Raw genomic sequence first — 49,294 nt, 5'->3', positions numbered from 1 at the left:
TTACCAAAACCTGACAAGTTCGTAAAAAGTCTTTTTTTGTCACCCTGAATTTATTTCAGGGTCTCTAACTTATTGAAATGTTTAGATGCTGAAACAAGCGAGATCCTGAAACGAGTTCAGGACGACAAATGACACAGTTTGAGACTTTTTACGAGTGCATCAAACCTTATACAGTTGAAGAAGGATGAATTAAAAACACTGGTGGCTTGTATAGAGGAGAAGGTAGATCAGGTGGGGGAATAGTCCACTTATAATAGATTTTATAGGGAGCGGTTACATGAGTGAATTACCCCGCCTTGTCAGCGATTTTTGCCCATGAATCCCGCAGTGTTATCGTTCGGTTGAAGACAGGGGCGTCAGGGGATGAGTCAACGGTATCCACACAAAAATAGCCAAGCCTTTCAAACTGGAACCGGCTTTCAGGTACAGCATCCGCTATGCTTGGCTCCAGTTGGCATGTACTGAGGATTTCTAACGATTTTGGGTTGAAATATTCCGTATAATCAGCACCGTCCTCCAGAGGATTGGCCACGTGAAAAAGGCGGTCGTAAAGACGGACTTCCGCCTGAATGGAGTGAGCTGCCGATACCCAGTGGATGGTCGCTTTGACCTTCCGGCCGTCGGGGGCAAACCCGCTTCGCGTTTCCGGGTCATAGGTGCAGTGGACTTCGACCACTTCGCCCGTATCAGGATCTTTGACGACGCTCACGCACTTTATAAAATACCCATAGCGGAGACGCACTTCCCTGCCGGGAGCCAGCCGATAAAACTTTTTTGGAGGATCTTCCATGAAATCGTCTTGTTCTACATAGAGTACACGGGAGAAGGGCACTTTACGGGAGCCCATTTCGGGATTCTTGGGATGATAGGGGCAATCGAATTCCTCAACCTGGTCTTCCGGATAGTTATCGATGACCACACGCAGTGGTCGGAGTACAGCCATAACGCGCGGGGCACTTTCATTCAGGTCTTCCCTGACGCAGTTTTCAAGTAAAGCCATATCGACAAGACTGTCATTTTTGGCCACTCCGATTCGGTCACAAAAGTCGCGGATCGCTTCGGGGGTGAACCCCCGTCTTCGCATACCTGCAAGGGTAGGCATCAGCGGATCATTCCATCCGCTGACAAACCCTCTTTCCACTAATTCCATAAGCAGACGTTTGCTCATAATAGTAAAGCTGAGATTGAGACGGGCAAACTCGATCTGCTGCGGATGATATTCCACGTTCAGTTCATCCAGAAACCAGTCATAAAGAGGCCGGTTGTTTTCAAACTCCAGGGTACAGATGGAATGGGTGATCTTCTCGATGGAGTCCGAGAGACAGTGAGCAAAATCGTACATGGGATAGATGCACCACTGATCGCCGGTTCTATAGTGGGTCTCTTTTTTGATCCGGTACATGACGGGATCCCGCAAAGTGATATTGGGATAAGTCATGTCAATTTTTGCCCGAAGGACATGGGAACCTTCTTCAAACTCTCCGGCCCTCATGCGTTCGAACAAATCCAGGTTTTCTTCAACTGACCGTTCGCGATAAGGACTTTCTCTGCCCGGTTCAGTGAAGGAGCCCCGGTACTCCCGAATATCATCGGGACTTAAGCTGCAAATAAAAGCTTTGCCCTTCTTGATCAACTGCACGGCATACTTGTACAGTTTTTCATAGTAATCAGAGGCGTGATATAAACGATCCTCCCAGTCGAACCCCAGCCATTTTACGTCTCGAATGATAGAATCCACATACTCCATGCTTTCCCCGCTCGGATCTGTGTCATCCATACGCAGATTACAGGTAGCCCCGTATTGGGCGGCGATACCAAAATTGAGGCAGATGGACTTTGCATGTCCGATATGGAGGTACCCATTCGGCTCCGGCGGAAATCGGGTAGCCACGCGTCCTTGATGCTTGTTGGTTCTAAAGTCGTCCTCGATAATATCCCTGATAAAATCAGATGGGGCAGAGGCATTGCTTTGGATCATATGTTTACTTTCCTTTCGTGAGCTCGCGCCACTTTTCAAGCCTTTTCTTGACGACTTTTTCGTAGCCCCTCTCTGTAGGCCGGTAGTAAATCTGTCCCTTCAGTTTTTCAGGTAGATAGTCCTGAGGGGCATGGGCATCGGGAAAATCATGATCATACTTATACCCCCTGCCATAGCCGAGATCTTTCATCAAGCCTGTTGGCGCATTTCGAATATGAAGCGGTACCGGGAGTGTGCCGGTAGTGCCTACGGTCTGTTTAACATTTCCGTAGCCTGTGTAGATAGCGTTACTCTTCGGGGCCGTCGCAAGGTAGACGGCGGCCTGTGCCAGGGCAAGTTCACCTTCGGGAAGACCGATGAATTGAAAGGCCTGCATAGCAGAGACTGTTATCGATAGTGCATCAGGATCGGCATTTCCTATATCTTCAGAAGCAAATCTGACCATACGGCGGGCAATATAGAGCGGATCCTCGCCCCCTTCGAGCATACGGCAGAGCCAGTAAAGTGCGGCATCCGGGTCACTTCCCCGCAAGCTCTTATGAAAGGCTGAGATGAGATTGTAGTGCTCTTCGCCAAGCTTGTCATATTGGAGGGCTTTCTTCTGGATAGCCGTTTCCACCACTTTTCGTGTGATTTTTCTTTGCCCCGCCTCCTTTTCCTGTACGAGAAATGCTGCCGCCTCCAGATTATTCATGGCTGTACGGGCATCTCCATCGGCCGTCCAGATGATGTGTTCCAGGGCATCCGGGTCAATCTCCAGGGAGAGCGGTCCAAAACCGTTTTCTCTGTCGCTTAAAGCCCGCTTCAGGATGATTGATAATTCGTCATCGGAAAATGGCTTTAAGACCATCACCCGTGTCCTTGAGAGCAGTGGGGCGATGACTTCAAATGAGGGGTTCTGAGTTGTGGCACCGATAAGTGTAATTAGACCGTTTTCCACGTGTGGTAGAAAGGCATCCTGCTGGGCCTTGTTGAACCGGTGGATTTCGTCAACGAAGAGAACGGTTTTTTTTTGATGATAGCGGAGCTGTGACTTTGCCTCTTCGATAACGGCTCTGATTTCTTTGACTCCGGAAAGAACAGCAGAGAATGCTTCAAAATGAGATTTTGTATCGCGGGCGATGATGCGGGCTAAGGTTGTCTTTCCCGAACCTGGCGGTCCCCAGAAAATCACAGAAAACAACTTGTCCTCTTCTACGGCACGGCGAAGCAGTCCGTCTTTTCCAAGGAGGTGGTGCTGTCCCACAAAAGCCTCGAGGGTTTTGGGTCGCATCCTGTCCGCCAGCGGGCTCATTTCCCCTTTTTTCTCTTTTTCGGTTTGATCAAACAGATCCATTGATTTATCAGCCATCGGAGATTGATGCATTCGTAAAAAGTCATAAACTGCACCATTTGTCATCCTGAACTCGTTTCAGGATCTCACTTGTTTCAGCATCTAATTATTTCAGTAAGTTAGAGACCCTGAATGATCCTGAAACAAGTTCAGGACATGATTTTGGGTGACAAAAAAGACTTTTTACGAGACCATCAAGATTAGATTATCTGAAATATAATAGGGAGGCAAGAACATTTCCCAAATCCACCGCCTAATTTTACGAATTCCTTTAGTAATAAGGTCTTGCAGTAATTTTGCTTGCACCTGAGTACTGCAAATAAAACATTATAAACCTATGTTTCTCAAGGGTTCTCCGATTTTGATGGTGAATCAGGGATTTGTGGAAGGGTGGTAAGGAATTTTTAGTCCGGGACCTGTTTTTGATTTTTTGCCGCCTCTATGAGTTCAATCAGAGTCATTACCTTGTTCTTGGGTGCTTGATTGAAACAGCGATCCCACTCTTCCCGGGAGAGTTTTGAACTGAGATACTTTTCAACTGGAAAATACATTTCCCAGCAGTCGATTATGTGTGGGCAGGGAAGATTATTTCTTTCTCTCCGGCAGTAGAAAAAAGTAACCTCCCCTCCCAGTCTCGGACACCTTATCTCTAAATGATCATATTTTTCCATTTTGTTATCCCATAACTTTTATGGGGACAGATTTCAAATCTGTCCCCATAAACTTCGATTAGTGTAAGCTGCTTATACTTTGGGAAGTTGAGCCAAAGCCTCTTCTACCATTTCCCTGGGATACTCATAATCATGGAGTTTACCGGAAAGGTAGGCATCGTAGGCAGCCATATCAACATGCCCGTGTCCGCTGTGTGCCAAGAGGATGGTTTTTGACTCACCGGATTCTTTGCACTTAAGGGCTTCGTCAATAACCGCTTTAATAGCATGATTTGCCTCGGGGGCGCTGATAATACCTTCAGTACGAGCAAATGTTATCCCGGCCTGGAAGGTTGCAAGTTGATGCTCAGCTCTTGCTTCAACAAACCCTAATCTATACAGGTGGCATATGAGGGGCGCCATCCCATGGTAGCGAAGACCTCCGGCATGGACCGGAGGCGGAATAAAGCCGTGCCCGAGGGTATACATCTTGATCAATGGAGTAAGCCCGGCCGCATCGCCAAAATCATAGGCATATGGTCCCTTGGTTAGAGTAGGACAACTTGCAGGCTCAACATTGATGATACGCAGGTCTGGTTTTGTACCGTCAATTTTATCTTTAACAAATGGGAAGAACAGGCCGGCGAAGTTTGAGCCGCCACCGATACAACCTATGATAATATCGGGGTATACATCTAACTTTTCCATCAGCTTTTTTGCCTCCAGCCCATTTACGGTTTGATGCAGCATGACATGATTGAGCACACTGCCCAGGGCATAGTGGGTATCATCACGAGACACGGCATCCTCTACGGCCTCACTGATAGCAAGACCAAGGCTGCCGGGACAATCAGGGTCTTTTGCCAGCATATCTCGCCCTGCCTTTGTCTCGTTGCTGGGGCTTGGTACGCACTTGGCTCCCCAGGTCTCCATCATAACGCGGCGATAAGGCTTTTGATCGTAGCTGATCCTGACCATATAGACCTTAATCTCAAGGTCAAAGCAAGCGCCGCCAAAAGAGAGGGCGCTTCCCCACTGTCCGGCTCCGGTCTCGGTGGCGATGCGCTTAATTCCTTCCATCTTGTTATAGTACGCCTGGGCCACGGCAGTATTGGGCTTATGACTTCCAGGAGGGCTTGACCCCTCATATTTATAGAAGATCTTAGCCGGTGTATCTAAAAACTTCTCCAATCTATGTGCCCGGTACAGCGTTGTAGGTCTCCATAATTTATAAATATCTCGCACTTCCTCAGGGATTTCAATCCAGCGTTCGGTACTTACCTCTTGTTTAATCAACTCCATAGGAAATAGAGGAGCCAGATCATCGGGGGTTATAGGGTTTCCTGTGCCCGGGTGCAAAACCGGTGGAAGTGGCTCAGGCAAATCTGCCTGAATATTATACCAGTACCGCGGTATTTCCTCTTCACTGAGAGTAAACTTTGTTCTCTTATCCATTTTTATCTCCTTGTCTTATTATTTGGTTATTTAAAAATATTTATATTTTGATGCCGAGCTTCTATTGAGATGTTTGCATAATACACATATTGTCATTGCGAACGTAGTGAAGCAATCTCAAACTATCTGTAATTACAAATAGATTGCCACGTCGCTTCGCTCCTCGCAATGACCAGAAAACCAATTATGCAAACCTTTCCTATCCTCTTTAGCAAAATTTATCGGAAAATTCATATCATTTTTATTCAAAATACCTTCACCTGTTTCATAATATATCCTCCTTTTCGTTTTTACTTCAGATAGCCTGCCAAGATCCCAAAAAAGCCATGGGAAAACCCATGGCTTTTTTTAGTTACTATATCAGGAGCCATGGGAGTTTCCTATTTGCCCACGACCCTTATTTGCTTTTTACCATAGAGACTCGACGGGCAGACCAGTTTTTGCCTGCCACCACCAATAAAAAGTAAAAATTCCTGCTCTAAAAACCATAACTGCCTCGTATCTTCAGCCAATTTCCTGCTAACATATAAAAATGGCTGATGTCAAGGGGAAAATCCTGTCTTTCAAGACATCTGATTTTTGGTCGTCCGTCCAGAGGCGTCGCCCGGAAAAATTTTCGAAGTGAGTAATGATAATATAATTCCTAATGCAGGCTTAGCCCGTCTTGTTTCCGCAGTGGGGGCAGAAAGTGAAATCTCCGCTCAAATTTCGTCCGCAGTGGCGGCACCGGACATCACCTTCTTTCACTGCTCTACCTTCCTTATCAAGAACCACGCCGCATTTTTCACACATTAGAACCGTGTCACCACGCTTGACCTGGAAAATAGGGATAAAAAACAGACTCAGATAGTTGTCAACCCTTTTTAGATATGCTGCATGGTAACCGCAGGAAGGGCATGGTCTCGGATTATTGCTGATTCGTCTGGTTCTCGGTTGAATGCCGCCGATGAAAAAAAACATTTTTTGCTCCTGTGTTTAGGGCTTGCACGCGCAAGCCCTGAACACATCAATCATTTTATCATGTATCTTTCCATTTGAGGCGAGCATATGAGGAGATTTCAGATAATAATCTTCCCCGAAAATATCGGTAACCGTACCACCTGCTTCTTTTACCATGAGCCACCCGGCAGCAGTATCCCAGGGCTTCAGCCTCAGTTCCCAGAATCCGTCAAAGCGACCCGCTGCCACATATGCGAGGTCAAGGACCGCTGATCCCGCCCGGCGAATAGCCTGTACCTTCGTGGCCATCTCATTAAAATAGTTGAGATTATTGTCCGGGTTTACGCGGATATCATAAGGAAAGCCGGTAGCCAGAAGACTCCTTGAGAGGTCTAAGTTGTTTGAAACAAAAATCCTTTTATGGTTTAAAAAGGCACCACCACCCTTTTCAGCAACAAACATTTCTCCCGTCACTGGATTATAAATGACCCCGAGGATAATCTCATTTTCCTGTTCCAGGGCAATGGACACACAGAAAACCGGATACCCATGAGCATAATTGGTGGTGCCGTCAAGTGGATCTATAATCCATCTAAATTCAGATCCCCTGTCTGTTTCTGAAGATTCCTCCGCCAGTATGTCATGGTGTGGGAATTTCTTGTTGATTCTGGATATAAGCATATCTTCGGACATCTGGTCGATTTCTGTAACAATGTCGATTACACCTTTGTAATTTATCGTATGTTCGTCATTCAGTCTCTCTTTAAGAAAGTTCCCTGCTTCCCTTGCAATATCTATTGTAAATTCCCTGTAGTCATTCATAAGTGGAGTCTCCGGAAAAGTAATCTGATTGAAGCTATCACTTTGAATCAAGCTTATCAATATTAAAAATCAGGCACAAAGTGACAGAGGCACAGAGTGACAAAGGCACAAAGGCACAGAGGCACTGAGAGAAAGTAGAGCATGTTTTTCCCCGAGCAGACCTGTTTAATGGCGGTGGGGGCATGTCTGCGTGCGCCTGCCTGTCGTGTCCACGATGAAGACAGGGAGACGCACAGGCAGGCATCGGCTCCTACGATGCCATGTGCTGAAGTTACCACCCCAAAATAGACATTGAAAATAAAGTCTGTTCTCCCCATCCCGTAGGACAGCCGTCTCGGCTGTCTAAGCGTTTCACCATTATGGACAGGCGGGACGCCTATCCTACTGTGTTGGAAGGGTCAATGTCTATTTTGGGGTATCAACTTTTTGTTGCGTGACCATATATTTAATGATAGATGTCTCATCTGGTAAATTTATAACAAGCTTAAAAGTGTTTCAGGTTTGCTTTAGCGTACGGTAGATTCTATGAAAAACGAAAATAACTCCATCACTGAAGAATTGAAACAAGATGTTGAAGAAACCGGCCTTGATTTAAAAAAAGTCAGGGAATCAAGTGGCATAACCTTAAATGATTTATTTGAATCAACCAGGATTAGAATTTTAATTCTTGAGGCCATTGAAAATGAAGAATTCCACTTACTTCCTGAATCCGTCTACACAAGGACTTTTATAAAAACCTATGCTAAAGCGGTAGGTATTGATAGCGAAAAGATACTTTCCCGTTATGAGAAATATCTGGAACAGGATAAGTCATCTCGTGAGGAAGCAGTTAAAAGCAAGAGTTGTCTGTCTAAGTTTTATAACTCTCACCGCAGTCTCCCAGGATGGATATTAACAGGCCTTTTTATTATAGTCTTTATCATTTTCTTGTTGTATCCTAAGCACAAGGCAGAAAATGTTAAAAAGGAAGTTGCTGATAAAAGTAAAACCGCAGTAACAGTAAAAGAGGCTGAACCTCAACCCGCAGTAGTGGAAAAGCAAGCGGAAGAGCTCAAAACGGAAATTGAAGAAGAATCCAGCGTCAGTCAGGACATTGCTAATAAGCAAAACGAAGTTGTTGAGGCTGCCTATAAAATGACCATAGAAGCAACTGAACTGGTATGGCTAAGCATAACAGTAGATAATAACCCTCCTAAAGAAGTTTTATTGAGACCTGGTGAAAAGATCTATAAAGAGGCTTCAAAAGGGTTTACAATTGATATTGGTAATGCCGGAGGCGTTAATCTTACTTTTCAAGGGGAATCTCTTGGAGTCTTGGGAAAACATGGTCAGGTCATCCATTTAACACTGCCGTAAGATATCGAAAGCGGAAGATAACCCCACTTTGAGTTTAAGTAAATGTTTGACAAGGACACCTTGATGTTTTAAGGTGACAACACGAATAAAGTAATACTAATTGTCTGTTAAGAGGTAATGTTAATATGTTTGGAATAGGAATGCCCGAGTTGCTTATAATACTGGTGATAATACTTATCATATTCGGTGCAGGAAAACTTCCCGAGATAGGTAGTGCAATCGGCAGGGGCATAAAGAACTTTAAAAAAGCTACAGCCGAACCGGAAGAAATAGACGTAACTCCTGATTCTAAAAAGATTAACGAAGATGAGAACAAATAGGATCACTTAGAGCGGTCCGCAGGGGTTACAAGCTAAGATTCAAACTGAACCGGTAAGCTTTAAGAATTATAGACGACTCTTGTAACCTGTTAAAAGGGAACGTCGTCTTCGGGTGCCGATTCTGAACCTGGAAATGTCTGCTCTGATTCATTCTGATCCGAAACTTGCGATTGCGATTCCGATACCTGGCCTTTTGACTCAAGCATTTGCATATTTAAGGCAACTATCTCTGTGGTGTATCGTTTGTCGCCATCTTTATCTTCCCAGGATCTTGTTTGAATCCTGCCTTCAATATAAACCAAGCTTCCTTTCGAAAGATAATTTCCGCATATCTCCGCCAATCTTCCAAAAGTAACAATTCTGTGCCATTCGGTCCTCTCTGCCCTTTCACCGCTTTTGTCTTTCCAGCGCTCGCTGGTGGCTAATCTTAAATTCGTAACCATCGTGCCATCTTGAGTATATCTTACTTCGGGATCGGCTCCTAGTCTTCCCACAAGGATAGCTTTGTTAATCATTTTAACCCCCCTTAATAATAATGTATCTTGACCCTATACACCACTTAACTAAACTTGACAATCTAATTATATTCCTTGTTGACATCACCTGTGTTATTAAGTAATCATCTTATAACATTCCATCAGATAACGAATTACAACAAGGGAAATCCGATGATTCGTGATGAACTCATAACAGAAGTTCGAGATGCCCTCGTCAGAAATTATTACAACGGTATGACTGTGACAGAGGGGAAGGACAGACTTTGAGTCCCTGGGAAGGAATAATACTTGGAGTTATTCAGGGACTAACGGAATTTTTACCGGTGAGCAGTTCCGGCCATCTGGTTATAGCTCAGAGTTTTATGAAGGGGTTCAGGCAGCCTGGTGTTCTTTTTGACGTGATGCTCCATTTCGGGACTCTTTTAGCGGTCATTTTTTTCTTAAGGAGAGATTTATACGAAATTGTAAAAGCCATAGTACCGAAACAACCCGATAATGTAGATTATGCCCTTATATCTATTAGAAGGAAGACTGCAGTTCTTATTGGAGTGGGAACCATATTTACATGTATTATTGGGTTTGCATTAAAAGACAAGGTTCATATACTCTTCGAATCAGTTAATGTTGTTGCTTTCATGCTTCTGGTAACGGGATTTTTACTGTTTCTTTCTGACAAGATCAAAAACACAGAGAAGTTCGAAAAGGATATGACCATCACTGACAGTATAATTATCGGTATTGTCCAGGGGATCGCTATCGTACCGGGCATATCGAGATCCGGCTCAACGATAGCCTTTGGAATATTCAGAAAGTTGGACAGGGAAACGGCGGCAAGGTTTTCCTTCCTGCTTTCAATCCCGGCAGTAATTGGGGCAGTGATCCTCGAATCACGGCACATTGTTTCCGTTCCGTCGAGCGACTTAATTATCTATATAGCCGGTACCATTGCCGCTCTATTAACCGGTTTTATGTCATTGAAGCTTCTCTTTTTAATAATCAAAAAGAGAGGGCTTAGTATCTTCGCTTACTACTGCTGGTTTGTGGGTATTGCCACGTTGCTTTTTAATATATGATCGTTTAACGTTGAGCAGGAAGTAAATGAAAGATACGGATGTCGTTTGATTTTTAGATTTTAAAAGTAAGGTCGTTTATGAAAGAAAAGCAGCAGCAATCAAAAAGAGGAAAAGAAATTTTAGGGATTATATTCCTTGCCATCGCCATTTTTACCTCGTTATGCATTGTTTCCTATAATCCAGCCGATCCTTCCTTTACACACTATGTGACAGGCAAGGTAAAGATTCACAATCTTTGCGGTTCTGTCGGATCCTATACCGCTGATATTTTTATAAGGTTCATGGGAATAGGAGCCTTCTGGCTTCCGATTATCCTTATCATAACTTCCTTCAGTTTTTTCCTGAACAGGATCTTCAAGGTCGGTTTCCTGGTCATTGCCGGTTTTATCGGTCTCATATTTTCCACATCTGTACTTTCAGCAATGAGATACCCCACAATCCATATGTTCGGGACAAAAATTGCCTCGGGGGGTCTTCTTGGGACTTTTTTTTCAACATTCTTGAGTTCGTATATGAACCACGTAGGCACATATATACTTCTATGCCTTATCCTTATCGTATCCCTTATGATCACTGTCAACCTGTCTCTGATATCTCTGATCAGGGGTATAATAAAGTCAGTAAGTGGCATGTTTGTCTGGCTGAAAACCTTCATTGTAATAAGAATAGAACGGTTCAGAAGGCAAAAGAAGGTCTCCAGTGCAAAGAAAAAAAGGCAGACGGAAGAAGCTCCACTTATAACTGCTGCGGAAAGGGAGCGTAGAAAGAGATTAGAACAGACATCCTTTGAATTTCTCGAATCTAATGGCACTTTCAATCTGCCTCCGCTTTCCCTTCTTGACGATGTAAAGCGTAAGGACATGAGGATTAAAAAAGAAAGCCTCATTATGAATTCCAGGATTCTGGAAAAGAAATTATCTGATTTTGGAGTCGACGGAAAAGTAGTGGAAGTTAAACCGGGTCCTGTAATTACCATGTACGAGCTTGAGCTGGCACCCGGTGTAAAGATAAATAAAATAGTCAACCTTTCTGACGATCTCGCATTAGCCCTTAAGTCACCCCGTGTAAGAATTATTGCCCCCGTACCGGGGAAAGCAGTAGTCGGCATTGAAATACCGAATAACGAAAGGGAACCGGTACACTTAAAAGATGTTCTGGATAATGAGGAGTTCCTTGAATCGAAATACAAACTTCCAATTGCCCTGGGAGAGGATATTGTTGGAGTTCCTGTGATATCAGATCTTGTCAGAATGCCGCATCTTCTTATTGCGGGAACCACCGGTTCGGGAAAGAGCGTCTTCCTCAATGCAGTAATTTGCAGCATACTCTTCAAGGCAAGACCGGATGACGTAAAATTCATCATGATAGACCCCAAGAGACTGGAACTGTCAGGTTATGAGGGAATACCCCACCTACTACACCCGGTGGTTGTCAATCCCAAAAAGGCCTCTACTGTCCTCAGGTGGGCCGTCGAAGAGATGGGGCGAAGATATGAACTAATAGGGGAGACCGGCGTTAAAAATATCGAAAAATACAACAGGTTGGTGGAAAAAGCCCTGCTCCTCGATCTGGAAAAACGGAAAATCACTAAAGAAGAGAACGGAATTTCCTACGCTTCCGTTTCCAACCCGGTTATCCCATCTTCCGGGGTTGATGACCAGGGAGAAAGTGAAATAAAAATCCGTTTCAAGCTTCCCTATATTGTCATCGTCATCGACGAACTTGCGGACTTGATGATGGTGGCGCAAAGGGATGTGGAGGAGTCTCTTACCCGTCTGGCACAGATGTCCAGAGCCGCGGGCATTCACCTTATTCTGGCAACCCAGAGACCGTCAGTCGATGTCATTACAGGGGTCATCAAGGCAAATTTCCCCACGCGTATTTCATTCCAGGTTTCCTCAAAAGTAGATTCGAGAACGATACTCGACCAGCTCGGTGCGGAACATCTTCTTGGAGAAGGAGACATGCTCTTTATGCCGCCCGGAACAGCAAAACTCGACCGAATCCATGGCGCCTATGTGGCCGATCAGGAAATCGGGAAAATAGTCAGCTTCACAAAGAAACAGGGAAGGCCATCTTATGATGAATCGATACTGAATTATAAACCCGAATCATCAAAGAGCGAGAAATTAGATGAGGAATTTGATGAAAAGTATGATGAAGCAGTTGCCCTGGTTACAGATCTGGGGCAGGCGTCTATCTCCCTCGTACAGCGATATATGAAAATAGGATACAACAGGGCTGCCCGGATTATTGAAAGAATGGAAGCAGAGGGTATAGTAGGTCCTTCGGATGGCGCCAAACCGAGAAAGATCCTGGTTGGAAAGCTTCCACGCTAAGATGCAAAACAAGAACATACATTTCGTAAGCCTCGGATGTCCCAAGAACCTTATTGATTCCGAGGTAATGGCATCTCTCCTGATAAAAAGCGGCTTCGGCATTACCCCCTCTGCAGAAGAGGCCGATATCATTATCATTAACACCTGCGCTTTTATTCTCCCCGCAAAAGAGGAATCTATTGAAGAGATCCTCCAGATGGCTGAGTGGAAAAAAGATGGAAAATGCAGGCATCTGGTCGTGACAGGCTGTCTTCCGCAGAGGTACGGGACGATCCTGAAAAAAGAGATTCCTGAAATCGATCTTTTTCTGGGAACCGGTGAAATTCCAAGGATTGCCGACTTTATCAGCAATCTGGAAAACGGTACGTTTGCTGAGCGTCAATCCTTCATAGGGAAACCTTCCTTTCTTATGGATTCCACCTATTCACGTCTCCTTTCCACATCCGGCTGCAGCGCTTACCTGAAGATTGCCGAGGGGTGCTCAAATTGCTGTTCCTACTGTGTGATACCCTCCATACGCGGGAAATACAGGAGCAGGGAAGTAGATGACATACTCAAAGAAGCGGAAATGCTCGTCAAGGCAGGGATAAAAGAGATAAATATCACCGCTCAGGACACAACCTTATACGGTAGCGATCTGAAAGGAAAGCCCGGCCTGAGTCTCTTGTTGAAAGAGATGGCCTCTATGGATGGGATCAGGTGGATAAGGCTCCTCTATGCGTATCCTGCATATCTTACCGGGGAGATTTTTCAGACCATAGCCGGGGAAGAGAAGATATGTAACTATATCGATATTCCCCTCCAGCATATCGATGATGATATCCTGACGGCAATGAACAGAAAAGGCGGGAGTAGACTCATTCGAAACACTTTAAATCTGGCAAGGGAGGTTATTCCGGGGGTGGCTCTCAGGACCTCTCTTATCGTGGGATTCCCGGGAGAGACTCCGGAAAAATTTGATAAACTGCTCGATTTTGTAAAGTGGGCAAGGTTTGAAAATCTTGGAGTATTCGAATATTCGAAGGAGGAGGGAACAGCGGCAGCCGATTTCCCTGCTCATGTTCCTGAGAAGGAAAAGGAACTGAGGAAAAATATCCTGATGGAAGAGCAGTCGAGAATTTCCTATGATATAAATCAATCCCGTATCGGTGATCTTGAGGAAGTTCTGATAGAAGATGAAAGTAATCGCCCGGATTTCCCGTATATTGGCAGGACAAGAGGCCAGGCATGGGAAATAGACGGGATAACGTATGTCAGTGCGGACGATGCAGCAGTTGGGGATATTATAACCTGCAAAATAACTTCAGCCGATGTTTATGACCTTTTTGCCAGACAAAGAGATAATGAAGCGGAGATGTGACAAACATTCCATGCCCGCGGTACCGAAGGGATGCGAAGGGGTGTTGTATAGGAACGATAAATTTGACTTTTTACATAATCTTAATATATATACAGTTAGCTTTTCCGCCTCAAAGGCGGACATCATCAGTAATTTCCTCCCACTTGATGGGGGAGAACTACGTTGGAGGTGAAGACTTTGTCGGATATTATGCAGCTACAGGATGTTCTGAATCGCTACGCAGGTAATCTCAAGAGCGTAGAGGAACATATGGAGAAGTATCTCTACTCCGAAATACGTCTTATCCCCCAGGTCTCCAATTATCTGATCAGCAGCGGAGGGAAAAGATTCAGACCCCTATTACTCTTGATTGCTTCGGATATCTGCGGTTATAAAGGGGAAAATCACTATCCCATGTCTGCTGTTATTGAATTTATTCATACGGCATCGCTCCTTCACGATGACGTGGTAGATCACGCAGAAACAAGACGGGGAAAGTCCTCGGCCAATAAAGTCTGGGGAAACTCTGCCAGTGTCCTTGTGGGGGATTTCCTCTATTCCAAATCCTTCAAGCTGATGGCCGATTATGGGAATTTTTCTATAGTGAAGCTCCTTTCAACCACCACGAACACAATGGCCGAAGGTGAAGTCCTGCAGCTGATGAAGTGTGGTGATATAAATATCACCGAAAAGGACTATCTGTCTGTGGTGGAGAAAAAAACTGCCATTTTGATCTCTGCGGCCTGCGCATTGGGTGGTATTCTGGCAGATGCATCGGAGGAAAAAGTTGGTGCATTGACCAAATTCGGCATGAGGCTTGGTATGGCTTTTCAGATAACCGATGACACACTCGATTATGTCGCCGTGGAGGAAGAGTTCGGGAAAGCCATAGGCAAGGATATCGAAGAGGGGAAGATTACACTCCCTCTCATATATACGCTCAAAAAATGTTCGCCTGAAGAGAAGAAGGCGATTAAAAAAACTGTAAAGAGCGACGATCCAGACATCGAGGATATCGGGAAAATCGTCTCCCTGATCGACAAATACAAGGGGATAGATTATGCCCTCGGTAAAGCAAAAGCATATATTGACGAGGGGAAAACCCTTCTTGAACCGCTTGAAGGCTCGAAGGCAAAAACAGCTCTCCTGACGATTGCCGATTACATCATTGAGAGAAAGCTATAGACCCGCCCCCCGCAGAAATTTCAAAAGAAAGCCTCGAGATAGCCACTCATTTCTTACAAAAACCACGAAGAGGAGTCAGCAATGACGGTAGAAGAAGTAATTAAAGGGAGACGGAGCATAAGAAAATTCAAAAAAGATGAGATTTCCCGCGATCTTCTCGAAGATATTTTGGAGACCGCATCCTGGGCGCCTTCCTGGGGAAATACCCAGCCCTGGGAATTTTACATACTGACAGGGAAACCCCTCGACGAATTCAGAGAAAAGAACCACGAGAAAATGGTCAACGGTGAACCATTTTCAACCGATGTGCCCATGCAGGAAGACTGGCCGGAACATATGAAGAGACGGTACGGTGAAATGGGGAAAATCGTGATGACGAGCATGGGTATCAAACGAAGAGATAAAGATGCCCGCAATAAAATCTATCAGAATATGGCGACTCTCTTCGATGCGCCGTGTCTTATCGTCGCCTGCATGTCCAGAGATATCCGTATAGAATACGGAATGTTTGATATCGGCCTTATTATGCAGACCATCTGCCTTTCGGCCTATGAGAAAGGGATCGGGAGCTGCATTATGGCCGTCGCCATCGGTTATCCGGAACTTCTGCGAGAGATCCTTTCCATACCAGAGGATAGATCAATCATCATCGGTGCGGCCTTGGGATATCCCGATAAAGACTCTCCTATCAACAATTTCGAAAGGGAAAGAGCCCCCTTAACTGAATTTGTCAAATGGGTCGGTTGAAGGAATGAAGATGAGTCAAGAGCAGATTTGATCTGTTTCCCTCTTGCTTCGTATTTCTCTTTTTTCAATTTGACACAGGACATCTGAAAATATACAATAACATTATAAAATCCTTGATAATCCAAAATCCGAGGTGCATGGGGCATGATACGATACGTCATAGAGTACGGTTATAAAAGAAGATATAATCTATTATCTGCTATTGCATTGTTACTGTTCGCTTTCTGTGCCGCAGTATCTCTGAGTTCCTGCGCGGTAGTGAGTCCGTACACTATCGATATAAACTATGAACCTGCGGATACAACTCCAGCATTGAACAAAAATGTCTGGAAACTCGTCTTAACTGTCGCAAAATTTAACGATTTGCGTCAGGTAAAAGACAAAATGGAGATTGGTAAGGTTATAAAATCCGATGGCACTCAAATCCCCATTTTTCCCAAATTCCGAATTCCTTCCGATGCGGTAACGCATGCCTTTAAGGACTATCTCACTAAAGCCGGAAACAGGCTATCAACAGATACACCGGACTGGGATCTCAAAAATGACACGATTAATAAAGAGTGGGGGAATATAGTAATAGGCGGAAATATCCATGAGTTTGAAATCGTCTGCACCAAGGAATTCCCTATCAGGAAATATACTGCCAAAGTCAAATTTGTCGCCGGTTTCGCGAATGTCCGGAAACCGGAAACAATAGTTAAAATCACCGTTGAAAGTACTCCCACTGTCGAACATGTCAGCTTCTCGGAACAAAAGATTGAAGAAGTAATGAATGAAGCCATGTCGGTTGCCATTAGAAGGGTATTTGAAAGTGAGGAAATAAACCGGATTTTTATAGACGCCGCGAAACAGATCGACTGACACACTCCACATTAACGACTCGAAACAACAATAGATTCAAAAAAAGAGGCCCCGCTGGTCGAATTTGTGAAATGGGTCGGTTGAACAAAAAAGTATCTTGATACCGGTTTTTGAAATTTATTCAGAATTGACCACGGAGTTATGAGATACCATCCATATCTGGAAAGAGGTTCTCTGATTTAAGATTAAATCGACTGGCAAGATATATTGAATTGCCGATTTGATAATTTTATTACATACAGCAAGTGAATATCTTGAAACTTTGGGCACTCAACAAACATAGAAAAATCTTGACAAAGAATATCATCTTAGTATTGTAAATATCCGATTCACCGAAATTATAGTAAACAAGATTAACCCTTTTATCACAAAGGAAGAGGGTATCATGGGCAGATTATAACAAAACCCCGTTTCTCAAATGGAGAGATGGGGGGGTTGTTTTAGGTCGATCTTAATGATTTTAAAAGTTTGGCATTGGTGACCTCACTCTTTCCATTCTTCTGCAATTGACAAATATGACAAGACAATGCTAAGGAGCGTTTAAATAGTCCTAAATTTGCACAACCGCAGGTTGAAAAAAAAGATTGGCCTTTGGAGCGATCCCCATATGGTACCACCGTGGGAATAGAGGAGACGTAAAAGATAAAAGACAAAAAAAGGAGATAGTAATCATGACTGACAAAAAACAAAAAACAATTACTTTTGAGTATAAAATTTCCCCCAATTACGTCATCTACAACACCAGCGGGTGTTATGGTGGCTTAAATGCTTTTGGTGAAATTATAATGAATGTTTATAGTGAAAGAAACGCGATTCCTCAATCCGAAACATATAAAATAGATAATACTGGACAGCTTAGTAAAAAACCAATTTCTGAAATTAAAAAAGAATCTGTTATTAGAGATGTTATGTTTTCACTTTCTATTAATCCAAGAGTTGCAAGGTCTATGGGACAATGGTTAATTGAAAAAGCAGATATTTATGAAGAAACAATCGAGAAGCAAAAACAATAAGACGGAGACAGAAATGGAAGATAGACAATATAATAGTGACATTGATTCTCTTGATCCAACATTAAGACGTAAGGTAAAATACATAACCGATTATGGTTTGCTATTAGTAGCGTCGGGGAGTTACAATATTGGGTATATGGTAGGATATGCTACCGGAATTCAACAAATGATGCCTGCATTAAACCATATTAAGATACATAAATTAGAAAGCAAATTTCTTAGTATGTCAATAGATGTTATTATTGATCCAGATGACAATGGTTTCCTTGCTCAGGCACCTGATCTCCCTTCAGTATATGGGTATGGTGAAAATAGACTTCAATCTATTGAAATGTTAAAGCGTGAGATCGAATCACTCTATGAAGATTTGCTGGAGGATGATAATTTTACGGAAGAATGGCTCAAAATTAGAAATTTCTTAGCGGAAAGAATTATTGAGTAAGGAATATATGAAAAACCAAAAATTTAATACTCTCGACGTTAAGAAATGTTGTGAAAATGAAAATAAACTTGGTATTCGTTTTAGAAGTAAGAGCAAGGAATATAATGGATGGTTTGAGAAAGATGGAGTGAAAGTAAAGAGGATTACTATTCCAAAAGGTAGAAAACCGATCGGGAAGGGACTTTATAATGAAATGGGTAAACAGCTTGCATTGACAACAAGTGAATTTGATGACCTTCTTGAATGCCCTTTGAATAGAGAAAAATATGAAAAGATACTAAAACACAAAAGAATTATTTAAAATTAGAATTCCTCCACCCCAACCGCCATCCGGCAGTTTTTTATGGCGGTTCAGAGTCAAACACAATTTCCAAGTTAAGTAGCATAAGAAAGGGGGGCACCCATTCAAGGTGCGGTCAAGTAAAAGCACACATCTCCATTGCAAAGATAACGTTTCTTTATTGATGCTCCCGTAAAAAGTCAGAAAATACCATTTCTCGTCATTCCGGCGAAAGCCGAAAGCCAGTCTTTTCAATAAGTTCTGGATGCCGGATCAAGTCCGGCATGACGTTTTTGGGACTTTTTACGAATCCATGTTTATTGATTCCCATCAAAATTGCATGTAGGAAATCAATATCACAACTCCCCAGTCAATTCTTACAGTGTGGACAACTGCTATATGCCTTGATCAAGGCTTTCAAATCAAAAACTGTGTACAGCTTTATTATTATTGTGGGCTTATATTACACGAATGCCTTCGTAGGCGTATCTCAGGGTCTCGTCGAGGCCTTCCCGGTCAATCTTCACGGCGAGCGGCAGATAATCGAGTATGTCCTGTGCCGTTATGCCGTCCTCACCGATATCTTCGGCTGCAAGATCGCCGGCGAACCCATGGATGAAAACGCCTTTTCTTGCCGCATCTTCAATGGATAAACCGAGGCCGAACATCGCGGCGATGGTTCCCGTAAGAACATCACCCGATCCTGCCGACGCCATACCGGGATTCCCGCTCATATTGATGTAAACTTTCTCATCGGGATAACCGATCAGCGAGTGGGCTCCCTTCAAGGCGATGATTGCGTTCAGCTCCTTTGAGGTACTCCGCAGGACATCTATTTTATTTCTGTCAAGATCGCTTACATCCATTTTTGTAATTCTTGACATCTCGCCCAGGTGAGGTGTCAGTATCGTAGGCCACTTTCTCTTTTTTATTATGTCCAGGTCTTTGGAAATGGCGGTGATACCATCCCCATCGATGAGGAGCGGTTTTTCGATTTTCTCTATGAGCTCTCTTGTCAGTTGCTGCGTCTCTTCGTTTAATGATAAGCCGGGGCCGATTACTACCATGTCCATTTTTTCGGAAAGCTCAAGTAAAGCGTCTCTATTTTCTAAAGAGATGCTCCCCGAATTCGTTTCTTTCTGCGGAATAAAAACAATCTCGCTTCCCTTATTGGCAATAAACGGTGTCACTGAAACGGGTGCCGCGAGGCGCGAATATCCTCCGCCCGCTTTCAGGAACGACAGGGCGGAAAAATAGGGCGCCCCGAAGTAGCTTGAAGCGCCCGCGATAAACAGGGCTTCACCCAAAACCCCCTTGTGGGCTTTTTTGTCTTTCGGGGGAAGTGTAATGTGATCGTTGATTTCAACTTTTATTGAATCTTTATCATAGAGGGATGGAGGAAAAGATATGTGTGAAACATACAATTTTCCACAATGTTCATAGCCTGGGAAAAGCATGTTTCCTATCTTGGGAAGGCCGAAAGTAACGGTATAGTCTGCCTTGACTGCGGCACCCATGATTTCCCCGTTGTCGCCATTGATACCGGAGGGAATGTCCATACTGAAAACCTTTTTACCGCTTTCGTTAATAAGCTGTATGACATCTCCATGGAGGCCTTCGACATTTCTTGTTAAGCCCGTGCCAAAAATTGCATCAACTATCGCATCGCAATGCAGGACATCACTCTTTATCGATTCCACGGATTCAAAATGCCGGATTTCAATCGGAAACAGGGATATGATATCGAAGTTTGTCTTTGCCGCACCTTTAAATTTATTTACGTCACCCAGAATGAAGACCTTTATATTTCCGCCGTTTGAGTGGATTTTTCTCGCGACAACGAGTCCGTCTCCTCCGTTGTTGCCGACACTGCAGATAATCGCAAATTTTTTATCCTTTACGCCAAACTCGTTCAGTATAACAAAATATAAAGCCTCCCCCGCGTTTTCCATTAAGAGCTCTTGAGGTATAGCAAGGGTTTCTATTGCATACCGGTCAAGAGACCTCATTTCGGCGACTGTGCTTACTTTCATTTCTCACTCCTTTAGCACTGTTGTTTCCCTGTTCAAGCTTGACCGGGAGCGCACCCGCAAGCCCCGCCTTGTAGGCGGGGTAAGGGGCGCAATATAAAACAAACATATTCCTTACCGGGAAGCCCCGCCCTGTGGGCGGGGAGCTTCACTTTTATCCTCTCAGTTTCTTTACCAGGGAAGCAACTCTTTTACCCAGTTTTGCGCCATTTGCAGCAGTTTGTTCATCCGGTGCTCCGGTACACGATACACCGTAGTGGCCGGTTGCGTCCAGAGGATCTCCGACAATGATCATTCCATATATCAGCATGACCTGTATAATCGAGATCATCGTCGTTTCTTTACCCCCCGACGGGTCAAACGATGTTGCAAAAGCGGCGCCTATCTTGTCTTCCATGTTGTTGCGGGTACCGACAAACTTATCAAAAACCTCTTTCATCTCAGCGGCCATCACTCCGAAATATACAGGTGAGCCGGCTATAATTCCATCAGAAGACAAAAAGTCATCTTCTGTAACTTCAGATGCCGGTTTCAGTACACATTTTACATCCTCAACTCCCTGTACACCTTTTGCTATTTCTTTAGCCAGTTTTTCAGTATTCCCTGTTCTTGAATAGTACATCACTAAAACCTGCATGTTTGCCTCCTGAATTTAATAGTTTGTTAAAATGGAATCCTCTATTCCTTTTTAAGCTCATCACTGAGCCATTTAAGATAGTCTTTACTGCCGCCAACAACAGGTGTAGCTATAATTTCCGGCGTCTCATACGGATGCATTTCTTTGATTGCTTTTTCAAGTTCCACATATAGATCTTTCCTGCTCTTGATGAGACATAGCCACTCTTTGGATGTTTCTATATTGCCTTTCCAGTGATAGGTGCTCATTATGGGTCCAATTATCTGGACGCATCCGGCCAGTCTTTTCTCTACCAGACTGCTGGCTATCCTTTCGGCATCCTTCTTTTCTTCGGTAGTTGTAATAACCTGGATATAATCTTCCATCATGGGTCACCTCGCTGGAATTACGTTCCACGTTGCGTCATTTTATACATCATAATTGCTGCCGCATGTGCAAGGCTGAGTGATTCCGCACCACCGGTACCGGGAATATACCATTGCTCAGCAGCTAAACTTGTCAATTTTTCCGGCAGCCCGTGACTTTCACTGCCAAGCAGAAGTGCCGTTTTATATGTACAGCTGTGTGGTGTAACTCCGTTTTGTGCGGTGCTGCCCACTAAAAAATAATGTTTTTTAAATTCCGGCAAGGCCTTATCGAAATCTACTTCGGGGATAATTGACAGATGAAACAGGCTTCCCATGGAACTTCGAACGACTTTTGGATTGGTAAAATCTACCGAATTGGTGCTCAGCACGATTGTCTTGATACCGAACCAGTGGGCCGTACGCATGACAGCACCAAGATTACTTGGATTGTTCACTTCATAAAGCAATAAAAGATGATTGTTTCCCTTCTCCAGCGCCGGGGAAAATTTTTCGGAATGAGGCATCTTGACAAGTGCCATAATTCCTTCCGGTTCGCTGTCCTGGCTAAATCTTTTCCATTCACTTTTTTTCAGGGTATAAATTTCGATATGACCCGGCAGCGTTGATAAAAAGGACTCCAGATGTTTCTTCTTTTCTTCCAGTATGAGCAACGCCGGCGTATCGTATGTGCTTTTCAATAATTCTTGCACAACCTTGAGGCCCTCTGCCAAAAAAAGCCCCTCCTCGTGGCGATACTTTGCCATATTCAGTTTTGACCATGATGTAAGTTGTTGTCTGGTGGGTTTAAGGGTCGTCATAGCTATCTTTACATGTTGTTAGTTCTAATTAGACCCCCATTCTTACTCTTTCTGCTCATACATTACCAGTGGATTAATTTCTATATCTTTTATATTGGGATAATTGACTTTCACTACATTATCCTACTCTTTAAACGCAAGTTTAAGTTCGTAAACACCTGCACTGATTCTTCTTTCAATCTCAAAGTCCATTTTTTCAAAGACATGTCGCATTATGTTATTTTCCACCAGAACATCTGCGGTAAACCCGTGAAGTCCCTGTCTCTTGGCAAGATATGTTAAATAGGAAAGCAATTCTGTTGCTATCCCTCTGTTATGACAATCATCTCTCACCACTACTGCCACTTCAGCAGTATGCGTTGTTTCATCTATTCCATACTGACCAACTCCCAGAACTTTCTCTCTCTCTTCCTCCTTTGCAACAGCAAGAATTACCATGTCCTTAGTATAATCAATGATCACAAAATGTTGCAAGAGTTCATGAGGCATATCTTTCCGTCTCGAAATAAACCTTCTGTAGAGACTCCTGTCTGACAGGGCATAGAAGAAATCTTTTAATAATGGTTCATCACTGATCTTTACAGGTCTTAAAAAGATATCAAATCCTGTTTCTGTCGTCTTATAAGTTTCCAGACTTTCCGGATATTCCCCCCTCTTCCCGGAAATAAACGCCTGATCTTTAAAAATAATGTTTGCTTCCTTTGCTTCCTTTATCAGCGAGGATCTGAATTTCGGATGAGCAATAGCTATCAATTGCATTGCCCTTTCTCTTATGTTTTTCCCGTGCAGATATGCTATCCCGTATTCAGTCACGACATAATGAATGTCACCCCTGTTGAGAGTTACCCCCGCCCCCTCTTTAAGAAAAGGTGATATCCTTGAAATTTCCCCATTTTGTGCAGTTGATTGAATGGCGAGTATTGTCCGCCCATTTCGTGCCATCACCGCGCCCCTCATGAAATCAGCCTGTCCCCCTATCCCACTATAGAAGACCTTTCCCAGGGATTCCGCACTTGCCTGGCCGGTAAAATCTATCTCCAGGGCTGTATTGATGGCCACCATATTGTCATGCTGAGCTATAATCAGGGGATCGTTTGTGTAGTCGATTGTTCTAAGCTCGATCATGGGATTGTCATGTAAATATTCGTAAGTTTCTGTCCCCCCCATACAGAATGTCGCGATTGTCTTTCCACGATTAACATTCTTTTTTGAATTATCTATAACCCCTTTTTTCATCAAATCCACTATACCCTGACTAAGAAGCTCCGTATGAACACCAAGATGTCTTTTTTTATCGAGGTTAGACAAAATTGCATTGGGAATGGTTCCATACCCCACTTGAATTGTATCTCCGTCCTTAATCAACCGTGATACATATTTGCCAATCTGTCTCGTCGCCTCAATATCGGTATCTTCCACTTCGTATTTGAGAAGAGGTTCATCATGAACAACAATAAAGTCAACATCATTTATGTGTATAAAACCATCACCATGTACCCGTGGTACATTATAATTAATCTGGACCACCACTATTGAAGCTTTTTCCGTCGCCGCCTTAACAATGTCAACACTGACACCGAGACTCATATAACCATGATTATCCAGGTAAGATGTTTGGATTAAGGCAATATCAATCGGCAGCGCTCCGCTGAGTATCAAGTCCGGAATTTGAGACAGAAATATCGGCGTATAATCGGCCATCCCTTTATTGACAGGTTCCCTGGTAAGATCGGAAATGAAGAAAAAATTATGTCGAAAATTCCGCTTGAATTTTTCAGCCATATATGGAGAAACACCAAGAGACCATACGTGGAGAACTTCAGCATCGAAAAAGGCCTTTGGATGGGATTCCACATAATCTGTGAGGGCATTAACAAGGTATTGGGGTTTTCCACAGCCGGTACCGATAAATATTCGATCACCTCGATTAATATGGTTGAATATTTTATCTTCACTTATAAACTTCTGCGGATATAACTTGGTAAATTTTTCTATTCTCTTATGGTATATCTGAGACCTGAGAGATAAGAGATCCGGTCGATATTCTTCACGTATGTCTATATTACTATCTGGATCCATCTATATTACCCTTCTTATAGTGACCTTTGTTTTATGTTTTACTTACGGCCTGAACATCTATTGACTGTTTTTAACAAAGATCTAATGTTGATGTTCTCGTAAAAAGTCATAAACTGCACCATTTGTCATCCTGAACTCGTTTCAGGATCTCGCTTGTTTCAGCATCTAATTATTTCAGCAAGTTAGAGACCCTGAATGATCCTGAAACAAGTTCAGGACATGATTTTGGGTGACAAAAAAAGACTTTTTACGAGACCATCAATGTTTGTCAAGTGACAATTATTTTTGACCATTTCCATACTATCAAGCTGATAAACAAGAAAAAAGATCAGCTTTGGTGCGAGCGCCAAAACAGGCTTGATGAGAAGAAGAAAAAGGCTATTAGAGGGAAGTGTTCTCGAAAACCTGAGTTGGGAAAGCCGATTCGAACAAGGTCAACAAGATAAAACTGATGGCTTATGCCCTCACAAAATATTGGAAAGATGTGTTGATATATTACACGATTATCCAACCCTGCGTCACTTCAGAACAGTAACATTCGAAAAGCTCAATAATAAACAGAATAAAGATGATGATCAGACAGTGTATAGTATTAGGGTTATGAACACTCGGAACCAAAATTACTCAGTATCTGATAACTCTGGCCCCCATTCCTTCTCATATCTGTATATCAGTACCGAAACTTATATTGTTTGGCAGGGTTTAGGCAGATTTTGGTGGAGATGAGGGGAATTGAACCCCTGACCTCGGCATTGCGAACGCCGCGCTCTCCCAACTGAGCTACATCCCCAACCCCTTTATCTGATAGCGGTAATATCTTATTTGCTTATTGCATTTGTGTCAAGAATTTTATAATATGGCGAAACTTGACAGTTTCGTAAAAAGTCTTTTTTTGTCACCCAAAATCATGTCCTGAACTTGTTTCAGGATCATTCAGGGTCTCTAACTCAATAATTAGATGCTGAAACAAGTTCAGCATGACAAATGGCATACTTTATGACTTTTTACGAGGCCATCAAACTTAAATTTATAATCAAAGGGGTAAGATGTGGCAAAAATAGACGCTTTTTTTAATTTAATGCACGAACAGGGTGCATCAGACCTCCATCTCGTTGCCGGACAGCAGCCGGTTGTAAGGATAGGAGGAGAGATGGAACGTGTCAAGTACAACGTGCTGGAGAATGATGAGCTGAAAGGCATGCTCTATGAGATAGCGCCTGAGCATAAAATCAAGCAATTCGAAGAAACGGGAGATATGGACTTTGCATATGAAATCCCGGGGCTTGCCAGATACCGGGCCAATTTTTTCCAGCAGCAGAATGGTGTTGCGGCAGTTTTCAGAGAAATTCCCAGTAAGATATTAACCGTTGAACAATTGGGGCTTCCACTTATTGTTGCCAAGCTGGCATCTCTGCCCCGGGGACTCGTTCTGGTAACCGGACCAACGGGGAGCGGCAAATCGACGACCCTTGCAGCTATAATTGATGAGGCAAACCGTGTCCGTAAGGATCATATCATCACTGTGGAGGACCCGATCGAATTTGTTCATGAGAGCCAGGGTTGCATAATAAACCACAGGGAGGTCGGCCTCCATACCAAAAGTTTTGCTGCAGCACTTCGTGGTGCCTTGCGGGAAGATCCTGACATTATTCTGGTGGGAGAGATGCGAGACCTTGAAACAATATCACTTGCAATAGAAGCCGCATCAACCGGTCATCTTGTCTTCGGAACCCTTCATACATCGAGTTCAGCCAAGACAGTTGATCGGATTATCGAGGTTTTTCCTGCGAGTGAGCAGGCACAAATCCGATCCACACTGGCCGATGGCCTCCGAGCGGTATTGTCACAAACCCTGTTTAAGCGCGTTGATAAAGGGGGGCGCTGTGCTGCTCTTGAAATATTGATTGCTAACCCGGCAGTTCGTAACCTGATCCGGGAATCGAAGACCTTCCAGATTCCATCAATGATACAGACCGGGAAGAAGTTTGGAATGCAGCTATTGGATGACTCGATTATGGAACTTGTCAACCGGGGTTGGATAGGCGTCGACGATGCATACAATAAGTGTAACGACAAGGCGAAGTTCAGACCTCTTTTAAAACGTCCCCCAACAGATTTTACAGAGGTATAAATATCCTATTGTCGGAGGGAAGTAATATGAGAAAACAGGAAACAGATTATATCTTAACAAAGATGCTTGATTCACATCAGAATGTCTCTGACCTGAATATTACCGTGGGCAAGCCGTTACAGGTGGAAAGTTCCGGCGAACTAACCAGTGTTAATATGGATCCTCCTTTTGCTGAACTTTCTCCCTTCCAAACCGAGATCCTTGCTCTGAATCTTATAAATCAGGATCGTCGTCTGACAGAGACACTCTTCGCTGAAGGGTCCTGCGATTCTTCTTATGAACTTCCTGGTAAGGCCCGTTTTAGGGTCAACATATTCTCTCAGCGTGGAAATTACTCAATCGTATTGCGAAAGCTTGAAACCAGGATTCCGACGTACGAGGAATTGAGTCTCCCCGAGGTCTTTTACAAGATAGCAGAGGAGAAAAACGGGATTGTTCTGGTAACCGGTGCAACCGGTAGCGGGAAATCTACATCACTTGCTGCAATGTTAAATGATATAAACGAAAAAAAATCTGTTCATGTTGTAACCCTGGAAGACCCTGTTGAATATCAGCACCAGCAGAAGAAAGCCACATTTAACCAGAGAGAACTGGGTACAGACTTTGATGGTTTTGCTACTGGTCTGCGAGCCGCTCTCAGGCAGGCGCCAAAGGTAGTTCTGGTTGGTGAAATGCGTGACAGGGAAACGGTGGAGATTGCATTGAGTGCCGCAGAGACCGGGCATCTCGTAATGAGCACTCTTCACACAGTAGACGCTGGTCAGACCATTAACCGAATAATCGGCATGTTCAATTCTGAAGAAGAAAACCAGATTCGCATACGTTTAACTGACACAATTCGATGGATCGTCTGCCAGAGACTCCTCCCCAAGGAAGGGGGAGGGCGGGTTGCTGCCTTTGAAGTTATGGGAACTAACCTGAGAGTTAAGGACACGATTCTCCACGGTGAATCGGAAGGAAAAACCTTCTATGAAATAATCCAGGCAGGCAAGCCTTTTGGCATGGTGACCTTTGACGATTATATTGTTGAATTATACGAAAAGGGACTCATCACCGAAGAAACCGCAAAGGCCTATGCCTCCAACAAGAGTGTTGTCAGCCGTGGCATTGATGCTATAAAGAGTGCCAAAGGAGAGACAACAACTGACATAGATAAACTTGAAGTAGACATGGACTACGGAAAACCCGGAAGAAAACAGTAAAGGGAAGAAAAGGAAAACATCATGGAGGAAAAGAAAACACTTGTTGATGAGGTAGCATCAGACAAATACGATCCTTCAGACCGGCCATTTGACTTCGTTGAGGAAGGTGGAAAAACTGCCCTGATCTGCGAATCTGACCCTTCAATAAAAGCAGAAATGATATCTATTTTAAAAGAGATGGACTATCAAATCACGGACACCGTATCTGTACGAGATGCGCTCAAGGCAATGAGGTTTCATGTATATGATATGGTTGTGCTGAATGAAAATTTTGATACAGACGATCCTGATGCTAATAATGTACTCAAATATCTTGAGCGCCTTCCGATGGGCATCAGAAGGAACCTTTTTGTGGCACTGGTAAGTAACAGATTCAGAACCATGGATAACATGGCCGCTTTTAACAAAAGCGTCAACACTGTTATTAATATGGAAAACTTTGGTGATTTCAAGACAATTATAAAACGGGGCGTGGCCGACAATGAAGCCTTTTATCACGTCTTTAAAGAAACCATGAAAAAAATGGGGCGGATCTGAACCACAGGCCACATATTCCCGTTAGGAACATCATACCAGGATTTGCCGTCAGTCTTCGGCCGAGAATGCCAAGAAATTTAAATATCAAATATCAAAATGCAAAATGCAAAAGTAAAATGAATGAATAATATGGATATAAAAACCAACCAGTTATTTTAAATATTGATCACCTTTTCGTTTTGATATTTTCATTGACGCAGGTTCTTTTAGTAATCCGGCCTTTTGAAGAGCTTTTTCAGCTGTTTCAGTGAAACCCTCAGCCGTGCAGGATTCAGCAAGTCGTAGATAATAGAATGGGTTTTGTGGATCTGCGATGATTGCCTTTTCGAAAATATCTATTGCCTGACGATGATACATCTCCGAGGCCAGTGTATTTCCAAACCTGTTATAGAAAATAGCTGCTGATTCAGGATTTATTCTGATAGCATTTTCGTAAGCATTACTCGCCTTTTCAAATTTTCCCTGCTTCACCAGTACATCACCGAGATCGCAGTAACAAAGTGAACTGTCAGACCTGTGTTTCAGGGATTTTCTGTAAGCCTTTTCAGCCCTTTCATACTGCCCTGCCTTGTAATAGACACTCCCGAGCCTGTTATAAAAAAGAGAGGCCTCTGGGGGGTCGATGGCAACAGCCGTATTGTAAGCGTTCTCAGCGCCGTCGAGGTCTCCAGCGGCAACAAGGACATTCCCGAAGTTAATGAAAAACGTGGGAGAATCGGGTTCTATACTAATGACTTTTTTGAAGACCTCAACGGCCTTATATGCGTGACCAGCCCTCAAATATGCATTGCCGAGAGTACCGAGTAGATTAACATCCTCTGGCTGGGCAGCAACTGCCTTCTCACAGGTATCGACAAGTTTGTCATGTTTTCCTTCATCCACGAATATTCTAACCAGTTCATCAAACGCAAACCCGGTAAAAACCTTCCCTCTCAGTTCTTTTTCAAAAAGTGTCTCGAGACATCCAACGGCATCTTCCAATCTCCCGCTTTCTCTGTATGCCCAAGCCAGAGACATGATAAGGGAATCTTCACCGGGATTCATATCCGCCAATTTTTCATAGAGGACAGCAGCATCTTCATAGCGCTTTTCTCTCATGTATTCATCGGCAAGATCGTAAAACTGATCTCCTGTCGCTTTCTTGGTCATGACCTTTTTATATTTTTAACGAATCCCCTTTGATGTAATTTACTATCAACTTTACTGTCTCATCTACCTTCGCTTGTGCATCCGCCTTGAGCTGTAAAGCCTTCTTCTTTGAATCCTCAATTTGTCTATCTGCTTCTTCGTTGGCCGCACTGATGATTTTATTCTGCTCCGCCCTAATTTCATCCATAGGGAGTTCTGAAGACAATATTGTATTCACCTTTTTTTTAGCATCTTCCAGTATTTGTCTGGCTTTAACCCTGGCTTCATCGAGGAGCTTCTCAGCCTCGCTTTCAATCTCTCTTATCGTAGTTTGCATTTCTTCAGGCATAAGAAAAATCCTCTGTCTATTGTTTGTTCATTTCATCATATTTTTGGATGATACAATACAGGCCCTGATCGAATACACGAATTGTTCTATTAATAGTTGCTATTGCCTGATGGTGATCAACGGGTGTAAGAAAGAGCGCCTGGAATTCGGCATAAAGCCACATATGCCTCCTCATCATAACAATGGCGTACGCAGCTTCTTGCAGGGGAATTCCTTCATCGTACCTCTCTTCAGCGTATTTTGAAAAGAAGTCACACACTTCCTTGTACGGTTTTTCGCTAAAGTATATTATCCTCAGATTCCTGTAAAAATCCAAAGCATGGGGGAAACATTCTTCCGCTAACATGGAATGGTATGATTTTGTCCGGGGATTTTTCCTTACAGCTTTGCACCATTCTCTGGAAATCTCCTCTGCATGACTTTCTGTAATATCTATCAGCTTGTCTGCAAACGCTTTCATAATACTTCTCCTTTCTTAGCTGTTGTCTTTATAATATTTTTAAAAAGTTTCAGCCTGAATCCTCAGGGATTTTTAAAAAGAAAGACATACTGTGTAGTTGTTTTTAACACCTTTCTAACTATGTTTAACTGAGGTCTAAATATTGTTATTAGACCATCTTTGCAGACCACATTCATGTCAAGAATCTTCGAAAAGATCTTTGCTTCTGTTTCCCCTTTTGATCGTACGGTCACCCAGCCTTGATCCGAAGTAATTTCTATAATTATTGGAAGTAATAGAGAAGTTTGCTCATTCTCGTATAGCATTTGCGAAAGATACTCAAGTTCCTTTTTCTTAAAAAAATGTGCGCTCCCGTCGTTACATACCACATGAGGATGTTCTTCCTTCAGGAGTTCGGTGAGCGATTTCCGTTTACGCGGGATCTGTGCATTTAAAGCTTTGAATTCGTCTTTCAGGTATCCTGCAACGAATCCGTCGGGAAATTGATCAGTAGGCATAGGCTTCTCTCTGTTCGATAAGTAACTTTACATGTTTGAGACGAGCAGCCTCTTCCCTGTCTCTCTCTTCAAATTTCATGGTTAAATATTTTATGGTCATATCGAGACCCGGGACTACGACATGCTCCAGGGCATTGTTTATTCTTTTTACCTTGTTGATCTCCATTCCTAAAAGTTCCAGGGATTTTTGAAGTTCAGCAAGTTCGATAATGGTCTTCAGGCATTTTTGGGAAAGTTCTGTGCTGTGATCCAGAAATGAGGAAGTATCTGCCATGTTCTTCGTCTCTGCTTTCATTTCATCCGCTTTCTCAATTTCGAAAAATGGTATTCTAACCCCCGCGACATTCCTTGTTCCGGCGTTCACCTTAAAGGCCATTTCGGATACCAGGAGTTCCTTTTTCAGAGACACGTATCCATGATACCCTGCAGTTATAGACAATGACCTGTAAGCTTCTGAAAATTCTGTGAGGAGTCTATCTTTAACCGATGCGCATTCTCTGACTGTCTGAAGCAGCTCCATGATCAATATGGAAAGTCTGTCCTTGACAATCTTATGGATCCTTGTAGCCAGCTTAAGCCGGTGCTTGAGACGTGCAAGCTCAATCTTGGTTGGTCTTGTAACCTGTATTTTTTTAGCCATGGCTTACCTTAGTAAGGTGAAGTTTTTCTAACCACCGAATTTGATGCACGGACAAACAATACCGAAGCAAATTCGGCACATGGTTTGTCCATGCCACCTACCAGAGTTCGGCTTCAAGGATTCGATGTTTCTGGCAGATATTTTTTGATGAACTCTTCACTTATCAATTTCAGATCCTCAACAGGAATCATCGAAAAGATTTTCCATGCTAATTCCAGAGTTCCCTCAACTGTTCTTCTTTCATGCTCACTCTGGGAAATATATTCCTGTTCAAATCTGTCCGCAGCAGCAAGGTAGATTTTATCCCTGTCGCTTAAGGCTTCAGTACCGATAACAGTTGAGATTTCTCTCAGATAGTTCCCCTCTGCGTACACTGCGTATGCCTGCATAAATACATTGTTATGGTCTTCTCTCGTTTTTCCCTCCCCGATTCCCTCACGCATCATTCTGGAAAGAGACAAAAATATATCTATTGGCGGATATATTCTCTTTCTCTCAAGAGCTCTCGAAAGAACAATCTGCCCTTCAGTGATGTATCCTGTAAGATCAGGTATGGGATGGGTAATATCATCGTCGGGCATGGTCAAAATGGGCAAGATCGTCACCGACCCTTCTTTCCCGGTGATTCTCCCAGCCCTCTCATACATAGAGGAAAGGTCTGTATACATATATCCCGGATAGCCCCTTCTGCTGGGTATCTCCCCTCTCATTGCAGCAAGCTCTCGAAGCGCATCACAGTAATTCGTGATGTCGGTGAGTATGACTAGCACGTGCAGACCATGTTCCCATGCGAGATATTCGGCTGCGGTTAAGGCCAGACGAGGTGTCGATAATCGCTCGATTACCGGAGATGATGCCGTGTTGATGAATCCAACAGCCTTGCTGAGTGCTCCGGTCTCTTCAAGGTTGGAAATAAAATAGGCGGCGTCGTCATAGCTGACTCCTATTGCTGCAAAGACAGTTACAAAATCTTCCGTTTCCCCTTTTAAAGCAGCCTGCCTTACTATCTGGGCTGCGATCTTATTATGGGGCAGGCCTGATCCACTGAAAATCGGCAATTTCTGGCCCCTGACAAGAACGTTAAGACCGTCAATAGCGGAAATACCTGTTTCGATGAATTCTGAGGGCGGCTGCCGGGATGCTGGATTTATAGGTACCCCGTTAATGTCAATATAATCCTCTGCTACAATAGGGGGGCCACCATCTATGGGACTCCCGCTTCCATCGAATATCCTTCCCAGTATGTCGATAGAGACGGGCAGTTTCAGGGTTTCACCCTTGTATATTATCGTGCTTTTCAAAAGGTCGACCTCGCTGACGCCGCCAAATACCTGGACTACCGTCATTTTCTTGCCTACCTCGATAACCTGTCCACTTCTCTTCTCACCGGTGCCTAACTGAACATCGACAATTTCGTTGTATCTGATGCCGGGAATACTCTCAATTATAAGGAGTGACCTTCTCGCAGTGCTTATCGCTTTTGTCTCCCTTGTAAATAGTTGCAGGGATTCCATCATCATATCTCTCCTTCTTGAACCTCCGTACTTTCTTCTATCTCAGACCATATGCCGTGGACATATTTATCAAAATCCTCATTTGGGACATCCTTCATTCGGGATATTCTTTGTAATGTTTTTGACGAGGCGATATCGCTCACTAACGTACCCGATACAGACATTTCCCGGGCTAATTCGTAAAACTTCATAATCGTGCTCAGCATCAGATGGGCCCTTTGGGGGGTCGTATAGTTATCAACCGGATGGTAGGCACTCTGCATAAGGAAGTCTTCCCTTATCATCCTCGCGGCAAGAAGGATTAACTTGTCATCTTCAGGTAACGACTCCGGGCCAACAAGCCGCACGATCTCTTCCAGTTCTGCCTCTTTCTGAAGTATTTTGAGTGTCATATCCCTTGTATCTGACCACTCAGGACTGATAGCGCTCCACCAACGGTTCGTTGCATCTGCATAGAGACTGTAGCTGGTGAGCCAGCTTATCGTTGGGAAATGCCGTTTATTTGCCAGAGCAACATCAAGTGAATAGAGTGCTTCAACGATCCTGAGGGTACTTTGAGTAACGGGTTCGCTGAAGTCAGCCCCAGGAGGACTTACTGCCCCGATTACAGTAACCGATCCATTCCTTAAAGGACTTCCCTTACACTCAACCCTTCCGGATCTTTCATAAAATGAGGCCAGTCTTGAACCGAGATATGTGGGGAAACCTTCTTCACCGGGTGTTTCTTCGAGTCTTGCCCCAATCTCTCTCATTGCCTCAGCCCACCGCGAAGTTGAATCTGCAACGAGGAGAATATCGTACCCCATGTCTCTGTAATATTCAGCTAAGGTAATGCCTATGAAAATACTTATTTCCCTTGCCACAACAGGCATGTTGGACGTGTTGGCAATAAATATTTCTTTTTCCTGCAATAACTTGCCTGTATTGGGGTCCTTTAGCTGCTTGAAGCTATGGAGGACGTCCGCCATCTCGTTTCCCCGTTCACCGCAACCTACATAGATATTTAACTGTGTTTGTGCCCATCTTGCCATCTGCTGCAGTGTAACTGTCTTGCCGGTACCGAAGCCGCCCGGTATGGCCGCCTTGCCCCCTAATGCGAGGGGGAAGATGTAATCTATAATTCTGGTTCCTGTAACGAGCAAATTCTCGGGATTCAATCTCTGTTTGTAGAGTCTTGGTTTCCTTGCCGGCCATCGTTGCATAAGTGTGATATTTTTTCTTTCTCCGTCATGTTCTACAACTGCAACCGGCTCTTCTACCGTGTAGTCGCCTTCAGATATCTCCAGCAGTTTGCCCTTAATACCTATCGGTATCATTATTCTGTGTTCTACGAGCCCCGTTTCGGGAACTGTACCGATAATATCACCTTCTTCGACCTGATCACCAGCTTTGACTGAAGGTGTAAAATGCCATTTTTTGTCCCGGTCAAGAGGGAATGTGCGTGCCCCTCTTTCAAGGAAATCACCGATATCTTCCATCATCGTAACAAGAGATCTTTGAACACCGTCAAAGATGCTCCCGACGAGACCTGGGCCGAGCTCCACCATCAATATCTCTCCGGTTCCTTCTACTGGTTCTCCGACGCGAAGCCCAACGGTATCCTCATAGACCTGGATAACCGCCTTATCCTGTTCAAGTCCGATTATTTCTCCGGTTAGCCTTGCCTCGCCCACATCAACAACTTCGTATACCTTGGATCCTCGCATGTCTTCAGCGATTACGACGGGTCCTGAGACTTTCCAGATTTTACCCATTGGTCATTTCCTCACAATTATGCCTAAATCTCTATTGAAAATCCTAATAACTTCTTCATGTAAGATTTGTAGAATTCTCTTACATCTTCTTTTTCTGTTGTAAATTTTGAAGGAATTTCAATTATAACAGGGGTTATCTTCTTACTTTCACTGATATATTTCAGAATATCATCTACGTAATCCCTCAAGTTTTCCGGTATCATAATTATTCCGATCGAGGTATCGTTCACGAATTCCCTTAACGCTTCTCGCACTTTTTCCCGAATGTCGCTTTCACCTTCTATTACCCGATACTTTTCAACGCCGGCGAGCTGCATAAGTATGACCTGATCTTCATTTCCTATAACGGCGATATCTAAATTTTGCAGTGATATCATGATGCTATTACCAGATAATCCTTAATTTCTGATGGTGGTATGCCATCTTCCAGGGTCTTAAGAATTAGTCTTACATTGCGTATTTCCCATTCTTTCAAAATCAGGTACCATAACATGTTGGATGAGGATAGCACTCTCGGCGAAAGCAAATCCTTTAATAATTGAAATTTAAGCTTATCTATTAGTTTATTTATAATTGTAATATTCCCGTCTTTTTCAAAGCCTTTGGAAATTTCCTGGGCTAATTGATAATATTCTGTATGTTCCAGTCTACCTGTTATTTCGCTCATTTTGAGTGAGAGAAACTCTCTGACAGTATTAGCCGAGAGCACGTATCCTCCCTCGAGAACAAATTCAGTAACCATAGATTCTTTTTCTCCGAGGACGGATCGAAAAACAATCTGAAGGTTTTCCAGATCAATGATGATGCCCACGGCTTTGGTAACCAAGTGCCCGTCATCTATCCTCCTCAGCGCGCTCAACAGGCCTTCATAATACATCCTGTCCAGTCTGATCTCGGCCTCAGATATAACATCTTTCTCTTTAATATCCTTTATAAGGGAGGCATAATCACCCAGGTTGCACATTACAATAATTTCAGCGATTTCATCCACGCTCTTAATGCTTAATAATTTCTCAAGATATCCCTGATTATAGATTACTCCTAACAGTGCCATGGGAGCCGGCTTTTCCATTAAAACCGTTCTTACGGCAATCTTAATGTTCAGGATGTCGTACTTTTTGATGTATGCATCTGCCAGATGAACGATTTCAGAAGGAGGTTTGAACCGTTCAAGACGCTTCAGACATTCACCAAGGTATTTCCACAGATATTCATCGGCTTCATCAAAAGTTTTGATAGGTTGCCCCCGGAGATAATCACCAATATCGGTATTTTCGATCACTTCCAGGACATCCTGCATGGTCGATTTTTGCATCATCCAATCGACGTGGTCAGCAGAAACACATCTGGATTCTTCACCTTTGAGGTAAGCTGATGTAAATGCATAACGGGTGCTGATTAGGTTCAAATTTCATCAACTCCAAAGAGTTTTTTACCGATTTTGGGCAAAATTTTTGGCATCAACATTTCCAGCCTGGTATCGAATGTATTATTGATACTAACCATACCGTCGATAGCCTCCATCAGAATCCCACCCATACAATCGATTTCATTAACTTCAGTTATTTTTTCTTTTAATCTGCTATTCTCCTCAATAACTTCCCGAACAATGTTAAGGTCTTTAGGAGAAACAAAAAGCCTGACTTTATCTTCTGTTTCTAAGGCATCGATTGCTTCTTGAATAAGACGGACAAACAGTTCCTTATCATTTATATCCTGTGACAGTTCGTCCTTTGCCCTTTTTATGATTTCATTGATAATAGCATCCTTTTCCTTCAATTTCACCTGACGATATTTCAGAGAAGCCTGCGCCAGGATCTTTGATGCCTCGCGATAGGCTTCTGATATGGCCTTCTTCTTTTCTTCCGCAAATCTTAGTTCCTTTTGTTCTTCAGCTTTTTCGATTGCTTCTTTCGCCTTAATCTTGGCGTCGCTTATAATTTTGTCGGCATCTTCTTTTGCCTTGTCAAGAATAGCTTTCCTTATTTTGCCAGTTTCCATAGTATCCACCCGTGCATCTTATTACATTAGCTTTAGTATGTTCAGCGCCATGATGGTGAACACCAACCCCAGAACACCAATAAGTTCTACAAACACGGCCAACATCATCGATGCAGTTAATATTTGTCCTTTTGTCTTCGGCAGGAGGGCTATTCCCGCAGCGCAGACAGATCCCTGGAATATCCCTGAGAAAGCTTCAGCAAATGCTCCTATAACGCCGATGGCAAGCACCGCAATTCCGGCACCACCGAATGCGGGCAGGTTCGGAACAACCACAGTGAGAATAATAATGAGAATAATCAGTCCATAAAAGCTTTGTGTCATCGGTAGAGATGCCAGTACTATGACATTTCTCAACTGACCGGGCTCTTCAGATAAAGTAGCAACCCCGGCAGATGCGGCTGTGGCAATTCCTATTGCCGATCCTGTCAGACCTCCTGCTAATGCAATTGCACCTCCAAGTGTAGCTAAGGCTTGTATTTCAGTCATTTTTTCACCTCACTTTAAGATTTTGTACCTACCAATACTTCCCTCCGGAGTCTCAGATGAAACGGGGCATATTTTCCCCCTCCCCCTTCATAGAATTTCAGTAAGAATTCCACGAAGCATAGTCTCAGTGAATGTATGAAAGCAGCCAGGCTGCTAAGAAGCAAATTAAAAACATGGAAAATAATAAGCATTATAAAAGCAACAACGAACGCTATGATAAATCCAACGATGCCGGGTATCAAATTCGACAGTGAGGAAGAAACCCAATCTGAAAGAAGATTAAAAGATGAGGCAAGATAAAATGTAGCAAGCCCCACTCCTGCCAGTCTTGAGTATGACATGATATCTCCCATAATACCAGTTAGTTCAAAAATCCAGAAAATTCCGCCCAGGCCGCCCATCTGCATGAAGCTGGCTATGACAATTAAGGTCAGACCTAAGAACAGGGGATAAATAAGGACAGAATATGCTCCGGCACTCAGCGGGATAAGTTTTACATGCAGCAGGGCATTAAAGATATAGGGAATACCGAAAATTTGTAAAATAAAAAGCCCGATCTTGCTCAGTATTAACCCCTTATTCTTTTCCTTTACTCCTTTGATAAGAGAGAGTATGTGAGCCGAATTTACATGAACAAGCCCTATTATGAGTGAAAGGACAATAAATGAAATGGGATCCGAAAGGTATTTGTGCACATGCGACACCAGGGCGATGTTTTGTAGCTCTACGTTGAAAAACATTTTGAGGAAATCACCAAGATAGGTACCGGAAAGTAATCCAAATATGAGACTTGAGCTGCCGCTAATGTATAAAACGTTTCGAAACAGATAAAATTCCTCGGAGGTTGGATCATCAGCAAGTTTGTAAAGTAAAAATCTGGCCAGTAAAATGAGGCCGACGGCATATACGACATCATTGAGCATCAGTCCAAAGAAGAAGGCAAAGAAATAAGCCACGATGGGCGTAGGATCCCAATCGTCATATTTGGGTAGACTGAAAAGGCTTACAATAATCTGGAATGGTCGAATTCCTGGGGGATTTTGGAGCTTTGTTGGAGGCGTGTCCGCAGGATCGGGTTTCTTCGTATCAACAAATGCAAAATCTGATGTTTCTTTTAAACCGGTAGTTACTGTGTCAGCATTGATTTGTGGTATCCAGCCTTCGATAAAGGTAACGTACCGTGCCTCCCATGCCTGTTCGAGGATAGACAACCTCTCGTTTTCCGCAGCGAGTATTTCCCTGAATAAGACAATCTGGTCTAAATTCTCCTTAATCATTTTCTGGAGTTCTTTTTCAAATTCATCACGATCCTTTTTCCGGCTGCGAATCGCTTCATCAATTTCTTTTATGAACTCCCTCAGGGATAATTCCATGTCCGGTATCTTCAGAGTTGCTGCACCGATGTTTTTAATGAGCGTTTCTATTGTCTTTCGATGTTCAGTTCCGGCTACAAAATAAACTGCCACCTCACCTTCGACTGGAACGGCAACATGCTGGAACAAATACTGACCGGCTCGCTCACTAAATGCCTTATAAGCATCCTCAGAAAAGGCCAGGACGTTAGTAAATAAATATGTCCCGGAATATTGCAAATCCTTCAAAGGCACATTTGTGTGGCGTGCCAGTGGACCCAGATATTTATCAAGCTCTTCAAAATTTGCAATTTCCTCTTTTAAATGGGCGGTTTTTCGGGTGAGTTTAGAAAACCTACCATGAATTTTGTCTGTCTGGTCTGTAATTTCATCGAGAGAATGAAGTTTGATATCTTCAGGTAAAAGTATTGCTATTTCTTCTGTCAGGCAGTTTAAGATATCGTGAATAGAGGAGAGCGCCGTTTCCACCCGATTCTTATCCCTTTCGATAGCTGCTTTATCGACCGGTTCCTTTGATTCTTCTATGTGAAGGAGTCCGATTTCCTGTAAGTGTCTGAGAGCACTTTCAGAAGAATCTTTAAGTGTTATTACTCTCACCTTCACCATTTCTTCGGGAGTGTTTATAAAGATTGGCATCATTTTAAAAAGCTTAAATAGTTGGTTCTTCTCCAATTTAGTTGGAGAAGAGGGTCCAAGGATTCCAGGGGTCAAGGATTCAAGGGTTTGTTTTTTAGAGACTTTATCGGCACCTTTAACATTCTTTAGCTTTCTGCTATATCTTTTTTTAATTTACCCAATACACCTTTTTCAATTAAATCCAAATCCCCTGCTAATAATATCTATGTTTCAAATTCGCAAACAGAACCATAAGATATGTAAAGCATCCTGATGTAATCCAGGGTTGTCTTTCTTCCTTTCACTCGAATCCTCGACCCCTTGAACCCTCTGGTATTAATTATAGATAACACACTTATTTTGCCTTAATTAACTTCAACTAATCGGGAGATGATCCAAATAGTTTTAAAAAAAGGTTTAATTAAGAATTAAATACTATTATAACTCTCATCGAGTAGGCATTACACTGAATTTATAAATATCGGAGAAGAAGTAGAAAATATGTCTGATCAGAAGTAATATCGTTCTGCTTATAAATGTGACAACTTCTTTAAATTATACATAAAACAAACAGAAAGGCAACCCTTTTTTCTATAATCTCCAGATATTGAATCTCCTATAATCTTGCTGAAAAGAATCCTTGAAATGTCAGGAACAATACCCACAAGTGAATTACCTGTAACATCTCATTATTCCACTGGAAAGATTGAGAAAACGATTGACAAAATTCATACATAATAATAGCTTGTGAGATTATACGAAGTGGCTGTTGCCAACTTCGTAAACCTGACGACGGAGGATAATATGTTGGAAAGAACCTTGATTACAGGAGGAGCAGGTTTCTTAGGGAGCCATCTTTGCGATTATTTTATTTCAAAGGGACATTATGTGATTTGTATGGATAACCTCCTGACGGGAAATATAGACAACATAGCTCACCTCTTTGGAAATGATAGATTTACCTTTATAAAACATGATGTAACCAATTTTATCTATGTGGAGGGAAAGGTTGATAATATCCTCCATTTTGCATCTCCTGCAAGCCCGATAGACTATCTTAAGCTTCCCATTCAGACCCTTAAAGTAGGATCTCTCGGCACTCACAAGACATTGGGCTTAGCCAAGGAAAAAAGAGCCAGATTTCTACTTGCTTCTACCTCGGAGTGCTACGGAGATCCATTGGAGCATCCACAGTCGGAGGATTACTGGGGGAATGTCAATCCTATTGGCCCGCGCGGGGTATACGATGAGGCAAAAAGGTTTGCAGAAGCACTGACAATGGCTTATCACAGGTACCATGGCATTGACACAAGAATTGTAAGAATATTTAATACTTATGGTTCAAGGATGAGGGCGGATGATGGACGAGCACTTCCCACGTTCATGGTGCAGGCGCTAAAGGGGGAAGACCTGACCGTCTTCGGTGACGGCAGTCAGACCCGCAGTTTCTGCTACGTTGACGATTTGGTTGAGGGAATTTACAGACTTCTTTATTCTGATTATGTTAGTCCGGTCAATATCGGCAATCCCCGTGAAATAACAATACTGGAATTTGCAAGGAAGCTGATCGATACATGCAAATCAAAAAGTAAGATTATCTTCAGCGATCTTCCAGTAGATGATCCGAAAGTAAGAAGGCCTGACATTGCCAGGGCGAAGAGCTTACTCGGATGGGAACCGAAAATACAGCTTGAGGAAGGTTTGAAACTGGTTTTAGAATATTTCAAAGGGAAAAAGGTATGATACTAATTACAGGCGGAGCGGGCTATATTGGCTCCCATGTGGTCAAACTTCTCGGAGAAAAAAGTTATGATACAATAATATACGACAACCTTTCCAGGGGTCATAGTGATATGGTTTTATCCGGCGAATTTATCAGGGGAGACCTGTCGGACAAGGATATGTTAATAAAGACCTTTAAAAATTATGATATAGAAGCGGTAATCCATTTTGCAGCGTATAGTCTTGTTGGTGAATCCGAGATTGATCCACACAGTTATTATAGAAATAATGTTGCCAACGGCATAAATCTTCTTGGGGCGATGTTGGATGCCGGGGTCAAAAAAATCGTATTCTCTTCCAGTGCGGCGGTGTACGGAGAACCGATAAGAGTGCCGATTGCAGAAGAGCATCCGACTGTTCCGACGAACGTGTACGGAAACACAAAGCTTATTTTTGAAAATATTTTAAAAAAGTATCATTCAACCTATGGTCTTAACTTTGTTTCACTGCGATACTTCAATGCTGCGGGAGCTGATCCCGAAGGCATAATCGGTGAAGACCACTCACCCGAGACTCATTTGATACCTCTTATCCTTGATGCAGTCCTGGGAAGAAAAAATAATATAACGATTTTCGGGACTGATTATGATACACCAGATGGGACATGTATCAGGGACTATATACATGTAAATGACCTGGCAGAAGCTCATATCCTCGCCCTGAGGCAATTAAAAGACAGTTCAACAGAAGCCATCTATAATCTCGGAAACGGAGAGGGTTTTTCGGTGAAAGAAGTTATAGGAGCGGTTAACAGGGTTACCGGAACGAAAGTTTCTGTTGTAGAAGGTGATAGAAGAGAGGGAGATCCCGCCCGGTTGGTGGCAAGTTCCGAAAAAATAATAAAGGAATTGGGGTGGAAACCGGCGTTTGCTGATCTGAATGTAATTATTGAAACAGCATGGAAGTGGCATAGTAAGAGGTTCGAGAATAAATGGTAAAGAAACTTGTGAGTAAAAAAAGATTGCTTGAAATAATTGATAAATTTTCCAGATCAAAGGTTCTTGTGGTTGGAGATTTAATGGTTGACCAGTTTATCTGGGGAAGGGTTTCCCGTATATCTCCTGAGGCACCGGTTCCCGTCGTTGAGGTTACCTCGGAAAATTTTCTCCTTGGTGGCTCGGCCAATGTTATGAATAATATATTTTCCGTAGGAGGGAAGGTCAACGTAACAGGTATTATAGGCTCCGATGATATGGGGGATTTATTGATACGCAATTTCGAAGAGATGAATATTGATACGACTGGTGTCATAGTGGAACAGAGTCGTCCCACCACTGTAAAAACAAGAATTATAGCACAGAGCCAGCAGGTGGTAAGATTTGACAGGGAAAACAAGGATTCTGTAAGTTTGAGTAGCATTGAAAAGATGTTAGAATATATTGAAAGTATAAGGGATGACCTGGGTGCGGTTGTTATTTCAGATTACAGCAAAGGGATCATCTCGGAAAGACTGCTACAAGGAATCCGAGAGGTGACAGCCGGAAGGGATATTATCGTTTGTATTGACCCGAAACAGAATGATTTTTCCCTCTACCAGGGGTTTGATGTAATAACGCCCAATCATCATGAGGCCGGTCGTGCTCTCGGCATGGAGATTACCTGCGAGGATGATCTTATTAAAAACGGAGAATCTCTTCTCGAAAGGTTTGGTTTCAAAGCCGTTCTTATTACAAAGGGTGAGGAGGGGATGAGCCTTTTTGAAGATGGAGGAGGCATTACTCATATTCCAACTGTTGCCAGGGAGGTCTTTGATGTGACCGGTGCGGGGGATACGGTAATAGGTGTCTTTGCTCTCTGTATGGCTGCCGGGGCAACATTTAAAGAGGCCGCAGTGCTTGCAAATCACGCTGCCGGGATTGTGGTGGGTAAGGTGGGAACTGCTACTGTTTCACAGGAAGAACTCAGAAAAATGTTATGAGCAAGCTTAAGAGTCCGGAGCCGGCAAAGCTGATATCGAGTATGTTTTCTACAGACAGAGAGCTGCTGGGGGAGATACTGGGAGAGCTGTCGGAAAAATATGGAAGAACTGACTTTATAAGTGAGTTTATACTTTTTGACTATACCGACTATTATACGAAGGAGATGGGGCAATCCCTGGTCAGGAGATTCGTTTCGTTTGAAAATCTGGTAAGACCTGAATCCCTGCCGGGAATCAAGATTTTTACCAACAGTCTTGAAGAGAAATATTCGAGCAACGATAAAAGGAGAACAAATATAGATCCGGGCTATATATCCAAGCATAATTTGATACTCGCAACAGGGAAGAATTATGCTCACCGCCCCTATCTGGGGAATGGCATATATGCCGATTTGACGTTGATTTACAGGAATAAAACCTTTCAGCCGCTCGAATGGACTTACCCCGATTACGCTGAAAAAAACATCATGGAAATGTTCAACAGGATAAGGGAAAAATATCTTGCTCAATTGAAACTGGAAAGATGAACTAACAGGAGAAAAAATTTAAATGATAAGAAGTATGACTGGCTACGGCAGGGCGGAATCCGCTCTGGAAGGTAAAAAACTGGTTGTTGAGATAAGGTCTCTCAACCATCGTAATATGGAGATATTGTTTCGTCTTCCGGGTATACTTTTCCCATTGGAGGTGGAGATAAAAAAGAAGATAAGTGAAAAATTGTTCAGGGGACGGGTCGAGGTGAATGTTCAGCTCAATTCCAGTGGTTTGAACCTGGAATATGAAGGAAAGTTTGAGCTGAATCTTCCTCTCATTCGTAATTACCATTCTTTGTTAATTGATTTAAAAGAAGAGCTCGGACTTAAAGGAGAAATATCTTTGGATATGATTACCGGGCTTAAGGGTGGCATTGTTCCTTCAGAAATCGAAATGGATATGGAGGCCGTCTGGGAAGAACTTGAGAAAACTCTTAATCATTCTATTGAAGCACTTATTGAAATGAGAGGGAAGGAAGGGGAAGCCATTTACAGAGATTTTCTGTCACGGCTTGACACTGTCAAGAAAAGTATCAGTTCTGTAAAATTAAGGACACCCATGGTTCTGCTCGAGTATAAAAAGAGACTTTCAGACAGGGTGAAGGAATTAACAGATGGTATGGAAATTGACGAGACAAGGTTGTGTCAAGAAGTTGCAATAATGGCTGAAAAGAGTGACATTACTGAGGAAGTTGTGCGTTTTGAAAGTCATATCGGTCAATTCTATGAAATGCTGGAGAGTAGTGGTGCTGTGGGAAGAAAAATAGATTTTCTGCTCCAAGAGATGAACAGAGAAGTAAATACCATAGGGTCCAAGAGCCCTGATGCAGAAATATCTTATAATGTAATAGAAATCAAAAACGAAATTTCCAGATTAAGAGAACAGACAATGAATATTGAATGAAATAACCGCTATCGGCTAAAACCGACAGCTTGAGGCACAGAGGCACATAGTTACAAAGGCACAAAGAAATATTGCTGGGTGGCATGGACAAACTTGTTTGTCCGTGTAATGGGACAATAAAAGTAAGCGGTCAGTGTTCTGTAGAATAGAGATTGGGAAGTATGATTCTGAGAGGCGAATCAAGATTTTTTCGGTAACGATTCAAATCGCAGCAAAACGACCGCAAATCCAACTGTTTGAGCTCGAAGAGCGAGTTTTGGATTTGTAGTGGAGCGAGATTTAGAATTGTCGAAAAAATGTTTTGAGCAGCGAAGAATTATACTTTCAAGACACTCTAACATAAAGGAACGGCCGGGAATGAATAAGCTTAAAAGGAAATTGTTAAAAAAAGATTATGTAAGATTAGTTGAGATATTTAATGAGTTGGGTATAGAAAAAAGAAGATTGGGAAATAAAGGTGAAGATACCTCAAAAATCGAAAACGACCTTGAAGATGCATACAGTAAACTCATTAAAATAAAGAGGAAACTTGATCCGTCAGCGAGAATAAGGCAAAACTATTTTAAAATAAGTAACCAATTAAAAGCAGTATACTTTTAACTGTTAGATATCTTCAGTGCAAACTTTTCGGATTTATTATGGAACTTTTGACGAAAACATCAGGATTGTTTATTGTAGTTTCTGCTCCTTCCGGTGCAGGTAAGACTTCAATCTGCAAAGAAGTTTTGAAAATGTTGCCGAATATGCGGTTTTCAGTATCTTACACCACCAGACCTCCTCGCCCTAAGGAAGAGGATGGCAAAGATTATTACTTTATTTCCGATTTTGAGTTCAAGAAGCGGATAGCAGAAGGGGAATTTGCTGAGTGGGCCGAAAACTACGGGTACATGTACGGGACATCCGGAAAAACAATGAAAGATTTTTTAGAAAAGGGATATGATCTCATATTGGACGTCGATCCACGAGGTGCAAGGGAATTGAAGGAAAATTACCCCGGGGGTATCTTTGTGTTTGTTCTTCCCCCTTCAATTGATGTCTTGAAGGAAAGGTTGGAAAAGAGAGGGTCTGAAAAAGATGATATAATGAGTACCCGTTTGAAAAAAGCAATGGATGAAATAAAAGAAATTGTCTGGTATGATTATATTGTTATTAATGACAGCCTAAAATCCGCCATTGATAATTTAAGGTCAATATATGTGGCGGAAAAGAGCAGAAGGGAACGATTGACAGAAGTAATAAAAGATTTCTTATAACTACTCAGGTATGAGTAGTTATAAGGCATAAAGCGCCAAAGGCACAGAGGCACAAAGAGATATTGTTGGGTGGTATGGACAAACTTGTTTGTCCGTGTTGACGTAGCACAGAGCTTTGGCCTGCTGTTCAACAAATTTCTCTGTTCCCCTCTTTACTAAAGAGGGTTGAAGGGGACTTCGGATAACTAAAATATTACGAAACTTTAAACCCTTAGCTCAAAACCCGAAACTTATTTATTGGAGGTAGTAAATATGGCAAGAATTACCGTTGAAGATGCATTGCAAAAAACAAAAAATAGATTTGCCCTCGTGCTGCTGGCAGCCAAAAGGGCAAAACAGTTGCTTAAAGGTTCTAAGCCTCTTTGTGACATTAGGGGCAACAGGGAAATAGTGGGTGCCCTCAGGGAGATTGCTGCCGGAAAGGTCATGTTGGCGCATCCTGAATTTATTGACAGGAAGAAAGTAGAAGTGAAACCGCCCGAAAATGAAAAACAGATTGAACAATAATGCGAGGGAAAGGTTAATATTCGCTCTTGATATTGGAGAGGACATTAACAGGGCATTGGAATGGGTTGAACTCCTTAAAGATCATGTGGGAGTATTTAAGGTCGGCAAAGAGTCCTACACCCGTTTCGGTCCGGAACTTGTTTTAAAGATACAGGAGATGGGAGGAAAGGTTTTTCTCGACCTGAAGTTTCATGACATTCCGAACACCGTTGCCAGAGCTGCCGAGGCAGCGGTGAAACTGGGTGTTTCCATGTTTAACCTGCATGCACTCGGTGGAAAAAAGATGATGGAGGAAACGGTCATTGCAGTTGAGAAAATGGTGGAGAAGTCCGGTGCTTCCATGCCATGTATCCTTGCTGTAACCGTTTTAACCAGTCTGAACGATGACGATCTTGAGATGTTAGGGTTCAGCGAGACGGCAGAAGAGATTGTTCCAAACCTGGCAAGAATTGCCCGTGATGCCGGTGTTTCCGGGGTTGTAGCGTCTGCCCGTGATGTAGTTTCTATAAGAAAGATATGCGGAGAAGATTTCATAATAGTGACGCCCGGTATCAGGGGAAGTATGAAGGTAGCGGGGGACGATCAGAAGAGAATATTAACTCCCGGAGAAGCCATAAGAAGGGGGGCCGATTTTATTGTCGTTGGGAGACCGATACTAATGTCAGACGATCCTGTAAGTGCGGCTGACGAAATCTGTAAAGAGATTTCCGAGGGGCTTGAACAAGTCAGGGGTCAGAGGTCAGGGGTCAGGAGTCAGAACAAGTGATGTGCCCTGTCTTCTATCGGGTGGCATGGACAAACTTGTTTGTCCGTGTGGTGTAATGCGGGGCGCTGTCCTTGTACGAGCAATGGCTCAGATTAACAGAAAGAGATGTCATGCAGGTTATCTATGGTGTTAAGCCCGTTATGGAGGCCCTCCGAAGTGATAGCGGTAAGATAAAAAAGATAGTGGTAGCCAGCGGCAGAAGTGAAAAAAATGTTCGGGATATTTTAAAACTGGCGGAACAGAATCAGATAGAAATAGAGTTTCAAGAGAAGAAATATTTAGAAAGACTTGCCTTGGGAAGTTTTCACCAGGGCATCGTCTGTTTATCTGAAGAATATTCTTACGCCAGCGTAGATAAGATTATTAACAATTGTTGTGAGTCATTAAAAGGAAGTTTAATTCTTATTCTTGACGGCATTACCGATCCACAGAACTTTGGTTCACTGATAAGAACGGCTCATTGTTGTGGGGTTAATGGCATCGTTATTCCAGAAAATCGTGCAGCATCAGTTACTCCGACCGTCATGAAGGTGTCCGCAGGGGCTGCTCATCATATTCCGATTACCAAGGTTGTAAATATATCGAATACTATTGATTGGCTGAAGGAAAAAGGATTCTGGATATATGGTGCCGATGCAAAACTTGGCCGGGACGTTCATTCTTTTGATTATGATGGTTATATTGCCCTTGTTATGGGAAGCGAAGAGAAAGGAATCAGACCACTTGTCAGGAGAAAATGTGATTTTTTTGTCTCCGTACCGATTTCAGGGAAAGTTGATTCCCTTAATGTATCAGTTGCAGCAGGGATTATACTCTACGAAATGAGTCGTAAGAGGTTTATAAGAAAGAAGTGACTAAAATGCCTAAAGTGAACTAAAGTGCCTAAAGTTAAGGATTTTAATCAGTTCAACTTTAGCTCACTTTAGGCACTTCAAACTTTAGACACTTAAATTTGAGGATTGAGTATGCCGATATATTTATGGGAAGCGCATACAAGAAAAGGGGAGTTGAAAAAAGGCGAATCAGAAGTTGCTGATGAGTCTGCTATCAGGACACAGCTTCGCCGACAGGGTCTTAGGCCCGGCCGTATAAAGAAAAAGCCTAAGGATTTGCTTGAAAGTATTCCTTTTCTTCGGCCTAAAGTTAAAGAAAAGGATGTTGTGGTATTCTCTCGCCAATTCTCTACGATGATCGATGCCGGTCTTCCTCTTATTCAGTGTTTAGAAATACTCGGCTCCCAGGAGCCGAACAAGACCTTCGCTAAAATTATCATGTCGGTAAAGGCAGATATAGAGGGTGGGTCGACACTTACCGATGCACTGAAAGAACACCCCAAGATATTTGATGAGCTCTTTGTAAATCTGACTGCCGCAGGGGAAGCCGGTGGAATCCTCGATGTTGTCCTTGCTCGCCTTTCAGCCTATATGGAAAAGGCAATGAAGTTGAAAAGTAAGGTTAAGGGGGCGATGACCTACCCCGCCAGCGTCCTTGTGATTTCGATCGGAGTTGTCACGTTACTTCTTCTTAAAGTGATTCCTGTCTTTCAGGAGATGTTTACAAGTATGGGAGGTGCTTTGCCTGGGCCTACCCAATTCCTTATTAACATGAGTGGATTTGTGCAGCATTATATCCTGCATATGATAGGTGTAGTGGTCGTCGCAGTATTTGCCTTCAGGAGATATTACCGTACTGAACAGGGAAGGCTTGTCGTCGATCATATGGTACTGAAGGCACCAGTTTTCGGTCCATTATTGAAAAAGGTGGCTGTGGCAAAATTTAGCAGGACACTTGCTACCATGATAAGTAGTGGTGTCCCGATCCTCGAAGGACTCGATATTGTGAGTAAAACGTCCGGAAACAAGGTAGTAGAAAATGCATTAATAGAAACGAGAAAAAGTATAAGTGAAGGCAAGACAATAGCCGAACCATTGAGGGATACTAACGTATTTCCTTCCATGGTGGTTCAGATGATAGCGGTGGGTGAAGCTACCGGAGCTCTTGACACAATGCTTCTAAAAATTGCAGATTTCTATGATGATGAGGTAGATGCTGCGGTTGACGCAATGACCTCGCTGCTTGAACCGTTTATGATGGTTTTCTTGGGTGGAGTTGTTGGGGGAATGATAATTGCCATGTATCTTCCAATTTTCCAGATGGCTTCGGTAGTTGGCTAAATAAAGAATGGTCGGGATGGCGAGATTCGAACTCGCGACTCCTGCGTCCCGAACGCAGTGCCCTACCAGGCTGGGCCACATCCCGACTCAGATTGGACGATATATAATCTCTTGACAAAAGTCCACAATTTTTTGCCGTGTCTGAACTCAACAGCGAGTACATTCCCCGCGACTTATTGCGGGGAGGTTCAATTGTTGTTTTTGATTTAAAGTAGTGGTAGAATAAA

Annotated in this window: 51 protein-coding genes and 2 tRNA genes; 26 read left to right on the top strand and 27 right to left on the bottom strand. The window is 43.0% G+C overall.

The features are described 5' to 3' along the window. Nucleotides 1–286 precede the first annotated feature (286 nt). From Q7J27_13555 to Q7J27_13525, 7 genes are all read right to left on the bottom strand, one after another. The gene (locus Q7J27_13555; GenBank protein ID MDO9530166.1) at nt 287–1,978 is read right to left on the bottom strand and encodes a glutamine--tRNA ligase/YqeY domain fusion protein; all 1,692 of its coding nucleotides are present in this window, start codon (nt 1,976–1,978) and stop codon (nt 287–289) included. A 4-nt stretch (nt 1,979–1,982) separates the two neighbouring features. Next, entirely contained in the window at nt 1,983–3,377 is a 1,395-nt protein-coding gene (locus Q7J27_13550; protein MDO9530165.1) for a replication-associated recombination protein A, read from the bottom strand. A 338-nt stretch (nt 3,378–3,715) separates the two neighbouring features. Beyond that, nucleotides 3,716–3,982 (bottom strand): hypothetical protein, encoded by a 267-nt coding sequence (locus Q7J27_13545; protein ID MDO9530164.1) that lies wholly within the window; start codon nt 3,980–3,982, stop codon nt 3,716–3,718. 72 nt (nt 3,983–4,054) lie between these two features. Continuing rightward, nucleotides 4,055–5,416, bottom strand: coding sequence for a TrpB-like pyridoxal phosphate-dependent enzyme (locus tag Q7J27_13540; GenBank protein ID MDO9530163.1), 1,362 nt, complete (start codon nt 5,414–5,416; stop codon nt 4,055–4,057). A gap of 380 nt (nt 5,417–5,796) precedes the next feature. Further along, entirely contained in the window at nt 5,797–5,928 is a 132-nt protein-coding gene (locus Q7J27_13535; GenBank protein ID MDO9530162.1) for a hypothetical protein, read from the bottom strand. A 142-nt stretch (nt 5,929–6,070) separates the two neighbouring features. Beyond that, nucleotides 6,071–6,376, bottom strand: coding sequence for a zinc ribbon domain-containing protein (locus tag Q7J27_13530; protein MDO9530161.1), 306 nt, complete (start codon nt 6,374–6,376; stop codon nt 6,071–6,073). Between the two features lie 15 nt (nt 6,377–6,391). Continuing rightward, complete coding sequence (locus tag Q7J27_13525) at nt 6,392–7,177, bottom strand: inositol monophosphatase family protein (protein MDO9530160.1); 786 nt, start codon at nt 7,175–7,177, stop codon at nt 6,392–6,394. A gap of 525 nt (nt 7,178–7,702) precedes the next feature. Between Q7J27_13525 and Q7J27_13520 the strand changes: the two genes are divergently transcribed. Next, complete coding sequence (locus Q7J27_13520; GenBank protein MDO9530159.1) at nt 7,703–8,533, top strand: DUF4115 domain-containing protein; 831 nt, start codon at nt 7,703–7,705, stop codon at nt 8,531–8,533. Nucleotides 8,534–8,658: 125 nt separating this feature from the next. Beyond that, complete coding sequence (locus Q7J27_13515; GenBank protein MDO9530158.1) at nt 8,659–8,853, top strand: twin-arginine translocase TatA/TatE family subunit; 195 nt, start codon at nt 8,659–8,661, stop codon at nt 8,851–8,853. Between the two features lie 89 nt (nt 8,854–8,942). Here Q7J27_13515 and Q7J27_13510 read toward each other — a convergent pair whose 3' ends face one another. After that, complete coding sequence (locus Q7J27_13510) at nt 8,943–9,368, bottom strand: single-stranded DNA-binding protein (protein MDO9530157.1); 426 nt, start codon at nt 9,366–9,368, stop codon at nt 8,943–8,945. A 90-nt stretch (nt 9,369–9,458) separates the two neighbouring features. Between Q7J27_13510 and Q7J27_13505 the strand changes: the two genes are divergently transcribed. From Q7J27_13505 to Q7J27_13460, 10 genes are all read left to right on the top strand, one after another. Continuing rightward, on the top strand, nt 9,459–9,617 hold the full coding sequence (locus Q7J27_13505) for a hypothetical protein (GenBank protein MDO9530156.1): 159 nt from the start codon (nt 9,459–9,461) through the stop codon (nt 9,615–9,617). Beyond that, nucleotides 9,614–10,423 (top strand): undecaprenyl-diphosphate phosphatase, encoded by an 810-nt coding sequence (locus tag Q7J27_13500; protein ID MDO9530155.1) that lies wholly within the window; start codon nt 9,614–9,616, stop codon nt 10,421–10,423. The genes Q7J27_13505 and Q7J27_13500 overlap by 4 nt, the downstream gene beginning before the upstream one ends. 77 nt (nt 10,424–10,500) lie before the next feature. Then, the gene (locus Q7J27_13495) at nt 10,501–12,762 is read left to right on the top strand and encodes a DNA translocase FtsK 4TM domain-containing protein (GenBank protein MDO9530154.1); all 2,262 of its coding nucleotides are present in this window, start codon (nt 10,501–10,503) and stop codon (nt 12,760–12,762) included. Continuing rightward, nucleotides 12,716–14,122, top strand: a complete 1,407-nt coding sequence (gene rimO / locus Q7J27_13490) for a 30S ribosomal protein S12 methylthiotransferase RimO (GenBank protein MDO9530153.1) — start codon at nt 12,716–12,718, stop codon at nt 14,120–14,122. Before Q7J27_13495 ends, rimO begins: the two co-directional genes overlap by 47 nt. A gap of 177 nt (nt 14,123–14,299) precedes the next feature. After that, complete coding sequence (locus Q7J27_13485) at nt 14,300–15,286, top strand: polyprenyl synthetase family protein (protein ID MDO9530152.1); 987 nt, start codon at nt 14,300–14,302, stop codon at nt 15,284–15,286. 81 nt (nt 15,287–15,367) lie between these two features. Then, entirely contained in the window at nt 15,368–16,033 is a 666-nt protein-coding gene (locus Q7J27_13480; protein ID MDO9530151.1) for a nitroreductase, read from the top strand. Between the two features lie 144 nt (nt 16,034–16,177). Further along, nucleotides 16,178–16,894, top strand: a complete 717-nt coding sequence (locus Q7J27_13475; protein ID MDO9530150.1) for a hypothetical protein — start codon at nt 16,178–16,180, stop codon at nt 16,892–16,894. Between the two features lie 671 nt (nt 16,895–17,565). Continuing rightward, on the top strand, nt 17,566–17,907 hold the full coding sequence (locus Q7J27_13470) for a hypothetical protein (protein ID MDO9530149.1): 342 nt from the start codon (nt 17,566–17,568) through the stop codon (nt 17,905–17,907). Nucleotides 17,908–17,920: 13 nt separating this feature from the next. After that, nucleotides 17,921–18,349: a hypothetical protein gene (locus Q7J27_13465; GenBank protein MDO9530148.1), complete on the top strand. Its 429-nt coding sequence runs from the start codon at nt 17,921–17,923 to the stop codon at nt 18,347–18,349. A gap of 7 nt (nt 18,350–18,356) precedes the next feature. After that, entirely contained in the window at nt 18,357–18,650 is a 294-nt protein-coding gene (locus Q7J27_13460) for a hypothetical protein (protein MDO9530147.1), read from the top strand. A gap of 437 nt (nt 18,651–19,087) precedes the next feature. Here the strand turns inward: Q7J27_13460 and Q7J27_13455 are convergent, their stop codons facing one another. The 6 genes from Q7J27_13455 to Q7J27_13430 all read right to left on the bottom strand — a co-directional run bounded on the left by Q7J27_13455 (nt 19,088) and on the right by Q7J27_13430 (nt 25,330). After that, nucleotides 19,088–20,662 (bottom strand): NAD(P)H-hydrate dehydratase, encoded by a 1,575-nt coding sequence (locus tag Q7J27_13455; protein MDO9530146.1) that lies wholly within the window; start codon nt 20,660–20,662, stop codon nt 19,088–19,090. Nucleotides 20,663–20,813: 151 nt separating this feature from the next. Next, nucleotides 20,814–21,296: an NAD(P)H-dependent oxidoreductase gene (locus tag Q7J27_13450; GenBank protein MDO9530145.1), complete on the bottom strand. Its 483-nt coding sequence runs from the start codon at nt 21,294–21,296 to the stop codon at nt 20,814–20,816. Nucleotides 21,297–21,337: 41 nt separating this feature from the next. Next, complete coding sequence (gene cutA, locus Q7J27_13445) at nt 21,338–21,664, bottom strand: divalent-cation tolerance protein CutA (GenBank protein ID MDO9530144.1); 327 nt, start codon at nt 21,662–21,664, stop codon at nt 21,338–21,340. Nucleotides 21,665–21,681: 17 nt separating this feature from the next. Then, nucleotides 21,682–22,461: an RNA methyltransferase gene (locus Q7J27_13440; protein MDO9530143.1), complete on the bottom strand. Its 780-nt coding sequence runs from the start codon at nt 22,459–22,461 to the stop codon at nt 21,682–21,684. 123 nt (nt 22,462–22,584) lie between these two features. Continuing rightward, nucleotides 22,585–24,540, bottom strand: a complete 1,956-nt coding sequence (locus Q7J27_13435) for a GNAT family N-acetyltransferase (protein ID MDO9530142.1) — start codon at nt 24,538–24,540, stop codon at nt 22,585–22,587. Between the two features lie 714 nt (nt 24,541–25,254). Then, nucleotides 25,255–25,330: transfer RNA gene (locus Q7J27_13430), tRNA-Ala, on the bottom strand. 258 nt (nt 25,331–25,588) lie between these two features. Between Q7J27_13430 and Q7J27_13425 the strand changes: the two genes are divergently transcribed. From Q7J27_13425 to Q7J27_13415, 3 genes are read left to right on the top strand one after another with little or no spacing between them, the layout of a single operon-like run. After that, complete coding sequence (locus Q7J27_13425; GenBank protein ID MDO9530141.1) at nt 25,589–26,671, top strand: type IV pilus twitching motility protein PilT; 1,083 nt, start codon at nt 25,589–25,591, stop codon at nt 26,669–26,671. 26 nt (nt 26,672–26,697) lie between these two features. Continuing rightward, complete coding sequence (locus Q7J27_13420; protein ID MDO9530140.1) at nt 26,698–27,873, top strand: PilT/PilU family type 4a pilus ATPase; 1,176 nt, start codon at nt 26,698–26,700, stop codon at nt 27,871–27,873. 21 nt (nt 27,874–27,894) lie between these two features. Next, a complete protein-coding gene (locus Q7J27_13415) occupies nt 27,895–28,410 on the top strand; it encodes a hypothetical protein (GenBank protein MDO9530139.1) in 516 nt (171 codons plus the stop codon). A 150-nt stretch (nt 28,411–28,560) separates the two neighbouring features. On the opposite strand, the gene Q7J27_13410 is transcribed toward Q7J27_13415, so the two are convergent. The 12 genes from Q7J27_13410 to Q7J27_13355 form a co-directional block, all read right to left on the bottom strand. After that, nucleotides 28,561–29,559 (bottom strand): tetratricopeptide repeat protein, encoded by a 999-nt coding sequence (locus Q7J27_13410; protein MDO9530138.1) that lies wholly within the window; start codon nt 29,557–29,559, stop codon nt 28,561–28,563. A gap of 7 nt (nt 29,560–29,566) precedes the next feature. After that, the gene (locus tag Q7J27_13405; protein MDO9530137.1) at nt 29,567–29,887 is read right to left on the bottom strand and encodes a hypothetical protein; all 321 of its coding nucleotides are present in this window, start codon (nt 29,885–29,887) and stop codon (nt 29,567–29,569) included. Nucleotides 29,888–29,903: 16 nt separating this feature from the next. Beyond that, on the bottom strand, nt 29,904–30,347 hold the full coding sequence (locus Q7J27_13400) for a hypothetical protein (protein ID MDO9530136.1): 444 nt from the start codon (nt 30,345–30,347) through the stop codon (nt 29,904–29,906). A 62-nt stretch (nt 30,348–30,409) separates the two neighbouring features. Then, nucleotides 30,410–30,844 carry a DUF61 family protein gene (locus Q7J27_13395; protein MDO9530135.1) on the bottom strand — a complete coding sequence of 145 codons (435 nt, stop codon included), beginning with the start codon at nt 30,842–30,844 and terminating at the stop codon, nt 30,410–30,412. Beyond that, complete coding sequence (locus Q7J27_13390; GenBank protein ID MDO9530134.1) at nt 30,834–31,484, bottom strand: V-type ATP synthase subunit D; 651 nt, start codon at nt 31,482–31,484, stop codon at nt 30,834–30,836. The genes Q7J27_13395 and Q7J27_13390 overlap by 11 nt, the downstream gene beginning before the upstream one ends. Before the next feature lie 113 nt (nt 31,485–31,597). After that, entirely contained in the window at nt 31,598–33,004 is a 1,407-nt protein-coding gene (locus Q7J27_13385) for a V-type ATP synthase subunit B (GenBank protein ID MDO9530133.1), read from the bottom strand. Beyond that, nucleotides 33,001–34,752, bottom strand: a complete 1,752-nt coding sequence (locus Q7J27_13380) for a V-type ATP synthase subunit A (GenBank protein MDO9530132.1) — start codon at nt 34,750–34,752, stop codon at nt 33,001–33,003. Before Q7J27_13380 ends, Q7J27_13385 begins: the two co-directional genes overlap by 4 nt. 23 nt (nt 34,753–34,775) lie before the next feature. After that, nucleotides 34,776–35,129: a V-type ATP synthase subunit F gene (locus Q7J27_13375; protein ID MDO9530131.1), complete on the bottom strand. Its 354-nt coding sequence runs from the start codon at nt 35,127–35,129 to the stop codon at nt 34,776–34,778. Continuing rightward, nucleotides 35,126–36,160 carry a V-type ATPase subunit gene (locus Q7J27_13370; GenBank protein ID MDO9530130.1) on the bottom strand — a complete coding sequence of 345 codons (1,035 nt, stop codon included), beginning with the start codon at nt 36,158–36,160 and terminating at the stop codon, nt 35,126–35,128. Before Q7J27_13370 ends, Q7J27_13375 begins: the two co-directional genes overlap by 4 nt. After that, on the bottom strand, nt 36,157–36,753 hold the full coding sequence (locus tag Q7J27_13365; protein MDO9530129.1) for a V-type ATP synthase subunit E family protein: 597 nt from the start codon (nt 36,751–36,753) through the stop codon (nt 36,157–36,159). The genes Q7J27_13370 and Q7J27_13365 overlap by 4 nt, the downstream gene beginning before the upstream one ends. A 21-nt stretch (nt 36,754–36,774) precedes the next feature. Beyond that, nucleotides 36,775–37,242: a hypothetical protein gene (locus Q7J27_13360; GenBank protein ID MDO9530128.1), complete on the bottom strand. Its 468-nt coding sequence runs from the start codon at nt 37,240–37,242 to the stop codon at nt 36,775–36,777. A gap of 14 nt (nt 37,243–37,256) precedes the next feature. Beyond that, nucleotides 37,257–39,254, bottom strand: a complete 1,998-nt coding sequence (locus Q7J27_13355) for a V-type ATPase 116kDa subunit family protein (GenBank protein ID MDO9530127.1) — start codon at nt 39,252–39,254, stop codon at nt 37,257–37,259. A 723-nt stretch (nt 39,255–39,977) separates the two neighbouring features. On the opposite strand from Q7J27_13355, the gene Q7J27_13350 reads away from it, so the two are divergent. From Q7J27_13350 to Q7J27_13300, 11 genes are all read left to right on the top strand, one after another. Beyond that, nucleotides 39,978–40,973: an SDR family oxidoreductase gene (locus Q7J27_13350; GenBank protein MDO9530126.1), complete on the top strand. Its 996-nt coding sequence runs from the start codon at nt 39,978–39,980 to the stop codon at nt 40,971–40,973. Further along, on the top strand, nt 40,970–41,950 hold the full coding sequence (gene galE / locus Q7J27_13345; GenBank protein MDO9530125.1) for a UDP-glucose 4-epimerase GalE: 981 nt from the start codon (nt 40,970–40,972) through the stop codon (nt 41,948–41,950). Before Q7J27_13350 ends, galE begins: the two co-directional genes overlap by 4 nt. Next, nucleotides 41,944–42,930 carry a D-glycero-beta-D-manno-heptose-7-phosphate kinase gene (gene rfaE1 / locus Q7J27_13340; GenBank protein ID MDO9530124.1) on the top strand — a complete coding sequence of 329 codons (987 nt, stop codon included), beginning with the start codon at nt 41,944–41,946 and terminating at the stop codon, nt 42,928–42,930. Before galE ends, rfaE1 begins: the two co-directional genes overlap by 7 nt. Next, the gene (locus Q7J27_13335; GenBank protein MDO9530123.1) at nt 42,927–43,457 is read left to right on the top strand and encodes a DUF4416 family protein; all 531 of its coding nucleotides are present in this window, start codon (nt 42,927–42,929) and stop codon (nt 43,455–43,457) included. The genes rfaE1 and Q7J27_13335 overlap by 4 nt, the downstream gene beginning before the upstream one ends. Before the next feature lie 22 nt (nt 43,458–43,479). Next, nucleotides 43,480–44,367, top strand: a complete 888-nt coding sequence (locus Q7J27_13330; protein MDO9530122.1) for a YicC/YloC family endoribonuclease — start codon at nt 43,480–43,482, stop codon at nt 44,365–44,367. Between the two features lie 357 nt (nt 44,368–44,724). Beyond that, nucleotides 44,725–44,967, top strand: a complete 243-nt coding sequence (locus tag Q7J27_13325) for a hypothetical protein (GenBank protein MDO9530121.1) — start codon at nt 44,725–44,727, stop codon at nt 44,965–44,967. A gap of 38 nt (nt 44,968–45,005) precedes the next feature. Beyond that, nucleotides 45,006–45,620, top strand: a complete 615-nt coding sequence (gmk, locus tag Q7J27_13320; protein ID MDO9530120.1) for a guanylate kinase — start codon at nt 45,006–45,008, stop codon at nt 45,618–45,620. A 252-nt stretch (nt 45,621–45,872) separates the two neighbouring features. Further along, on the top strand, nt 45,873–46,127 hold the full coding sequence (gene rpoZ / locus Q7J27_13315) for a DNA-directed RNA polymerase subunit omega (protein ID MDO9530119.1): 255 nt from the start codon (nt 45,873–45,875) through the stop codon (nt 46,125–46,127). Next, nucleotides 46,105–46,893 carry an orotidine-5'-phosphate decarboxylase gene (gene pyrF, locus Q7J27_13310; protein MDO9530118.1) on the top strand — a complete coding sequence of 263 codons (789 nt, stop codon included), beginning with the start codon at nt 46,105–46,107 and terminating at the stop codon, nt 46,891–46,893. Before rpoZ ends, pyrF begins: the two co-directional genes overlap by 23 nt. A 110-nt stretch (nt 46,894–47,003) precedes the next feature. Next, nucleotides 47,004–47,747 carry a 23S rRNA (guanosine(2251)-2'-O)-methyltransferase RlmB gene (rlmB, locus tag Q7J27_13305; GenBank protein MDO9530117.1) on the top strand — a complete coding sequence of 248 codons (744 nt, stop codon included), beginning with the start codon at nt 47,004–47,006 and terminating at the stop codon, nt 47,745–47,747. 111 nt (nt 47,748–47,858) lie between these two features. Further along, nucleotides 47,859–49,067: a type II secretion system F family protein gene (locus Q7J27_13300; protein ID MDO9530116.1), complete on the top strand. Its 1,209-nt coding sequence runs from the start codon at nt 47,859–47,861 to the stop codon at nt 49,065–49,067. Between the two features lie 8 nt (nt 49,068–49,075). On the opposite strand, the gene Q7J27_13295 is transcribed toward Q7J27_13300, so the two are convergent. Continuing rightward, nucleotides 49,076–49,152 (bottom strand) — tRNA-Pro (locus Q7J27_13295). Between the last annotated feature and the right edge of the window lie 142 nt (nt 49,153–49,294).

Source organism: Syntrophales bacterium (assembly GCA_030655775.1).
GTDB lineage: Bacteria > Desulfobacterota > Syntrophia > Syntrophales > JADFWA01 > JAUSPI01.
The sequence above is the reverse complement of the archived record's forward strand: the minus strand, read 5'-3'. Positions and strand labels throughout refer to the sequence as shown.

Bases quoted from the DNA above. Each gene is read 5' to 3' on its own strand.
- Q7J27_13555 (MDO9530166.1), bottom strand. From the start codon at position 1,978: ATGATCCAAAGCAATGCCTCTGCCCCATCTGATTTTATCAGGGATATT.
- Q7J27_13550 (MDO9530165.1), bottom strand. From the start codon at position 3,377: ATGACAAATGGTGCAGTTTATGACTTTTTACGAATGCATCAATCTCCG.
- Q7J27_13545 (MDO9530164.1), bottom strand. From the start codon at position 3,982: ATGGAAAAATATGATCATTTAGAGATAAGGTGTCCGAGACTGGGAGGG.
- Q7J27_13540 (MDO9530163.1), bottom strand. From the start codon at position 5,416: ATGGATAAGAGAACAAAGTTTACTCTCAGTGAAGAGGAAATACCGCGG.
- Q7J27_13530 (MDO9530161.1), bottom strand. From the start codon at position 6,376: ATGTTTTTTTTCATCGGCGGCATTCAACCGAGAACCAGACGAATCAGC.
- Q7J27_13525 (MDO9530160.1), bottom strand. From the start codon at position 7,177: ATGAATGACTACAGGGAATTTACAATAGATATTGCAAGGGAAGCAGGG.
- Q7J27_13520 (MDO9530159.1), top strand. From the start codon at position 7,703: ATGAAAAACGAAAATAACTCCATCACTGAAGAATTGAAACAAGATGTT.
- Q7J27_13515 (MDO9530158.1), top strand. From the start codon at position 8,659: ATGTTTGGAATAGGAATGCCCGAGTTGCTTATAATACTGGTGATAATA.
- Q7J27_13510 (MDO9530157.1), bottom strand. From the start codon at position 9,368: ATGATTAACAAAGCTATCCTTGTGGGAAGACTAGGAGCCGATCCCGAA.
- Q7J27_13495 (MDO9530154.1), top strand. From the start codon at position 10,501: ATGAAAGAAAAGCAGCAGCAATCAAAAAGAGGAAAAGAAATTTTAGGG.
- rimO (MDO9530153.1), top strand. From the start codon at position 12,716: ATGGCGCCAAACCGAGAAAGATCCTGGTTGGAAAGCTTCCACGCTAAG.
- Q7J27_13480 (MDO9530151.1), top strand. From the start codon at position 15,368: ATGACGGTAGAAGAAGTAATTAAAGGGAGACGGAGCATAAGAAAATTC.
- Q7J27_13475 (MDO9530150.1), top strand. From the start codon at position 16,178: ATGATACGATACGTCATAGAGTACGGTTATAAAAGAAGATATAATCTA.
- Q7J27_13470 (MDO9530149.1), top strand. From the start codon at position 17,566: ATGACTGACAAAAAACAAAAAACAATTACTTTTGAGTATAAAATTTCC.
- Q7J27_13465 (MDO9530148.1), top strand. From the start codon at position 17,921: ATGGAAGATAGACAATATAATAGTGACATTGATTCTCTTGATCCAACA.
- Q7J27_13460 (MDO9530147.1), top strand. From the start codon at position 18,357: ATGAAAAACCAAAAATTTAATACTCTCGACGTTAAGAAATGTTGTGAA.
- Q7J27_13455 (MDO9530146.1), bottom strand. From the start codon at position 20,662: ATGAAAGTAAGCACAGTCGCCGAAATGAGGTCTCTTGACCGGTATGCA.
- Q7J27_13450 (MDO9530145.1), bottom strand. From the start codon at position 21,296: ATGCAGGTTTTAGTGATGTACTATTCAAGAACAGGGAATACTGAAAAA.
- cutA (MDO9530144.1), bottom strand. From the start codon at position 21,664: ATGATGGAAGATTATATCCAGGTTATTACAACTACCGAAGAAAAGAAG.
- Q7J27_13440 (MDO9530143.1), bottom strand. From the start codon at position 22,461: ATGACGACCCTTAAACCCACCAGACAACAACTTACATCATGGTCAAAA.
- Q7J27_13435 (MDO9530142.1), bottom strand. From the start codon at position 24,540: ATGGATCCAGATAGTAATATAGACATACGTGAAGAATATCGACCGGAT.
- Q7J27_13420 (MDO9530140.1), top strand. From the start codon at position 26,698: ATGAGAAAACAGGAAACAGATTATATCTTAACAAAGATGCTTGATTCA.
- Q7J27_13415 (MDO9530139.1), top strand. From the start codon at position 27,895: ATGGAGGAAAAGAAAACACTTGTTGATGAGGTAGCATCAGACAAATAC.
- Q7J27_13410 (MDO9530138.1), bottom strand. From the start codon at position 29,559: ATGACCAAGAAAGCGACAGGAGATCAGTTTTACGATCTTGCCGATGAA.
- Q7J27_13405 (MDO9530137.1), bottom strand. From the start codon at position 29,887: ATGCCTGAAGAAATGCAAACTACGATAAGAGAGATTGAAAGCGAGGCT.
- Q7J27_13400 (MDO9530136.1), bottom strand. From the start codon at position 30,347: ATGAAAGCGTTTGCAGACAAGCTGATAGATATTACAGAAAGTCATGCA.
- Q7J27_13395 (MDO9530135.1), bottom strand. From the start codon at position 30,844: ATGCCTACTGATCAATTTCCCGACGGATTCGTTGCAGGATACCTGAAA.
- Q7J27_13390 (MDO9530134.1), bottom strand. From the start codon at position 31,484: ATGGCTAAAAAAATACAGGTTACAAGACCAACCAAGATTGAGCTTGCA.
- Q7J27_13385 (MDO9530133.1), bottom strand. From the start codon at position 33,004: ATGATGATGGAATCCCTGCAACTATTTACAAGGGAGACAAAAGCGATA.
- Q7J27_13380 (MDO9530132.1), bottom strand. From the start codon at position 34,752: ATGGGTAAAATCTGGAAAGTCTCAGGACCCGTCGTAATCGCTGAAGAC.
- Q7J27_13375 (MDO9530131.1), bottom strand. From the start codon at position 35,129: ATGATATCACTGCAAAATTTAGATATCGCCGTTATAGGAAATGAAGAT.
- Q7J27_13365 (MDO9530129.1), bottom strand. From the start codon at position 36,753: ATGGAAACTGGCAAAATAAGGAAAGCTATTCTTGACAAGGCAAAAGAA.
- Q7J27_13360 (MDO9530128.1), bottom strand. From the start codon at position 37,242: ATGACTGAAATACAAGCCTTAGCTACACTTGGAGGTGCAATTGCATTA.
- Q7J27_13355 (MDO9530127.1), bottom strand. From the start codon at position 39,254: ATGATGCCAATCTTTATAAACACTCCCGAAGAAATGGTGAAGGTGAGA.
- galE (MDO9530125.1), top strand. From the start codon at position 40,970: ATGATACTAATTACAGGCGGAGCGGGCTATATTGGCTCCCATGTGGTC.
- rfaE1 (MDO9530124.1), top strand. From the start codon at position 41,944: ATGGTAAAGAAACTTGTGAGTAAAAAAAGATTGCTTGAAATAATTGAT.
- Q7J27_13335 (MDO9530123.1), top strand. From the start codon at position 42,927: ATGAGCAAGCTTAAGAGTCCGGAGCCGGCAAAGCTGATATCGAGTATG.
- Q7J27_13330 (MDO9530122.1), top strand. From the start codon at position 43,480: ATGATAAGAAGTATGACTGGCTACGGCAGGGCGGAATCCGCTCTGGAA.
- Q7J27_13325 (MDO9530121.1), top strand. From the start codon at position 44,725: ATGAATAAGCTTAAAAGGAAATTGTTAAAAAAAGATTATGTAAGATTA.
- gmk (MDO9530120.1), top strand. From the start codon at position 45,006: ATGGAACTTTTGACGAAAACATCAGGATTGTTTATTGTAGTTTCTGCT.
- rpoZ (MDO9530119.1), top strand. From the start codon at position 45,873: ATGGCAAGAATTACCGTTGAAGATGCATTGCAAAAAACAAAAAATAGA.
- pyrF (MDO9530118.1), top strand. From the start codon at position 46,105: ATGAAAAACAGATTGAACAATAATGCGAGGGAAAGGTTAATATTCGCT.
- rlmB (MDO9530117.1), top strand. From the start codon at position 47,004: ATGCAGGTTATCTATGGTGTTAAGCCCGTTATGGAGGCCCTCCGAAGT.
- Q7J27_13300 (MDO9530116.1), top strand. From the start codon at position 47,859: ATGCCGATATATTTATGGGAAGCGCATACAAGAAAAGGGGAGTTGAAA.